The following is a 56542-nucleotide window of genomic DNA, read 5'->3' as shown; positions in this document are numbered from 1 at the left end:
AGCACGTCGCCAACCTGCTGGCGTTCCAACCCGAGGAGCGCATCGCCCAGGTCATCCAGATCCGCGGTTACGAGGATGCCCCGTACCTGGTGCTGGCCACCCGCAACGGGCTGGTGAAGAAGACCAAGCTGACCGACTTCGACTCCAACCGCTCGGGCGGAATCGTGGCGATCAACCTGCGCGACAACGACGAGCTCGTCGGCGCGGTGCTCTGCTCCGCCGACGAGGACCTGCTGTTGGTCTCGGCCAACGGCCAGTCCATCCGGTTCTCGGCGACCGACGATGCGCTGCGGCCGATGGGCCGAGCCACCTCGGGTGTGCAGGGCATGCGGTTCAACGCTGACGACTACCTGTTGTCGCTCAACGTGGTCCGCGAGGGAACCTATCTGCTGGTGGCAACGTCTGGTGGGTATGCCAAGCGCACCGCGATCGAGGAATATCCGGTGCAGGGCCGCGGCGGCAAGGGCGTCCTGACGGTGATGTACGACCGCCGGCGTGGCAGGCTGGTTGGTGCGTTGATTGTCGATGAGGACAGCGAGCTGTACGCGATCACCTCGGGAGGCGGCGTCATCCGCACCGCAGCGGGCCAGGTCCGCAAGGCGGGACGGCAGACCAAGGGCGTGCGCCTGATGAACCTCGGTGAAGAGAACACGCTGCTGGCCATCGCCCGCAACGCCGAGGCGAACGCGGACGAAGTCGTCGAGGAAATCGACGGTGCCACGGAGTCGGACAGCTAGTCGGTAGCGAGCCACTAGACTCAGCCCGATGACGGTCGGGCCGCGTGGCGGGCCGAGTAGGAGACCTAAGGAGTCGGGGTGACCTCACCGAACGAGCCGGGCGCCCCCAAAAAGGGGGATGCCCCCAACGGGGATGGTTCGGTTGAGCGAGCCGGTGTGCGCCGCGCGGCGCCACCGGCACCGGGTGGCCGCGCCCAAGACGGTGGGGACGGGCCACCGTGGCAGCGCGGCGGCACCCGACCCCAGCAGCCGGGTCCTCGGCATAACGAACCGCCCACCGAGAAGCGGCCCTCGGGCCAGGCCGGCGGCGTCGAGGCCCGGCTGAACCGCTTCATCTCCGGCACCGCGGCGCCCGGCGCTCCGGCGCACGCCAAGGAGCCTGAGCCCGCGCCCGCCCGCGCCGAGACCTCTGCGACCGAGGCCTACGCGAGCGAGTTGCCGGACCTGTCCGGTGGAGTGCCGCGCGGCCCGCACCGCAAACCCGCGCCCGAGCGCCCCGCCGAGTCGCCGAGCGCGTCGGGGTCCGGACGGTCGGCCACCGCCGAAAGCCGGGAAGGCCGGGATAACCGGGACAACCGGGTGCAAGTGTCACGGCGAACGCGGGGCCCGGTGCGGGCCAGCATGCAGATCCGCCGCATCGATCCGTGGAGCACCCTGAAGGTGTCGCTGCTGCTCTCGGTGGCGCTGTTCTTCGTCTGGATGATCGCCGTCGCGTTCCTCTACCTGGTGCTCGGCGGCATGGGCGTGTGGTCGAAGTTGAACAGCAACGTCGGTGACCTGCTCAACAACACCAGCGGCAGCAGCGGCGAACTGGTGTCCAGCGGCACGATTTTCGGCGGCGCGGTCCTGATCGGGCTGGTCAACATCGTGTTGCTGACCGCGATGGCCACCATCGCTGCTTTCGTCTACAACCTGACCACCGATCTGATCGGCGGTGTCGAGGTGACGTTGGCGGATCGGGACTAGCAGTGGACGCTGCGTTTTTGGGAGTCGGGCGGGGAGTGCGGTAATCTCGTCGCTCGGCCGTACGCGAGTACGGGCCTATAGCTCAGGCGGTTAGAGCGCTTCGCTGATAACGAAGAGGTCGGAGGTTCGAGTCCTCCTAGGCCCACAACCATGTGCCCGTCAAGACGTTGCGTAAGACTCGCACTGCCGCTGGGACTTATCGCCGTATTGGCAGCGGTGGCGTGGTCCCGACGCGGAGTCGAGGTCTGGCACGTGGCTGTGGATGACCAAGGTCAACCACCCAGTCACGATGAGGGGCCTTAGCTCAGTTGGTAGAGCACCGCCTTTGCAAGGCGGGTGTCAGGGGTTCGATTCCCCTAGGCTCCACAAGTCACGCCCCTTCCCCGGCTCCCGCGTAGGACGAGCCGAGAAAGCGTTCCACCAGGGCCCGCTCGGCGGCGGCATCTTTGAGCGGCCAGCCCCACAGCGCCAGGAAAACGCGGATCAGCCACTGCGCCGCCAGCGGATCGTCGTGCCCGGGCCCCAGCATCTCGGCGGCCAGGGCCGTCACGATCGGTGAGTTGATGACCCAATCGCTGACCGGGGCGGCGTGGATAGAGCGCATGAGCTGGGCCAGCGGATCGGAGCGCAGCCGTTCGAGCGCCATGATGGTGGCGGTCACGACCCGCTGGGGGCCTCGAAGGTCCTCGATGGCGTCACGGGTGGTGTCCACGATGCGGGCGGCCTGGATGCGGATCACGGCGTCGCGGATCGTCGCCTTGCCGCCGGCATGGCGATAGATCGTCGCCGGTGAGCAATGCACCCGGGCGGCCAGGGCTTCGATCGAGAAATCCTCGTATCCCCGGCGGGCGATGAGGTCGGCCGCCGCGGTATAGATCCGTTCGGCGGCTTCGCTACCGCGGTCGCGGCCCACCAACCAATCACTCCCAGTCATCCGTCCATGCTGCACCGCCTGCGGGCTACGGAAACGCTTTTCTCAGGCCGAGAATTCACTACGCAGATTTCTCAGCCGAAGTTGCTGCTGGCGACTGGTGGGCGCCGCCAGCGGCGTTCGGCCGCGAGCCGCGAACGTTCCTCAACTTTCCCGCATGCCATTGACCCGCCGGTGAGCTGCATCGAGCCTGAAACGCATGGCCGTGTTGGACAAGGCGATCCGATTCTTCGGCAGCGAGGCGATCCAGGACCCGTACCCGCTGTATGACCGGATGCGCGCCGAGGCGCCGGTGCACCGCATCGGCGACTCCGTCTTTTACGCGGTATGCGGTTGGGACGCGGTTCTTGAGGCCGTCGATCGGGTAGGAGACTTTTCGTCGAACCTCACGGCGACCATGGTGTTTCACGCGGACGGCAGCGTTACACCGTTCGATATGGGACCGCCGGGAGCCTCGATGCATACATTGGCCACCGCGGACGACCCGATTCATGCGATGCACCGGAAGATCCTGCTACCCCATTTGTCGGCCAAACGCGTTCGGATCATTGAAGAATTCGCCGCACAGACCGCGGACCTTCTCTGGGAGGAGAACCTGCGCGATGGTCAGATCGAGTGGATGAGCGCGGTCGCCAACCGGTTGCCGATGATGGTGGTCTGCAAGCTGTTGGGTCTGCCCGACGATGATGTCGACAGGCTCATTCGGCTCGGCTACGCCACCACCACCTTGCTCGACGGGATCGTCACACCCGACCAGCTCACAGCGGCCGGAGTCGCCGCAATGGAACTCTCCGGCTATGTCCTCGAGCACTTCGAAAAGTCAAGCGACAACAGTGAAGACGGTCTGATCGCCGATCTGGCAGCGCGCTGCACATCGGGTGAACTTGAACAGCTGCCAGCGCTCGGCATCATGCTCACCCTCTTCAGTGCCGCGGGAGAATCGACGGCGTCGCTGCTGGGCAGCGCGGCCTGGATCCTTGCCGATCGCCCCGGGATCCAACAACAACTTCGCGAAAACCCGCAATTGCTAAGTAGTTTCATCGAAGAGACGCTGCGCTTTGAGTCGCCGTTTCGCGGCCATTACCGCCACGTGTGGCGCGACACCACGCTGGGTGGGGTCGAGGTGCCGGCCGGCGCGCACTTGTTACTGATGTGGGGAGCGGCGAACCGCGACCCGACCCACTTCGTGGATCCGAACGAGTTTCGGCTCGATCGCGCGTCCGCCAAGGGCCACGTGAGTTTCGGTAAGGGCGTGCATTTCTGCGTGGGTGCCGCGCTGGCCCGCTTGGAGGCCCACATCGTGCTGCGGATGCTGCTCGAGCGCACTTCATGGATCGATGCGACCGACGTCGGCGAATGGCTGCCGAGCGTCCTGGTCCGTCGCCGCGAACGGCTTCAGCTGGCTGTGCGGTGATCTAGGGCCGCGGCTGCACCTCGACGCTGGGCGGCCGCGACTGGGGATCCTGGGGCTTCGCCCGCACCGAGCGCCGGATGATGCTGAACGCCGCGGCGCCGCCGGCGAGGACGGCGACGGCGACGCCCGCCAAGACCAAGGGGCGCTTGCCACGACGCTGCGCGCGCCGTGCGTCCTGCAGGGCCTGGGGCAGGCTCGTCACCACTTCCTGTGCGGCGGCCAGCTCCTGGGCAAGGGTCTCCTGGGCCGCGGCGAGGTCCCGGGCCAGCCGCCCCTCTTGATACCGGCGGCGCAGCTGCGCCGCGGTCGACTGCGCGGACTGGACACTCAGGCCGACCACCCCACGGGTGAGGTCTACCGGTCCCTGCGCCGAATAGCTCAGGCCGCGGGCCAATCGCTGCCGCGGCGTCAGCCGGGAATCCGCCTTCGCGCTCATCTGTCGCCTTTCTGTCCCGTGGAACGAGCCGGCCGTGACACCGACCGGGTAACTGAACAGACTGCCAGCATAGGGACGTCGTCGTCGGTCGTGCGTGCGCGCGGCGATTTCGATGACGGTCCGCGTTGGGTGACACCGCGTGCGGCAACGCCCACCCGTAGTGGCAGACTCTCATGCCGTGACCAACAGCCCCTTTCAGACTGCTACCGCGACGCTCCACACCAACCGCGGCGACATCAAGGTCGCCCTCTTCGGAAACCACGCGCCCAAGACCGTCGCCAACTTCGTTGGCCTGGCGCAGGGCACCAAGGAGTACTCGACGCAGAACGCATCGGGAGGCTCTTCGGGCCCCTTCTATGACGGCGCGGTCTTCCACCGGGTGATCCGGGGCTTCATGATTCAGGGTGGCGACCCGACCGGAACCGGTCGCGGCGGCCCGGGTTACAAGTTCGCCGACGAGTTCCACCCCGAACTGCAATTCGACAAGCCCTACCTGCTGGCGATGGCCAACGCGGGCCCCGGCACCAACGGCTCGCAGTTCTTCATCACCGTCGGGCAGACCCCGCACCTGAACCGGCGCCACACGATCTTCGGCGAAGTGACCGATCCGGAGTCGCAAAAGGTCGTCGACGCCATCTCCACGACGAGCACCGACGGCAACGACCGTCCGACCGAGCCGGTCGTCATCGAGTCGATCACCATCTCCTGAACCCGGCACCAGCCGCGGGCCGCTCAGGGCTGCTGGCGGCCCGCGTAGCCGGCTTCGGTGAGCGCGTCGAGCACCTCCACCGGGTCCGTCCCGAGGTCCCATCGGGAGAACAGCACCAGGTCGCCGTCGGCGGTCTCGACCTCGAGTAACCGCACCTTGCGCCCGTAGCGGCGGAACTCCATGATGCGGATGATCTTGATGTCGGAATGCTGCAATACCTGCGTTCGGAACCAGCCGCGCAGCATCAGCCCGCCGGTTGTGATTGCCAGCTTGGGACGCGCGTGCCACGACACGCCGGCAAACAAGAGCAGACCCGCCGCGGCAACGCCCGCCAGAATCCGCCCGGGCGGGTCTGTGACCACGGTCACAGCCGCGATAGCCATCAAAACGCCCGCGGCTCCACAACCAGCGATTCCCGCCGTGTGCGGCTGCCATTGTGTTTGCTGCATGCGGTCCTTAACCCCTCCCACCACCGGCTATGCAGTTATCCACATCAGCTATCAACAGTGGGGATAAATCACACGCGTGTGATTGGGTGGCCGGAAAGTTGCTGACGCCGTACCAAATCAACCCGGAAATGAATTCATTACACCGACCATCCCGCTCAGTGCCAGCGCATCGTGAGCAACAAACCGGTGATCATGAAAGCGAACGCGATCGCATAGTTCCACGGACCCAGTTGCGCCATCCAGTTCAGGGCGGCCGGGGCCTGGCTCCCGACGGCGGCCAGCTGGAACACCATCAGCCAGACGAGGCCGATCAGCATGAGACCGATGAACAGCGCGACGAACCACACGCTCGACGGCCCGACCTTGACTTTCACCGGCGTGCGGCTGACCGCGCCGACGGTGAAGTCGTTCTTCTTGCGGACCTTGGACTTGGGCATGATTACCTCGCGGATTACCTCAACGACACGGTGAGCGGGACGGGGTGCAACGATAAACAGTGCAGTCGCACCCATAGCTTGGCTACGAGACTAACTCACCTGGGACGGTGACCAGGAAATGGAGACTCGATGATCCAGACGCGCCGGTCGCCATGGCGCTTCGGCGTCCCGGTGGTGTGTCTGCTGGCCGGCCTGTTGCTCGCCGCAACCCACGGAGTCTCCGGCGGCGCCGAAATCCGCCGCAGCGACGCCCCGCGCCTGGTGGACCTGGTCCGTGAGACGCAGTCGTCGGTGAACCGTCTCAGCGCCCAACGCGAGCAACTGACCGCCAAGATCGATGCCGCGCACGGCCGCTCCTCGGACGCCGCACTGTCGGCCATGCTGCGGCGTTCCACGCAACTCGCGGGCGAGGCGGGGATGAGCCCGGTGCACGGGCCGGGCCTGGTGGTCACGCTGGCCGACGCCCAGCGCGACGCCAACGGTCGCTTCCCGCGCGACGCCTCCCCCGACGACCTGGTGGTGCATCAGCAAGACATCGAGGCCGTGCTCAACGCGCTGTGGAGCGCCGGCGCCGAGGCGATCCAGATGCAAGACCAGCGGATCATCGCCACGTCGGTGCCGCGCTGCGTCGGCAACACGCTGCTGCTCAACGGGCGGACCTACAGCCCGCCGTACACGATCACGGCGATCGGCAACGCGGCGGCCATGCAAGCCGCCCTGGCAGCCGCTCCGCTGGTGCTCCTGTACAAGCAATACGTGGTCCGCTTCGGCCTCGGCTACGACGAACAGGTGAAGTCCGACGTGCAGGTCGTCGGTCATGCCGAGCCCGACCGGCTGCATTTCGCGCAGCCCAACGGCCCCATCGGCTACTGACGTCCACTGACCAGCTACACCGGCGGCCGCGGACGGTAACCTGACACGATGCGGATCTTGGTTGTCGACAACTACGACAGCTTCGTGTTCAACCTGGTGCAGTACCTCGGTCAGCTGGGTGTGGACGCCGAAGTCTGGCGCAACGACGACACCCGGCTCGCCGATCAGGCCGCCGTCGCCCGGCAGTTCGACGGGGTGCTGCTCAGTCCGGGGCCGGGCACCCCGGAACGCGCGGGCGCCTCGATTCCGATGGTTCGTGCCTGTGCCGCCGAGCGGACGCCGCTGCTCGGGGTCTGCCTGGGGCACCAGGCCATCGGCGTCGCATTCGGCGCCACCGTCGACCGCGCCCCCGAACTGCTGCACGGTAAGACCAGCAGCGTCCATCACACCAATGCCGGTGTGCTGCAAGGTCTTCCGGATCCGTTCACCGCAACCCGCTACCACTCGCTGACCATCCTGCCCGAGTCGCTGCCGCCGGTGCTGCAGGTTACGGCCCACACCCCGAGCGGCGTGATCATGGGCGTGCGGCACACCGATCTACCGATCCACGGCGTCCAGTTCCACCCGGAGTCGATCCTCACCGAGGGCGGCCACCGCATGCTGGCGAACTGGCTCGCCGATTGCGGGTGGGAGCGCGACGACACGTTGGTGCGCCGGCTCGAGAATGACGTGCACGCCGCGGTGCGGCCGTATTTCCCGGCCGATCCGACGGCTACTGACCGAACTTCAGCGTGATGATGCCGTCGCGGTTGACCCCGGCGCCCGCCGGCGGGTTCTGATACACCACCCGATGCGATTGGGAGCTGCCGGCGTCGACGTCGGCGCCCTTGTCCAGGATGCCCGTCCAGCCCAGCGCCCGTAGCCGCGGTTCGGCGTCCGTCCAGAACATGCCGGACAGGTCGGGCATGACGAACTGGTTGCCCTTGGACACCTGCAGCTCGATCACCGAGTCCACCGGAATCATCTGGCCCTTGGGCGGATTGGTGCCGATCACCTCGCCGGCCGGGCGAGTACTGTCCACCTGCACCTGGGTGACCTTGCTGAAGCCGTAGACGGTCAGGTTCTTCTGCGCGATGTCCACGGTCTGGCCGGCGATGTCGGGGACCTGCTTTGTCTCGGGCCCGGAGCCGACGATGAGGGTGACGACATTGGTGATCGCCGACGTCTGGTTGGCCGGCGGGTTGGTCCCGATCACCTTGCCCAGCAATTCCGGGGTCGACGGCGAGTTGGCCTGCTTGAACTTGCTGAAGCCCGCGGCCTTCAGCTTGGCGACCGCGTCGGCGTAGCTCAGCGAGGACACGTCGGGCACCTCGCGCTGTTCGGGGCCGGTGGAGACATTGATGGTGATCTCGTCGCCCGCATTGACCGACGCGTTGGCGCCCGGGTCGGTACCGATGACGTGATCGGGCGGGATCGTCGAATCCGGCTTCTGCAATGTGCGGGTCTTGAACCCCCGGTTCTGCAGCGCCGCGATGGCATCGGCGGACACCTGCCCACGCACGTCGGGCACCTGCACGTCCCGGGCGCTGCCCCCAAAGGTGTTGAAAGCAATGACGACAACGATCGTCAGGACGGCCAACGCGGCCACCGCGACAATCCAGCGGCCGACCGAACCGACGCTGCGGTCCTCGCCCGCGTCGGCGAGAACCTGACGCGGCAGCGGGTCGGTGCGCGTCGGGCCGCCGCCGGCGGGCCCCGAGGACAGCAGCGAGCTGCGGTCGGCGTCGGTGAGCACCTTGGGAGCTTCGGGCCTCTCGCCGTTGTGCACCCGGATCAGATCGGCCCGCATCTCCGCCGCCGTCTGATAGCGGTTGTCGGGATTCTTGGCCAGCGCCTTGAGCACCACGGCGTCGAGGTCGGCGGAGATGCCGTCGTGCCGCTGCGAGGGGGGGACCGGGTCTTCCCGAACATGTTGGTACGCAACGGCAACGGGTGAGTCGCCGGTGAAAGGCGGTTCACCCGTGAGGATTTCGTAGAGCACGCAACCCAGGGAGTACACGTCGGAACGCGCGTCGACCGTATCGCCGCGGGCCTGTTCGGGGGACAGGTACTGCGCGGTTCCGATCACCGCGGCGGTCTGGGTGACGCTGTTGCCGCTGTCGGCGATCGCGCGGGCGATGCCGAAGTCCATCACCTTGACCGCGTTGGTGGTGCTGATCATGATGTTGGCCGGCTTGACGTCGCGGTGGATGATGCCGTTCTGGTGGCTGAAGTTCAGCGCCTGGCACGCGTCGGCGATGATCTCGATGGCCCGCCGCGGCGGCAGCGGCCCATCGGTGTGCACGATGTCGCGCAGGGTGACGCCGTCGACGTACTCCATCACGATGTAGGGCAGCGGCCCGGTGGGCGTCTCGGCCTCGCCGGTGTCGTAGACGGCGACGATCGACGGGTGATTCAACGCGGCGGCGTTTTGCGCCTCGCGCCGGAAGCGAAGGTAGAAGCTGGGGTCGCGGGCCAGATCCGCGCGCAGCACCTTGACCGCGACATCGCGATGCAAGCGGACGTCGCGGGCCAGGTGAACCTCGGACATACCCCCGAAGCCGAGGATTTCGCCCAGTTCATAGCGGTCGGACAGGTGCTGCGGCGTGGTCATTGCGGTGTTCCGTGTCGGGCCGGCGCGTGGTGGAAGCCGGAAGTCCCTATTGTCCCGTTATCCGGCCAATTGAGCCGCATGCCGGGCTGTGCCCCCGAACCGCTCGGCGTCTTGCTCGCCGGCGGCGCGGACGCGGGTGGGGTTCCGGTATCGGTCACGGTCGGCGGCTGTTGCTGCTGGTCCGCCCGCGAGTTGATGACGATGAGCACCGCGATGATGATCGCGAGCGCGCCGAGCACCCCGGCGGCCCACAGCAGGGCCCGCTGGCCCGACGAGAAGGTCCGCCTGGCCGGCGGCGGGCGATGGCCGCCCGTGGTCGGCCGCGACCGGCGGGGTGCGGCACTGCGGCCCGGCGACACCGCGGCGGCGCGGGTGGTGGGGCTGGACGGAATGGCCGCCGGCGATGCGCGGCCCGGAGGCGGTGACTGGCTGGGCCGCGGCGGCCGACGGCCGGCGCGCACCGCGGCCACGGCGTCGGCGAACGGCCCCCCGCTGCGATAGCGCATCGCGGGGTTCTTCACCAGCGTGATCTCGATCAGTTCGCGCACGTTGGGCGGCAGCTCCGCGGGCAGTGGCGGCGGCGGTTCCTTGATGTGCTTCATCGCCACGGTCAGGGCGCCGTCGCCGGTGAACGGCCGCTTGCCCGAAACAACCTCGTAGCCAACGACTCCCAGCGAGTACACGTCGCTGGACGGGGTGGCGTCGTGACCCAGGGCCTGTTCGGGCGCGATGTACTGGGCGGTCCCCATCACCATCCCGGTCTGGGTCACCGGTGCGGCGTCGACGGCCTTGGCGATACCGAAGTCGGTGATCTTCACCTGGCCGGTGGGGGTGATCAGGATGTTTCCGGGTTTGACGTCGCGGTGCACCAGGCCGGCCGCGTGCGCGACCTGCAGGGCCCGACCGGTCTGCTCGAGCATGTCCAGCGCGTGCCGCAGCGACAGTCGGCCGGTGCGCTTGAGCACCGAGTTCAGCGGCTCACCGTTGACCAGCTCCATCACCAGGTAGGCGGTCCGGCCCTCCCCGTCGAGCTGGCTCTCGCCGTAGTCGTGGACGGCGGCGATGCCGGGGTGGTTGAGCATGGCGGTGGTGCGCGCTTCGGCGCGGAACCGCTCGATGAACTCCGGGTCCTGGGAGAACTCCTGCTTGAGGACCTTGACCGCGACGCGCCGGCCCAACCGGCTGTCCACCGCCTCCCACACCTGACCCATGCCGCCGGTGGCGATCAGGCGCTGAAGGCGGTATCTGCCAGACAGCGTCACACCAACTCGCGGGCTCATGGTCCTCCCTGTAGCGCAGCCTGGATCACAGCCCGTCCGATCGGCGCGGCGAGTGCACCCCCCGTCGCGGACAGGCGGTCGGCGCCATTCTCCACCAACACCGCAACGGCGACCTTCGGGGTCTGCGCGGGCGCGAACGCGATGTACCACGCGTGCGGCGGGGTGTGCCGCGGATCGCTGCCATGCTCTGCGGTACCAGTCTTCGATGCGATCTGCACGCCGGGAATGGCCCCTTTCTGCTGTGCGACCTTCTCGGCGCCGACCATCAGCTCTGTTAGCTTAGCGGCGACCTGCGGCGACACGGCGCGCCGCTGCTCATAGGGTGCTGTGGTGCTGATGGTGGTCAGGTCGGGCCCCTTGAGGCTGTCGATCAGGTAGGGCTGCATCGTCACCCCATCGTTCGCGATGGTCGCGGCGATCTCGGCGTTTTGCAGGGGTGTCATAGCGACATCCTTCTGCCCGATGCTCGTCATGCCCAGCGCCGCGGCGTCCGGAATGATCCCGATGGTCGACTCCGCGACCTGCAGTGGGATGACGCTGGGCGTGCTGTCCAGCCCGAACGAGTGCGCCATGTTGCGCAGCGCGTCGGATCCGGTGAGGAGCCCGAGCTGGACAAAGGCGGTGTTGCAGGACAGGGCGAACGCCTGCTGCAGCGACACCGTCGGCTCGTTTCCGCACGACTCCCCACCGTAGTTCTCCAAAGTGGCGGTGCTGTTGGGTAGCGGAATCGAACGGGCGGCGGTCAGCTGCTCGGTGTCGGAGGCACCGGCCTGCAGCGCGGCCGCGGTGGTGATCACTTTGAAGGTGGACCCGGGCGGGTAGGTCTCCGAGATGGCCCGGTTGGCCAGCGGATTGTCCGGGTCGTCCCGCAACTTCTGCCAGGCCTGCGCCTGCACCTCGGGATCGTGCGACGACAGCAGGTTGGGGTCGTACGACGGCGACGACACCATCGCCAAGATCCGGCCGGTCGACGGCTCGAGGGCGACCACGGCGCCCTTGCAGGGCGGACCGCCGCAGCCCTGTTGCATCGCGTCCCAGGCGGTCTGCTGGACCCGCGGCTTGATCGTGGTGTCGACGTTTGCGCCGCGTGGATCGCGCCCGGTGAAGAAATCGGCCAGCCTGCGCCCGAACAGCCGCTCGTCGGAGCCGTTCAGCAGCGGATCCTCGGCGCGTTCCAGACCGGTGCTGGAATAGCGCAGCGAGTAGAAGCCGGTGACCGGCGCGTACACCGCGGGGTTGGGGTAGACGCGCAGGAAGCGGTAGCGGTTGTCGGTGGCGGCCGAGTAGGCCAACAGCTGGCCGCCGGCCACGATCTGGCCGCGCTGGCGTGAATACTCGTCGAGTAGGACCCGCTGGTTGCGCGGGTCGGCACGCAGCGAATCGGCGGCGAAGACCTGCGTCATCGTGGCGTTGATCAGAAGCAACACGATCAACGCCATCACGGTCACCGAGATCCGGCGCAGGGAGGCGTTCATACTTTCTCGATCACCTCGGTGCCGGCCGCCGCGATCGACGGCTGGTTGCGTGCGCGGGTGCGCAAGGGACGACGGGCGCTGTGCGAGATGCGCACCAGGATTGCCAGCAGCACGTAGTTCGCCAGTAAGGACGAGCCGCCGTAGGACATCCACGGCGTGGTCAACCCGGTCAGCGGAATGAGCTGGGTTACGCCGCCGACGACGATGAACAGCTGAAGCGCCAGCGTCGACGCCAGACCTGCGGCCAACAGCTTGCCGAAGCTGTCGCGGGTGGCGATGGCCGTGCGCAGCCCGCGCACGATGACGATGGTGTAGAGCATCAGAATGCTGGCCAGGCCCACCAGCCCGAGCTCTTCGCCGAACGCGGCGATGATGAAGTCGGTCGAGGCGGCGGGCACGGTGTCCGGCTGGCCGTTACCGAGGCCGGTGCCGAAGATGCCGCCGGTGGCAAAACTGAACAGCGACTGGACGATCTGGTAGCCGCTGCCGTCGGGGTCGGAGAACGGGTCCCACCACATCTGCACCCGCACCCGAACGTGGGCGAAAATGTAATACGCGACAACGCTTCCCGCGACGAACAGGACCAGGCCGATGCCCACCCAACTGAAGCGCTGGGTGGCCAGGTACACCACCACCAGAAACGACGTGTACAGCAATAGCGAAGTGCCGAGGTCCTTTTCGAAGGCCATCACGCCGACGGAGATCACCCACGCCGCCAGCAGGGGCGCGAGGTCGCGGGGGCGGGGCAGCGTCAAACCCATGAAATGCTTACCGACGCTGGTGAACAGGCCGCGCTTGGCGATCAGCACTGCGGAGAAGAAGATGAGCAGCAGAATCTTGGAGAACTCGGCGGGCTGAATTGAGAAGCCGGGCAAGCGAATCCAGATCTTGGCGCCGTTCTGTTCGGACAGCGATGCCGGCAACAGGGCGGGGATCACCAAAAAGATCAGGCCGACCAGTCCGCAGATGTAGCCGTAGCGCGCCAGTTGCCGATGGTCCTTCAAGAACGTGACCACCAGGGAGAAGGTCACCACGCCGATCAGGGTCCACAGCATCTGCTGGGTCGCGCTGGGGTGGTGCCGGCCGCTGAGCTGATTGGTGACCAGATCGAGGCGGTGAATCATCACTAGGCCAAGACCGTTGAGTAACGCCACAATTGGCAACAGCAGCGGGTCGGTGTAGGGCGCGAAGCGCCGGATGGCCATGTGTGCGGACCCGAAGACGACAAGGAACACCAGCCCGTAGCTGATGGCGGTCCAGTGCAGGTCGCGCTCTTGGTTGGCTTCGACTATCAGCAGCGCGGCGACGGTGATCAGTGCGGCGAAGCCCAGCAGCAGCAACTCGGCGTTGCGCCGGGTGGGCAACGGGGGGGTGACCGCGACCGGCGGCTGAAGCTGTGTCGTCATGCCACCGTCCGGCAATCGATGCCTGGTTGAAGTGGCGGCCCGGGAAGCGCGGTGACTGTCTGCGACGTGGTCGTCGGACCTGCCGGCGCAGAGTTCGCGGGGCCGTTGGCGCTCGTGCTCGGTGGGGGGCTGGCGCTCGAAGAGCTGGAGGTCGGCGGTGCTGGTGATGCGGTGGTGCCGGATTCTGGTGTTCCGCTGCGGGGGGCCGGCGATCCGGGCGGCGACGTGGCGCGCGGGGGCGGACAGATCGGCAGCAGATATTCCGCCAGCAGTTGCCGCAGTTGCGATTCGGCCTGGTCCAGGCTGCCGCCCGGCAGCCCGGTTTGCACCTGCACCTGTCCCGGGCGGCGCAGGTCTTGCAGCGTCATCAGCTGGCAGTTGGAGTGGCCGGATTGGCCGTAGCTGACCAGGGACAGCTCGTTGCGGGTGTTGAGGCAGCCCACCAGGTAGGGCTGCTGCAACGGGACGCCCAACAGGGTGCCCTGGATCCCGCGGACGATGGAGATTTTGCCGCTGTATTCCGCGACGTAGTAGTTGCGCTGGATGACCCACCATCCAACGGTGAGGCCGGCGAATACCAACAGCACCGCCAGCCCGACCGCCAGGAACATCTTCCGGCGCGACCAACGCGGCCGATTCGGTGTTTCCGGTTGCGGCGCAACGCGTTTGGCAGACTCGTCGCGCGGCCGGATCGCCGAGGCGCGTCCGGCGGAGGTGTTGGGCAGGGTCATCTGATCCTCGTCGCCCGACACCGCCCCGGCGAGGATCGGCTGGGTCTGCCCGTAGTCGTAGTCGACCACGTCGGCGACCACCACCGTCACGTTGTCCGGGCCGCCGCCGCGCAACGCCAACTCGATGAGGCGGTAGGCGGCCTCGGCGACGTCGGGGATCTGCAGCGCCTCGAGGATGGTCTCGTCGCTGACTGGATCCGATAACCCGTCGGAGCACAACAGATAACGGTCGCCGGCGCGCGCCTCGCGCATGGTCAACGTCGGCTCCACCTCGTGACCGGTCAGCGCCCGCATGATCAACGACCGCTGCGGGTGGCTGTGGGCCTCTTCCCGGGTGATCCGGCCTTCGTCGACCAAGGTCTGGACGAACGTGTCGTCCTTGGTGATCTGGGTGAGCTCACCGTCGCGCAGCAGGTAGCCACGCGAGTCGCCGATGTGCACCAACCCGATGCGGTCGCCGGCGAACAGGATGGCGGTGAGGGTGGTGCCCATCCCCTCCAGCTCTGGTTCGGCTTCGACCTGCGCGGCGATGGCCGCGTTGCCGGAGCGGACCGCATGGTCGAGCTTGGCCAGCAGGTCGCCGCCCGGCTCGTCGTCGTCGAGGTGGGCCAGCGCGGCGATGACCAGCTGGGACGCCACCTCCCCGGCGGCGTGACCACCCATGCCGTCGGCCAGCGCGAGCAGTCGCGCGCCGGCATAGACCGAGTCTTCGTTGTTGGCGCGGACCAGGCCGCGATCACTGCGCGCGGCGTATCGCAGAACCAGTGTCACGGGCGCAACTCGATCGCCGTTTTGCCGATCCGAATCGGCGTTCCGATTGGAACTCGTACCGCAGTCGTCACCTTCGCCCTGTCAAGGTAAGTACCGTTGGTCGATCCTAGATCCTCGACGTACCACTCCGAGCCGCGCTGAGACAGCCGGGCGTGCCGCGTCGAGGCGTAGTCGTCGGTGAGCACCAGCGTGGAGTCGTCGGCCCGTCCGATCAGTACCGGCTGTCCGCTCAGTGTGATGCGTCCGCCTGCCAGCGCCCCTTCGGTGACCACCAGATAACGGGCCGCATGCCGGCGCTGACGAGAAGGTAGCAGCGTGCTGCGCAAAGCCAATCCCCGTCGCACCATGACAGCACCGGTGGGCGCGTAGATGTCTGTCCGAAGGATCCGCAGCACGGACCAGATGAATACCCACAGCAGCATCAAAAATCCGGCGCGCGTCAGCTGCAGTACCAGTCCCTGCATCTGGCGTCCTTTCCGTCCTAACGTCGCATCCCTGGTGCCCGTGACTCCGAGCACATCGGCTACGTCACGATACTTGGACGGCGGTCGACACGGGGCGAAGCACGGCAGCGTTAAGCCCAGTGGCTTAGTGGATCCGGACGATGATCTCCGAATGGCCCAAGCGGATCACGTCGCCGTCGGCGAGCTGCCACTCCTGGATCGGTGCGTTGTTCACCGTGGTGCCGTTGGTCGAATTCAGATCCGAGAGCAGCGCGACCTGTCCGTCCCAGCGGATCTCGAGGTGACGGCGTGACACGCCGGTGTCGGGCAACCGGAACTGAGCGTCCTGGCCGCGGCCCACGATGTTGGAGCCCTCGCGAAGCTGATAGGTGCGACCGCTGCCGTCGTCGAGCTGCAGGGTGATCGTGGTCCCGCCGGCGCCGTAGCCGCCCTGGCCGTAGCCGCCGTAACCGCCCGCGGCTTGGCCGTAGTCGGCGGGCTGGCCGTAGTCGGCCTGCTGCCCATAGTCGGCCTGCTGGCCGTATTCCGCCGGCTGGCCGTACTCCGCCTGTTGGCCGTACTCGTACTCGGGGCTGGCCGCCTCGGGGTAGCCGCCGCCCTGACCGCCGTACGTGCCGCCCTGCACGGGTTCGGAGTACTGGGTGTACTCGCTCGAGCCGTAGTCCTGGCGGCCGTATCCGCCGCCCTGCTGGTAGCCCTGGTCGTAGCCACCGCCCTGCTCGGGGTAGGCCGGGCGCTGCTCCGGCGGGGCGTAGCCGCCCTCGTCCTGGCGGGCCGGACCCCGACCGTAATCGCCGTATCCGCCGTAGCCCTGCTGACCGCCGCCCTGCGGACCGCCGGGCGGGCCGTAGCCGCCGCCCTGCCGATACCCCTGGTCGTAGCCTTGGCCGCCGTAGCCGCCGGGGGCGGGCGGACGCTGCTCATAGGACTGCGGGTAACCGCCCTGTCCCTGTTCGGCGTAGCCGCGCTGGTCTGGGTAACCCTGCTGAGGGGGATAGCCGCCCTGACCCTGGTGGTCGGGGTAGCCGCGCTGGTCTGGGTAACCCTGCTGAGGCGGGTAGCCACCATGCCCCTGATCGGGGTAGCCGCCCTGGTCCGGGTAGCCGCCCTGCTCGGGATGCCGGGGCGGCGGGTAGCCCTGCTGGGGTGGATAGCCGCCCCCCTGCTCGGGCGGGTATCCACCCCGCTGGTCGGGTGCGCCCTGCTGGTCCGGGCCACCGCGCGCCTCGTCCTGGGGACGCCCGTAGCGGTCGTCGTAGTACTCGTCGCCGGGCCGCCCCGGCCCCTGAGCCCCGCGGTAGCCAGAATTGTCAGTCATTGCTGCTACTCCTCGTTCTTCGCCGAACGCGTTATTTGATTGTGGCCGGACGGGGTCGTCGACCGTCGGGCGGGGCTGAACATCAGGGTTGACAGCACCACGGGCGCGGTACTGGCCGGTGCGCAGGTTCGTCGACTGCTCGAACCGGACGACCACCTCACCATACGTTTGCCACCCCTGTTCGTGGATGTAGTCAGCCAAGTACCTCGCGAAAGCGCTCGACGTGAGATCCGGATCGGCGCTCACCTTCTCGAAGTCGTGCATACCGAGGGTAATGATGTATTCGTTGGGGGCCAAAAGGCGATTTCCGTGTAGCTTCTGCACCCCATCGCGCGCTTCGCGGCATAACAGGGCTTCGACCTCTTGCGGAACGATCGATCCACCGAATACCCGGGCGAAGGCATTGTCTACCGTCGCCTCGAGTTTGCGCTCGATCCGCGCAACCAGCCCCCGTTGGCTACTCATGTCCTACCGTTCGCGTGCACTTGCCATGAGGTATTGCCGGTGGACGGCAAACGAATCACCCCGGTGCTGGATCACTCCCGCATGGTATCGGGACAGCGTGCCGCCGCGGCACTTTCGAAATCGTGAGAACTGCATCGGCCCAGCTCAGCGCATTCCCGGCGGGCGGGTGCGCGCGCGGGACGTTGTGCGGGCCCACTGCGGCGGTTCGGGGATCGGGCCATTAGAGTGATATGGTCCATCGGTTGTTTTTCCGGGCGAGTGGCGGAATGGCAGACGCGCTGGCTTCAGGTGCCAGTGTCCTTCGGGACGTGGGGGTTCAAGTCCCCCTTCGCCCACAGAGCGGTTCGACGAAAAGTCACGGCCTCGCAAGAGGTCGTGACTTTTTTCGTGCGTGGGGGTGGATGTGCTGGCGCGACGTAAAGTCGGGCGCCATGGGCGATGGCAGGATTGCCCGATTGCAGGCCGAGGTCAATCGCCTCGCAGCGATGCTGAACGCTCCAGCAATCGAGGTCGGCATCGTGTTGAAGAACGACGACCGCAACATCTACGTCGATGACGACGGCCGGTATCACTACGACTACTGGGAGCGCGGTAGGCAAAAATTCGACCGTGTCGGTGACATCGACGAGGCGCTCTATTGGTTCGCCAAAGATGCCGCCTTCGATGTCGGCGGATTCTTCGCCGCCCGGCACAGCGCCCCTCAGCAGGACTCCCGCAGATTGCTGTGGGCAAAGCAGTTTGAGCTGCTGAACCGACTCAACCCACGCTGGGCCAAGCGCTGCGTGCGTGAAACCGCGGCAGAACTCCGGGGTTGGGGACTCTATGCAGATGTCGAGCTGTTGCCCGACATCCCCGAACGAAACGGTTGATAAAGCCGCTAGATCGTGACCGGTCCGCCTCGGCCCAGTACCGCCGCAACGCGTCCTTACTGCACCGTAGAACCGGGCGATTCGGCGGCCCAGCGGGTTTCCTGCCCGCCGGGGCTCAGAATTGGCGCCGGATGTCGAGGAGGTGGTGCTGCAGTTCGTGCACGGTGTGCACGGCGACCCAGCGCAACGACCGCTCACTGGTCTCGGGATAGTGATAGACGACCGTGCGATCCCAGTCCGCGGCGGAGAGCCGCGTCAGCACATTGCCGAATAGTGCTGCGGCGTCGGTGAGTTGGCGGGCGACCGCGGTGGGGTCCTGCTCGTTGTACCCCTCGTGCTCCGCGCGCTCCTCGCGACCCATGGGCGCGCAGTCGGCGCCGTTGACGCGCCGGGCTGCAAGCACCCGTTCGCGCTGCACGAGCAGCACATCTCGCAGATGACACGCGTACTCCAGCGGAGACCATACGTCCGGCCGCGGACGCCGCCGCACGTCGACGCCGTTATTACACAGAAGCGCAACAACTTCGGCCGCGCGGCCGCGCGTGTCGTCGGCGGCGGTTACGGCGCACCGCAGGTCGTAGGTGAATCCACAGTGGGCGCAGGGGTCTGCCACAAGACCATCATTTCAGACCGGCTCCGGGGCATTCGGGCAAAATAGCCACCCCGGCAGGAGCTACGCGACCGGGCGTAAAAGCGTTGTCGCCGTGAGTAATAGGAAGCGTCGCGACGGGGTCGCAGCTCATTCTGGCGGGCGCCGGCGACGACGGTGACACAACCCACACTTTGTGGTGAGGGTAGCCTTACCTAAATCAGCGCGGTATGGTCCCCGCATATGACCTTCTCCAATCCCCCTGTGCCCCGCACCCTCGAAGATCAGTTGGTCAGTATCCGCCATGATGACCGCCCCCTGAATCGCGAATCCGTCACGGTCACAAACGATTTGACCGGCGCGGGACCCCGCGCATGAACGTCCTTGCCGCCGCGATGCGTGAGGCGATGACCCGGTCACCGCACGACTTGGTGGTCCTGGACAAAGAGGCCGACCAATGGACGGCGTACCCGTGGCCCGAAGTCCACGGGATGGCCGAACGCATTGCTACGCGGCTGCTGCAGCAGGATCACGTCGGGGCCGTGGGGCTGGTCGGCGAGCCGACCGTCGAGCTGGTCGCCGCCATTCAGGGCGCGTGGCTGGCGGGCGCGGCGGTATCGATCCTCCCGCGCCCACGGCGCGGGGCCGATCCTTCCGATTGGGCGCACAGCACGTTGGCACGATTCAGCGGAGTCGGGGTCAGCATGGTCCTCAGCCACGGGTCCACGTTGCGCCTTCTCGGCGATGCCGAGTCCGCCTTGACCGTCTGCGACCTCCGCGAGGCCGCCCGCGCCCAAACATCGAACAGCCCTCACGGACAGGCGGAATCGAATCACGCGATCCTGCAGGGGACGGCCGGCTCGACCGGCGATCCGCGCACGGCCGTCTTATCGCCTGCCGCCGTGTTGAACAACATGCGCGGCATCGCCGACCGGCTCCAGCTCGACGGCTCGTCGGATCGCGGCTGTTCGTGGCTGCCGATCTATCACGACATGGGCTTGGCCTTCCTGCTCAGCTGCGCGCTGAGGGGGATGCCGTTATGGCAGGCGCCGACGGGCGCGTTCTCCGCCGCACCGCTGCGCTGGGCGGAATGGCTTTCGGCCAGCGCGGCGACGTTCACCGCCGGACCGAACTTCGGGTATGCCACGCTCGGCCGCTTCTCGGGCCGGGTGTCGGACGTCGACCTGGGACCGCTTCGGATTGCGATCAACGGCGGAGAACCCGTCGACTGCGCGGGATTCGATCAGTTCGCAACGGCCATGGCGCCCTTCGGTTTCCGCGCATCCGCGGCCACCCCGGCCTACGGGATGGCCGAGTCGACCTGCGCCGTCACGATGCCCGAACCCGCAACGGGGTTGCGCATCGACGAGCGCACCGAGTCCGGGACCCGCCAGAAGTATGCCCTGCTGGGCCGGCCGATCCCTGGCATGGAGCTACGGATACGCCCAGCCGAGAACACGCCGGACGATCGGATCGGAGAAGTCGAGATCCGTGGAACCTCCATGATGGACGGCTATTTCGGCGACGCCGGCTCCCCTGCGGGTCTCGACACGCAGTGGTTTCGCACGGGAGACATCGGCTACCTGGTGGACGGCGAGCTGACGATCTGCGGTCGTTCCAAGGAGGTCATCACCATCGCCGGCCGCAATATCTTTCCCACCGAAATCGAACAGGTCGCCGGACAAGTCGAGGGCGTGCGGCAAGGCGCAGTGGTGGCGGTCGGGTCCGAGTCCGGGGCCGCCCAGTCCCGGTTGCTCATCGCTGCGGAGTTCCTGGGTTCAGACCATGATGTGACCCGCAGCGCCGTTATCAAGCGGGTCATCTCGGTGTGCGGTGTGACCCCGGCCGACGTCGTTTTGATGCCTCCCGGCTCGCTGCCGCGTACCTCCTCGGGCAAGCTCCGGCGACTCGAGGTGGGCCGGCAGCTTGCCACCTGAGGCCGGCGGTTTCATGACGACCGGCCTCTCGGGGGCTGTGCTCCCGCGAGAGCTCACGGACATCAGCGAGGCGGTCCGCAAGGCTCCTCCCCCGCCGATACCGGAATTGGCGTGGCCCAACACGATTCGCGTTGCCGACCCCGACGGTCCGGACGCGGAAATGGTGGCGGAGTGGATGAACCGGCCGCATCTGGCCACCACCTGGGAGTACAACTGGCCGGTGGCCCGTTGGCGTACCCATCTGCGCGCCCAGGTCGAGGGCGCATACTCGCGGCCGCTCATCCTCAGCATCAAGGGTGTGGATCGCGCATACCTGGAGATCTACCGGGCCGCCAAGGACTCCATCGCCCGGTGTTACCCCAGCCAGCCACATGATCTGGGGCTGCACGGGGCGATCGCGGACGAGGAGATGGTGAACCGCGGCCTGGGCCCTCTGATACTTCGCAAGGTGATCGCCAGCATCATCGTCAATGACCCTGCGTGCCAACGGATTATGTTCGACCCGGACCATCGCAACACGACGGTGCGTCGGCTCTGCGAGTTTCTGGGTTGCGAATTCCTCGGTGAACACGACATGCCGAACCGGCGCATGGCGCTGTACGCGCTGGAGCGGACAACGGCTCATTAGATCTCGGCTTCCACCGTCACGAAAAGAACGTACGGACGGAACGCTTATCGGCACATTCCCTGGTATCGCGCCCCGGCGGCGCGTAGTGAATTGACCTCGGTGTCCGCATTAGTACGCTTATTCACAGCTCAGTACGGGGTGGAAATTCTGTCCGCGATGAGCTGCCTAAAGCAAGCGAGTCATCGACGGTGTCATGGGACTTCCCTATATAGATGAGAAGGCGCTTGTCGCCGAAGCTGGCGGCGACCCCTGGGCGATTAATGCAAGCCTCCAGGCGGGCAGCCCGTTGCACATCTCGAATCTAGCCGCTGCCTTTCATCGCGCGGGCCGATGCACCGCGGAGTCTGACAACGCCTTCCAGCAAGCCCGCAGCCGCTTCGAAGCCGCCTGGAACCACCAGGACGGCGGTCATCCGATCAACGACTCCGAAGAAGTCCAGCGGGTGGTGAAATCTCTTGGAGCGCAGTCGTTGCAGCTACCCAAGATCGGAGCGGACCTAGAGAACATCGCCGCGGCGTTGGCCGACGCACAGAAGGCCGGCGCGGCGCGGATCGCTGCTCTGGACGCGCAGTTGAAGAGCATCTCGGACTCGGTTGTGCAGGCCGTCAACCTGTTGAACAACGACAAAAGCCTCACCGCCGCCGACAAGGACGCAGTGCATGCGTTCATCAACACGTGTGAAGACGACGCCGTCCGGGACACCAAGGCGGCGCTCGCCGCACTGCAGTCAATTCGCAACGGCTACTCCGACGGCCTTAAGAAGTCGCTGGATAGCCTTCACGCCGAAGGGTATGACGGCGCGCCCCTCCACGGCGCCGACGCTGACGGTGTCGCCCCGCCGTCTCCCGCCCAACAAGCCGCGCTGGCGGAGATCCGCCAAGTCACCAAACAGGCGGTGGCGGACCAGCTGGCCAAGGTACGTGCTGCGCGGGACGCTCTCAATAAGGCCGCGGCCGACGCGTACACCCACGGCCCAGGGTCGCCGGAAGCCGAGGCCGCCAATGCCAAGCTGCCCAAGCTCAAGGACGATCTTGCGAAGGCTCTCGACGACCTGCGCAAGATACCCGACTACACCGGCATCGATCCCGCGTCGGTGAGCATCACCCCCGACGGGCATTTCATGTTCACCTACAACGACAAGGGACAGCCCGTACAGGTAATCGGCCAGCTCAAGAACGGATCGGGCGAGTTCTTTGACCAGGCCACCGGCACCTACTACAGCTTCAACGGCGGCAAGTTGACCGGCATGCGCACACCGGATCCCGGGCAAGTGGAAGCCACCCCCGAACCGCTATGGACCGCCATCACCCTGGCGGTCGGGGGGCCGGGGCTGAAGGCCGGCGGGGAGGCGCTTTTACAAGGCGCGAAGGCGCTATTCGGTCGAGAAGCGTTTGAGGGCCTGACGTCCGAAAGTCTGACGGCCAGTGGCATGACCGGGCCAGAGTTGCGTGGCGCCCTGGCCGAGGCGGATCTCCCCCCGCACGGTGCACCTGGGGTCGGAGGTGAACCCGTCCCCGGCACGCATCCTCTTGAGCCGCCTCCGGTCGAGCACGCTCCGCCGGCCGCTGACGCACCGGTCGAACATGCGCCAGCTGGGCCTCACGCACCTGTATTGCCCGACAGCCCACCGCCGCTGCCGCCGGATCACCCGCCGCCGCCACCACTTGCCCCCGACCACCCCTTGTTCGACGGATATCATCCGGTTGAGCCTGGCCCGGAATTCACCCACCCTGACGGCCGCCTGCGATATCCCGACGACACGTTGCCGACCAAGCCGTACGCGGTCCCCGGTACCGTCGTTCCCGACGCCCACCTCACCCCAGGCTCCACCCTCAGCCGATTTGGCAATCCAGGGGGCGCGTACATGGCTCCCGAGGGGACGCCCTTTGCTGAACTTTCACTGCCCCCGGGAAGTGCTGCCCAACCCTTCTACCAATACGTAGTGAAAGATCCGGCTGCGCTGCCTCCTGGCTGGCATATAGAGGGATCGGAGGCAGCGCCCTGGTTCCATCAACCGGGTGGAGGTCAGCAATATCGAATCATCAAACCAGATGGCACAAATGGTACCGTGGAACAGCTGGAACGTTTTGGCGTAGTGGTGCGGATACGGTGAGATGGTAGATTTTTCGCGTTTGACAGAAATTTGGTCAGAATGGGCGCCCAAAGCCGGGCTGGTTGGCGTCTCAACATCGTCCAGTTGTGATGACTGCAAAATCGCGTTCAAGGCGAATGATTACTCGGTCCATATTCGAGATGGCAACGATTGCTGGGCAATCGACATGGTCGATGACCGCGGCCATAAGCGCAAAGACGTTGCAACATTTTCGAGCTTTGACCTGGTAGAGAAGTATTTGGTGTGGGACTGGGCAACTCTCGCGCGCTCTGGCTTGGCGTCTGGCCCATTAGGCACCGACCTCTATAAGTTGGGTTATGCCGCCGGCGTTGAAGTGTCAGAGTTGGACAAAGGAAATATCGAGCTGTGCTTAGATGGTGAATGCGCCATTTTGGTGGTGGGCGACGCTACAATTTTCAGCCACATAATGCTTAAGTCGTTCGACGACCTGCTGGAAATCGCTAGCCAAGGCGGACTTTGAACGATTCCAACGTCCGAAATTTATCCGTGTCGGTCGACTGCGGCCTTCAGCAGAGGAGCGCGTTGGTGGCTCACCGTTCAATCGCGCGTGAGGTCTGACTCGAACTCCGACGCAAGTAGCGCTATGAGCGCACCCACCGGGAGATCTCCGGAGTGACGGGATCGGTGATGTCATTGAATTCGGGATGCTTCTTGAGCACCGTGCCGATCATCGAGCACACCGGAACAATGCGCTTACCCTCGTCGCGCGCCTCGTTGAGCGCCTCCTCGACCAGGATGGTCGCTAGCCCACGTCCGCCGTACGCCGGGTCGATTTCGGTGTGGTAGAAGACGCGCTGATCGCCACGGTCGGCGAAATCGGCCAGCCCGACCGTCTTACCGTCGACGGCGATCGTGTACTTCCCGTCCTCCAGGCGCACCGTTGCTTCGGCGCCGGTCTTATCGGTTGTCATCTGTGTTTCCCTTTCTTTGCGGTACTGGCCGTGGCCGGAGCCGAACGGTCGGCAGCGGTGGCGCGGGCAGCCGGGCGACGTTTCCCCGGTAGCCCTGGACGGCGCCGAATCGATCGTCGGCGTCCTCCCACAATCTGCGGTACTCGGCGATGTCCTGGTGGCTTCGCCCGACGAAGTTCCACCACATCACCAGCTCTTCGGTGAACGGCGCGCCGCCGAGCAGCAGCACTCGTGCCGGCCCCTCCCCCGCGTTGTGCATGTGCAGCTGCGCCGGCCCGGGGCTTCGATACGCCAGGTCGGCGATCGTCAGGGCCGTCCCGTCCACGCGCACGGTCCCTAAGTCACAGAGCACCCCGTGCTCGAAGGTCGGGTCGACGTCAACGTCCAGCGTGGTCCCGGGGTCGAGTTCGATCTGGGCGCCCAATAGCGGTGTGAATGTTGGTACCGGCGAACGGCTTCCGGCCAGCTCACCGAGAAAGACGCGCGCCCGCGCGCCCGGCAATGCCACGGGCGGCGGTGTGTAATGGGCGAAGTCTCGCCCGGTGTCGCGGTCGGAGGCGGGCAGCGCGACCCAGAGCTGGACACCGTGCAAGGGGGCGCCGGAATCCACCGACACTTCCGAATGACAAATGCCGGCCCCGGCGGTCATCAGGTTCAGCTCGCCGGGCCGAACAGCCGCGTGTACGCCGGCGCTGTCGCGGTGCTCCACTTCCCCACTGAACAACCAGCTGACGGTTTGTAGTCCCGTGTGCGGGTGCGGCGGCACATCCATCCGCGCGGCCACCGGCCCGTAATGGTCGACGAAACACCACGCGCCGACGAGTGAGCGCTGCCGTTGCGGAAGCATGCGTTGCACCCGAATCGCCCTCGGGCCGCCCAACGGCACTTCGCGCGGATGCAGCACTTCCACCATCGTGGGGGCGTCCGAGTGTTGTGCAGCGGCACAGGAGAGTTCGGCCGGGGCGACCTCTAGGTTGCTCATCGTCCATCCTCCGTCGCGGGGCCCGCACGCAGCGCCGTCATCCGCGACCGTACCCGGCGTCCCTACTTGCGCGGGGGCCGCAGCACCTTCATGGCGAGCCGCATGACAGGCTCGGGCACCCGATCCTTCATCGACAGCGCGCTATCGGCGGCCCGTGACCGCAACGGGGTGCCGCGCCCGAAGACCCGGTTCAGCGCTCCCCCGGACGGCTCGAGGACCACATGCAGCGGCGGGGTCCCGACGGCGGCGCCCAGCGCGTTGGAGATGACCATCCGCTGGATCTCGCTGGTGCCTTCAAAGATGGTGTACAGCTTGGCATCCCGATACCACTTCTCGACGGGATGGTCGGTGATGTAGCCCCAGCCGCCCATGGTCTGGATGGCACGTTCGGTGGCCTTCACCGCGACTTCGCTGGCGGCCATCTTCGACATCGAACCTTCTCCCCGCTCGAAGGGAACGTTGTTGGCCGCCATCCACGACGCACGCCAGGTCAGCAGCCGCGCGGCGTCGATCTGGGTGGCCAGCTCCGCCAGCGGGAAGGCGATGCCCTGGTTGTCGATGATCGGCCCGCCGAAGGCCTCGCGCTCGGTGGCGTACGTGGTGGCGTATTCGAGTGCCGCACGCGCGATGCCGATGGCCTGGGCGGCGACCATGGGCCGGGTCTGCTCGAAGGTGCCCAGCGTCGCCGAACCGGACCGCTTGCCGCCAGCCACCACCTCCCTGGCCTTAGCGAGCTTGTGCTCCAGCTTCTCTTGTCCGCCAAGCAGATTCGCTCCGGGAACGCGCACACCTTCGAAGAGCAACTCGGCGGTATGGGAGGCCCGGCAACCCAACTTGTCCAGCTTTCGCACCAGCTTCAGGCCCGGTGTGCCACCGGGCACGACGAACAAGGCCTGACCGCGGTGGCCGAGCTCCTCGTCGACCACGGCGTTGACCACGTGCACGTTGGCGATGCCGCCATTGCCGATCCACATCTTATGGCCGTCGATGATCCAGTCGTCACCGTCGCGACGCGCGTGGGTACGCAGGTTGCGCACATCGCTGCCGCCCTCGGGCTCCGAGATCGCCAGTGCCGCGAGCTTGAGATCGCCTGGGGTGCCGAAACATTCGGGCGCCCACTCCAGCATCTGCTCGGGAGACGCGGCTTGCCCGATCGCCGACAGTGCCAGCGCCGGCATGACAATCGCCAAACCGATCCCGGCACAACCCCAAAACAGCTCCTCCATGAACATCGGTAGGGAGATGCCGGTCGGATCACCGATCAGATCGCGGTAAAACAGCGGGCTGTAAAAGCCGCGCCGAGCCGCCTCCTCGAGCACCGGCCACGGGAACTCCTGGCGCTGGTCATACTCAAGCGCTACCGGACGGATGCATTCTTCGGCGAACTCGTGTGTGCGCCTGGCAAGGTCGTGCTGTGCTGCCGTCGGGGTCAGGTCGAACGTCATGGGTGCGCCTCTGGGTCGACAGACTGGTTCTGCCGACCCCGACTACCCCATTGACCGGCTCAGCAAACTGCTGCCCCGGCTGTCGCCGAATTGTCAGGCGGCCGAACGGGGTTTGATTTGCGCCAACGGCAGGTGCAGCACGACCGCGGGCACCGCGACGGCCTCGTGTTCGTGGCGTGCCAGCAGCGCCGCGTTCTCGGGCAGCTGTCGGGCATTGATCTCGCCGGAGGCGATGCGTCGCAGGACCTCGTGGGCGTGCGCGAGCTGTTCCCGCTTGCGGTACTGGCCGCCCGGTAGCTTCACGCCCGCCCACACGCCGTACTCCTCGCGGTGCGCGATGGCGTGTGCGGCGCACCGACGCTGCTGCGCCAGCGGGCAGCGGCGCAGGCACTGGATTCGCGCCTCGGTGGCCGACCGCTCGTACGCGCGCGCCTTCGCGGCGCCGTCACCACCGTCGTCGTCGGGGTAGCCGAACCAAAGTTCCGGGTTGGCTGCGCAGGGGTGTCCCATGTCGGTCTCCTTGTCGAGCGTGAAACGTAGACAGAAGCGTATACAAATGATGCCGCGCGACGCAAGAGAAACGTGACAGAAACGTATAAACCGATAACCCCGACCGCCCCTGTGTAATATCCGGCCCATGGCCGGAGCGTGCGGTGACCCGTGAATCCGCTGGTGCGGCTATCCGCGCGTTGCGTGAATCGCGCGATTGGTCACTAGCCGATCTCGCCGCCGCGACCGGGGTCAGCATCATGGGACTGAGCTTTTTGGAGCGCGGCGCCCGCAAGCCGCACAAAAGCACAGTTCAAAAGATCGAGAACGGCCTTGGCCTGCCACCGGGCACCTATTCGCGGCTCCTGGTGGCCGCCGATCCGGAGGCCGAGCTGGCGCGTTTGATGGCCGCCCAGCCGCCCGCCCCGGTGCCCGCGCGGCGCAGCGGGCCGGTCGTGGTCGACCGCCACAGCGACACGGAAGTGCTGGAAGGCTATGCCGAGGCACAGCTCGACGCCCTCAAATCCGTCATCGATCGACTGCCTGCGACAACATCAAACGAATATGAGACGTATATTCTGTCTGTGATCGCGCAATGCGTGAAGGCCGAGATGCTGGCCGCCAGCTCCTGGCGGGTGGCGGTGGGTGCCGGGGCCGACTCGACCGGCCGGTTGATGGAGCATTTGCGGGCCTTGGAGGCGACCCGCGCAGCGCTGTTGAAGCGGATGCCGAACAGCCTGGGCGCCCGCTTCGACCGGGCGTGCACGCAGTCGTCATTGCCGGAGACCGTCATCGCCGCACTCGTCGGCGTTGATGTCGACGAGATGTGGGACATCCGCAACCGGGGAGCGATCCCGCCGGGCGCCCTCCCCCGCGTGCGTGCCTTCACCGACGCCGTCGAGTCGCAACCAGAAGGTGCGAGCCAGGACGACGACGGGGGACATCGTGAATGACACCGACGTCGAGGCGCTGAGCCGGGCCCATCAACTGTTCGCCGGCCGTACCCAGCCGTCATCCCTGGATACGGCGACCGGGCATTACCGCAACGTGTTGCAGCGCGCCGCCCGGTTGGGCAACACGATGGCGCACGGCGGTTACCAACTCGCGGTCGACCACAGCCGGCAACGCCTCACGGCGGCAGCCGGCACCGACGCCGCGGCCGGTGACATCATCGCCGGCGCGCACCGCGACCGGGCGCAGGCGCGCGAGCTGACCAGGACGGTCCTGGACGCGGCCCTCGCCGATGCCGCCACGACGCCGTCGACGCCGTTGGCCCAGCGAGAGGCGCTGCGGCGGCGCGCGACTCGGGTACGGGCGCAGCGGGCCCACGTCGTGTCGGCCCGCCTGCGCGCGCGACGGCGCCACGCGGAACTGCTCGCTTTGCGCTATCGGCTGCGGCGGCTGGGCATCTCGGGGCTGCGGGGCGTGCCGGCCGACCGAGCGGCGGTGGCGGTGCGTGCGGCATTGTCCCGACTGGGCCGACCGTACGTGTGGGGCGCGACCGGACCCGACCAGTTCGATTGTTCGGGCCTGGTCCAGTGGAGCTACGCCCAGGCCGGTATTCACCTGGATCGCACCACCTATCAACAGATCAACGACGGTATCCCGGTGGCCCGCACGCAAGTGCGGCCCGGGGATCTGGTGTTTCCGCACGCCGGTCACGTGCAGCTGGCCATCGGGAACAACCTCGTTGTGGAGGCGCCCTATTCGGGTGCCTCGGTGCGAATCAGCCGACTGGGCAACAATGTTGTGATCCGCCGACCGATATGACAGAACACGAGCGCCCGATGACGCGGGCACGACGAGAAGGGTGAGCCGATGCCGGAACAACCCGGACCTTCGTTAGAGGCCGTCGAGGCGCGGCGCTCGGCACTGGCGAGTCAGCATGGCGCCGCGTCCGAAGCCGACCGTTTGCTGAACGAGGTGCTTTCCAGCGCTCACGATGCGGCGCGCGAGAGCGTCAGGCGGCTGGACTCCATCGCCGAACAGATCGACCACGCGACCGTGCACCAGGCGGACCTCGCCCTCGATACGCCCATGGGGGCGCGTGAGTTTCAGAAATTCCTGCTGGCCAAGCAACGCGAGATCGCGTCGGTCGTGGCCGATGCGCGCGAGTTCGGGCAGGCGAAAAAGGCTGTGCTGCAGAGTCTTCGGGACCAGTACGCCGCCGAAAGCGGCTAACCGGAACTAGTCCACACCGCCCAGCGCACTGAATTGTCACCGACCATGCCCGTGAGTACCGTCGCCCGACATGGAGGGGTCGCGTGTTTTCCGGCAGCAGCGTTCGGGCGGGCTGCGCCGCCGCCCGCCCGGCTGATGTCCGCGTATGACGACCTGCTCGCCGCGGTCAAATACGTGCGAGACCGCACCGGCGATCCGAACGCATGGCAGACGGGCTTGGCGCCTGCTGAAGTGACCGCCGTGATCACCCCGACCACCCGGCCCGACCAGGTTGAGGCGATCTTGCGCAAGATCCGCCAACAGCACCCAGGCGTCTTCGGCGCGGGAGCAACCCCCGAGCCGCCCGTGGGCAGGCCGCCCGCCGAAACCACGCCGGATCGCGAATCGGGCGAGGCGGCAGATGCCATCGCACACGCCGAAGCCGCTCTGGCACAACAGAACTCGGCCAGCTCCCAACTGGACATGCAGGTGGTCTCGGCCATCCTGAACGCGCACCTGCGGGCGGTGGACGGCAGAGACGCGCTCACCAGGCTGCAACAAGAGACCGAAGCGGCCGTACGGACCAGGTCAGACCTGGACACACCGGCGGGAGCGCGCGACTTCCAGCGGTTCCTCATCGGCAAGCTCCGCGATATCCGCGAGGTCGTCCTGAACGCCAGCCTGGACGACACGTCGAAGTCAGCGCTGATGGCCGCCTGGACGTCGCTGTACGACGCCTCCAAGGGCGACCCGAAGCCTGCCGGCGAACAACCGCGGGCGGCGGTGGCCGTTGGCGATGCGCCGGCGGCGGGAGCGCCCGACGATCCCGACGCCGAGTGGGATCCGCTGCTGGACTCCTTATTCGGCGACGGTGATGGTCTGCTGCCCGGCGATGTTCCCGGCCTGGATCCAACCGCCGGCGCCGCGATCCCGCCCGCGTCGCAACAGCCGTTCGCACCGGCCATGCCCACCTTTGGTGGCGGGTCCCTGCCGGGGCTGGGCTCGGTGCCCGGATCCATGGCCGGTTGGGACGGGGCCGGCGGCCTTTCCGGCTTACGCGGTGCCGACGGGACCGACCCGGCTCTGGAAGAACCGGCCGACGACGAACTGCCCGACGCCCAAGACCAGGATCCGGGCGCGCAGGACGCCTCGAACGAGGCCGGCGACGGGACCGACGATCAGCCGGGCTCGTCGGATGAGCCGACGGCCGGCCCCACACCGGTGACCCTGCCGGACGGTGAAACGGTCACCGCTGCGAGCCCGCAGTTGGCCGCCGCGATCAAGGCCGCCGTCGCCGGCACCCCGATAGCGGAGGCCTTCCAACAGCAGGGAATGATCATCCCCCCGCCGGGAACCGCGGTCCCGAGCCCCATCGATTCCCTGCAGGTGACGCCGGGCGATATCGGGATGTTCACCGATCGTCACGCGCTGGCCCTCAGCCCCGGCAAGGCGCTGCTCGACGGCCAAATTCAACGCATCGCCACCGTGAGCGGGCCGAGCTTCCTAGGCTGGGAGCATCCGCCGGCGGCGACCGCGGCACCAGCGACGCCGGCCAAGCCTGACCCACCGACACCTACCCGGCCGGCGACCTCGTCGACCACCTGACAAAAATGAACTCGTCGGCAGTGCCGGCGGTCGTCAACAGGAGACAGCGGATGGCAGATTCGATTCATGTAGTGCCTGCGCACCTACGTCAGGCTGCCGCGCACCACCAGGACACCTCGGAGTACCTGCGTACCGTCCCGTCGTCGCACCCCGCGATCCAAGAGAGCCTCGATTCGCTCGGGCCGATCTTCAGCGAGCTGCGTGACGCGGGCCGTGAGCTGCTGGAACTTCGACGCCAGTGCTACGAGCAGCAAGCTGCCGACCACGCCGATTTGGCTGACAAGCTGACCGATTCGGCGGCGATGTGGGAACAGCACGAGCAGGAGGCGGCCGGGAAGTTCGGCGACATCGTCGACCGCGGTCGATGACCGACGCGAATCCCGCTTTCGACACCGTTCACCCGAGTGGACACATCCTCGTCCGCTCCTGCCGCGGCGGCTACATGCACAGCGTCGCGCTGAGCGAAGAGGCGATGGAAACCGATGCCGAGACGCTGGCGCAGGGCATTCTGCTGACCGCCGACGTCTCATGCCTCAAAGCGTTGCTGGAAATTCGCGACGAGATCGTCGCCGCCGGGCATACGCCCTCCGCGGAGGTTCCGACCCCGCGCGACCTCGACGCGGCCATCGAAAAGTTGCTGGCGCACAAACTGCGTCGCCGCAACGGCGCGATCTAGCGGGCCGTCATGCGCGCCGCCGGCCTAGCGGAGCCACGGCTTGGCGACGCTGGGATCGGGCGCGATACCGGTCGGCGGCTCTACCGGGTTGGGGCCGAACAACTCTCGTGCGCGAGCCAGCAAGGTGCGGACCTCGTCGAGTTGCTGCTGCAGTGCAGAATCAGCCATGTCCTCACGCTACCCAGGGCCCTGCGAACACACAATTCACTGACCGCACAAGTCGTCGGCCGGGTCCCGGTACGCTTAGCCGGTGGCGGTCTTCGGTCGGATGTCGGCGCGCCAGCGCCTCCGGAGAGCTACCCGGGAATCACTGGCGACGCCGGCTTTCAGCTCTCCTATCGACTGCACCCCGTGGGTGACAGGCGGGCTGTGGCCTGCCGAGTTGTCGACGGTGACGGCCGAAACGGCAACTCTCGCTGAACATCTCAAGGCCGACCTGCAACGAATTGCGCACGCCGCCAACGACGAACTGAAGTTACTCAAGCGGGCGGGCATGACCGACCCGTCGCGCCAGGCGGCCGAGGCGCGGGTCATCGAGGAGGCCCGGGCTCGCGCCGTGCGCCGAGTCGAATCGACGACCCGCTACCTGCATGCCGTGAAGAGCGGAGCCCGACCCCCCGCTCCTCCCCCACCGCGGCCGGAGCCGCCCCGCGCGGACCTGGACAAGACGCAGGTGCTGCCCACAATCCGTGAGGTCAGGGCCGTCCCCGAAGCGCCCGCGCCGGGTCGACTAGATCCGACACCACCAAGGCGTCGTCGTCGCCAGTCCGCGCCCGATCCGGTCGCCGAAAGTGCATCGCCGCAGGCGGCTCGGCGGGAACCCGCCGACGCGTCCCACCTCGACGACACACAAGTCATCCCGGTGATCAGGTCCGAGCCGGTTCTGCCAGCGCCACCGGGGTCTGCACCCGAGCCGCCTTCGGACGAGGCCGACTCCGGCCGCCATCACGCGGTGGTCGAGCCGCCCGCCGTTCGCGGCGAACCGGAGGGGGCCAGCGAGCCGGCCACTTCCGACGACGAGCCCGTCGGGACCACCGACGCAGCCCACCTCGAACAGACGCAGGTCATTCCGGTGATCACGCAGGCGGAGCCGGCGCCCGGGGCGCCGGTGCAGCGTGCACCCGAACGGGCACCCGAGCCGGCCGACTCCGGCCGCCACCACGCGATCGTCGACGAGCCGGTCACCGCCAGCGCGGAGCCCGAGGCGCCGCGGGAGGCCGCCGCCGAAGCCATCCCGGCAACCGCCGATGCCATCCCGGCAACCGCCGATGCCACCCCGGCCGAGGTCGAGCCCGAGACGGCCGCCTTCGGCGCGGCCCGGCCACACATCGAAAAGCCTTCACCACCAAAGGGATTCGACGACCAGCGGCTGAACCGGCTGCTCGAATTCGTGGTGCGGCAGGAGCCACGCCTGAATTGGGCGATCGGAGATCGCGCCGACGGCACGACGGTGTTGGTCACCGATCTCGCTCACGGATGGATACCCTCAGGCATCAGCCTTCCCGCCGGAGTTCGGCTGCTGGAACCCGAGCGCCGCAGCGGCAGGGTCGCCGCGCTGATCGGCGAAACGGTCCGCGTCGTCACTTACACTCCCGGTGATTCATTGCGCCGCTCGGTCGATTTCGCCGCCACCCGATCGTCGGGGGAGCCGCGGGCACTGCCCGTCATCGATGATCTGGCGAGCGTGCTGAGTGCGACTACGCGCGGGCGTGACGACCTGCCCAAGATCGTGCCCCGGTTGGCGGAAGCCGCTGCCGCGGGAACCGTCGTCGTCGACCAGGAGGTCGACGTGCTGCGGGTCCATCTCGATACCGCCCGCTACCAGCTCCTCGTTCAGTATCCGAACGTCAATCCCGCGCTTCTGCTCAAGTGCCTCCTGATGGCCGCCACCGAGGGCATTGCCAGCGGCGACTCGGTGTCGGCGAATTACCACCTCGCGTGGTACCAAAAGCTCGCCGCGTGACCGCCCGGCAGGTCGGCTGCACAGCTGTCCGCGTCTGAATTGACGCTGGTCGGAGGGCTCGACGATACTGTCAGGGTGGCGGGTTCGGGCAGTCGCGCGAATCTCAGCGAGAAGGATCTCGTCGAATCGGTTCTTCGGGAACTGAGCGAGGCGGCCGACAAGTGGGAAGCCCTTGTGGCGCAGGCCGAAGCCGTCACCTACAGCGTCGACCTGGGCGACGTCTATGCGGTCGCGAATTCCGACGGCCGGCTGCTCGAGCTGACTCTGCATCCCGGGGTGATGACCGGGTACGGCCACGGAGAGCTGGCCGAACGCCTGAACCTCGCGATCACCGCGCTGCGCGAGGAAGCCGAGGCGGAGAACCAGGCGAGTTACGGCGGTCCCCTGCACTGACGCGTTTCACGCGCTCATCGGCCAGTTCACGCGCTCATCGCCCGGCGCTTGGGTTGATGGGCGCCGGCTCTCTTCGCGCGTTTCACGCGCTCATCGCCCGGCGCCGGGAGGACCCGCGAAAGCCTGAGCTATTCGCAACCAGCGCTGAGCGTCGTCGCCCTCGGCGGTGATGTCGAGCGCGCTCAGCGGGCGTCGTTGGGTGACCAGGTAGCAGAAATCCTCAGCGGACCCGCGGACACTCTGCTCGGCATCGGGCGGCCCCCACGACCAGGTGTCGCCGCCGGGTCCGCGCAGCTCGACCAGGAACGGCTCGGGCGGCGGCGCCAAGTTGTTGACGGCGAAGGCGAAATCGCGAGTGCGGACCCCCAGGTGAGCGATCGACCGCAGGCGTTCAGTCGCCGGCCTCGTCACGCCCAGCGCGTCGGCGACATCGAGGCCGTGCGCCCAGGTCTCCATCAGCCGCGCAGTGGCCATCGATGCCGCACTCATCGGTGGGCCGAACCACGGAAGTTTGCGGCCCGCCTCGACCGTGAGCAGCGCCTCGTGCAGCCGTCCCCGGGTGACCCGCCAGTCGGCGAGCAGTTCGGCGGGCGTCAGGGCCGCCAGTTCTTCGGCGCCTTTGTCGACGAAGCCCGTCGGATCCGCGGCCGCGCCCGCCAACACCTCGGCGAAGCCGGGTTCGTCGGTGACCGCGATCAGCGCGACCCGATCCGTCCACAGCAGGTGGCCGACCTGATGCGCGATGGTCCAGCCGGGCGCTGGAGTCGGATCGGCCCAGCGTTCGGGCGGCAACGGCGCCACCAGCTCGTCGAGCTCGTCGCTTTCGGCACGCAGGTCGTCGACCATGGGCGCGGGACCGGTCATCGGAGCCGCAGACTGTCGGGTACGGCCGTCGGACAAAGCACGCCTGTACCTTAGCGATCGTTCGCTTGCTCGCCGCGGCGCCCGATGACACCGTGCACGGCCAGCCCGCCCAGGTACAGCACCGAGCCGAACAGCGCGAACGCGGGCGCGTGCCCGTCATCGGGAATCAAGATGCCGGCCACCGTGATCGAAACGATGAACGCGACCCAGAACAGCGCGTCCTGCACGGCGAACACGTGCCCGCGAAGGGCGTCGTCGACGTCTATCTGGATCGCGGTGTCGGCGCAGAGCTTGACCATCTGCCCGGTGACGCCGAGCAAGAAGCCGCACGCGACCATCACCGGAACCAATAGCTCGGCGCCGGCGACCTCGATGATCGCCGACGCCGCCAACGCGCCGTTGGCCGTCGCGTAGCGCCCCCACCGGCGTATCGCCGGCGGCGTCAGGACGTTGGCCAGAAAGGCGCCCAGCCCCGCGGCGCCGAAGAACAGTAAGGCCGTGCCGAATCCCCCGCCCTTGAGGTTTGGCATGTGATGGACCAGCAACAACACCAGCAGCGAGTTGATGCCGACGACCATCCGGTGGGCGGCCAGGCCGGACAGGGTGGCGGCGACCGTAGGGCGCTGTGCCACCGTGCGCGCACCGTGCAGCCAACCGGTGATCACCGCATAAATGACCGGCCCGTGGATCGCCCGCCAGGTGTCGTCGGGGCCCAGCACCCGGGCACCGAACCGCCACGACAGCAGCAGCGCGATCGACACCGGAACCGCGGTGATGAACACGATCGCCGACGCGCCCTTGTCGCTGGCGCCGAAGATGAAGCGGGGCACCAGCATGAAGTTCGCGCCGAAGAACGCCGCGATGGCCCCGCACGCGGTGGCGACCGAATTCATGGTCACCACCTGCTCGCGCGGCACCACATGCGGCAACGACGCCGACAGGCCCGACCCGACGAACCGGGCCAAACCGTTGGCGAACAGCGCACCCAGCAACAGCGGCAGGTCACCGGCGCGCACCGCCAGGATGGTGCCGATCGCGGCGATCAGGATCAGCCGGCCGATGTTGGCGCCGACCAGCACCAGCCGCCGGTCCCAACGGTCCATCAGCGCGCCGGCGAACGGGCCCAGCAGCGAATACGGCAGAAACAGAACCGTGAAGGCGCGGGCGATGGAAAGCGGATCCGCGGCCCGGTCCGGGTTGAACAGCAGCGCCCCGGCCAGCGCCGCCTGAAACAAGCCGTCGCCGAACTGGCTCGCCACGCGCACCTGCAACAGGCGCCAGAAATCGGGCAAACCGCGCACCGACCGCCAAATCTCGACGGGTGCGCTGGACTGCATCCGGGTGGGGATCACCGAAACCGACTTCCAGGATTGGGGTTGGCAAAGCTCGCGCGATCAGAGCGGTCCCAACCACAGTACAAATCTCCGGGGCCTACCCCCGCGATTGCCCTGGGCCACGATGCACCGGATGCGATGATGGTGTGGTGCCCCCGCAGGAGGATCCAGAGGACTACGTAGCACCCGCCGCGCAACGGGTGCGCGCGGGCACTTTGCTGCTCGCCAACACCGATCTTCTCGAGCCGACGTTTCGGCGCAGCGTGATCTACATCGTCGAGCACAACGACGGAGGCACGCTGGGTGTCGTGCTCAACCGCTCCAGCGAAACCGCGGTCTACAACGTGTTGCCGCAATGGACCAAGCTCTCGGCCAAGCCAAAGACGATGTTCATCGGCGGACCGGTGAAGCGCGACGCCGCGCTGTGCCTGGCGACGCTGCGCGTTGGCGCCGATCCCGGGGACGTGCCGGGCTTGCGGCACGTGGACGGCCGGGTGGTCATGGTTGATCTGGACGCCGACCCCGAGCTGATCGCGCCGCTGGTCGAAGGGGTGCGGATCTTCGCGGGCTACTCGGGCTGGACTATCGGTCAGCTCGAAGGCGAGATCGAACGCGACGACTGGATTGTGTTGTCCGCCTTGCCATCCGACGTACTGGTCGGACCGAGGTCCGACCTGTGGGGCCAGGTGTTGCGGCGCCAGCCGCTGCCGCTGTCGCTGCTGGCTACCCACCCCATCGACATCAGCCGCAACTAGGGCCGCTCCCCCGGTTTCCGTTCAGGGGCACGACTGCGTGCAGCCGACGCAGCTGCCGGCGCAGGCGGGCGCCGCCGCTTCCTGACGCAGCGCGAAGCGGGCGCTCTGCCACGAGCCCGCGGCCAGCGTTCCCAGCGCGCCCACCACGCACACGATGAGTACCACCAGTGCGGTGTCCGGGACGGCGGCCATGGCGACCGCGCCGCCGGCGGCCAACATCACCGCCGCCGCCAACTGGGTCGGCGCCATCGCGCGCAGCGCCAACGCAGTGGCACCGACGTTTTGGTTGTGCGCCAGCGACCAGGTGCCGAACCCCGCCGAGGCCACCGCCGCACACATGCACAGCACGCCCGCAATCAGCATGGGGTCACAATACGAGCCGGGTGACCGACCCGCGAATCCGGCTCGGCGAGGCGTCCTCAGTGCTGCAGGAACGAGAAGTTCGGCAGCGGGGGCAGGCCCGGCACCATGGCCAGCAGGCTGGGAGCGTGCTGCTGGGTCAACGTCGGCGTTTGCGCGGGCAGTCCGACGGGAGCCGCCGGCGCGGTCTGGGCGAGCGGTACCAGCGGCGCCGCGCCGGGCGCCGGAGCGACCGGAGCCACGGGAGCCGTAACCGGTGCCGGTGCGACCGGGGCCACGGGAGCCGCGACCGGCGCCGGAGCGACCGGGGCGGCGGCGGGCGCCTGAGCCGGCAACCCCACCGGCGACGCGGCGGGTGCCTGGGCCGGGGCCGGCGCGGTCGCGCCGGGTGCGCTCACCCGGAATCCGTTGACGATGGCGTCGGTGGCCGGTGCGTCGGCGACACTCACCGCGCGATCGGTGGTCACCGCCAGCGACACGAGGTAGTTGTCGTGCCCCGACGTGGCGATGACGTGGCGCCGCGACGTGTTGAGCGTGAGGTCACCGTCGCGGTACGTGCCCTCGACGATCGACGACGGGAAGCCGCCGAAGTCGGTCATCGCCGCGTTGGTGGGCTGCCACGCCGGAAGCTTCTGGCTGTCGACGTAACCGTGGGTGATGGCCTCCCTCGGATCGAAGGCGCCGACCAGTTTGTACACCACGACCTGCGCGTTCGAGGAATAGATACTGCTGCCCTGCCGGTCGGCGATCACCGCGAACGCATCGGGCACGTTGGGATCGGGCACCTGGGTCCAGCGGGCGGGCACCGGCAGGGTGATGTCGAGCGCCTTGAAGCCCTGCGGCTTCTGCGGCTCGAACTTCACGCCCTTGGACTGCAGGAATTCGCGGATCGTTCCCGATGTCGCGGGAGCCGGAGCCGGCGCCGCCGGTATGACGGCCGGGGCCGTCGTTCCGGGGGCCGTGGCGGTAGCCGGCGGGACGATCTGGTTGCCGGCGGGCGGGGCCGCGAGATATCTGCTCGGCGGCACCAGCTCGGGCCCGAGGTTCTGCGGTGCCGGCGCGGGAACCGCGGGGACGGGCGCAGGCGCTGGGGGCAACGGGTCTGCCGATGCCGTGCCGCCCGCAACAACCGCCAGGCCCATCAGGCCAGCGACCATACCGCCGAGGAGTGCCCGGTGGACGGGGACGATCTCAATCATCTGCGTCGGTCCTTCCAATGGCTGCCTACCAGAAGCCGTCGATAGGGGCTGACTGTAACTAGAGGTCAAAGGCGGTGAATAGGCTCGAAACACACCTGGGATGAACCTCTGACCGGCGCGCAACGGAACCGAGACCAACCTGTGGCCGGCGTACTCGCCGTGTCGCCCTTATACCCTGTTCAGGTGACCGACTCCCCGACCACCTCGCCGGCAAGCAACTCCGGCGCCGCCACGCCCGACTCCGACGCGCCGCCATATCGCTACACGGCAGCGCTGGCGGGTCGCATCGAGGGCGTGTGGCAGGAGAACTGGGCGAAGCTCGGCACCTTCAACGTGCCCAACCCGGTCGGTTCGCTGGCGCCGGAAGACGGATCCCCGGTGCCGGACGACAAATTGTTCGTGCAGGACATGTTCCCGTACCCGTCGGGGGAGGGCCTGCACGTCGGGCACCCCCTCGGTTACATCGCGACGGACGTGTACGCCCGCTATTTCCGGATGACCGGCCGTAACGTGTTGCATGCGTTGGGGTTCGACGCCTTCGGGCTGCCGGCAGAGCAGTACGCGGTGCAGACCGGCACCCATCCGCGCACCCGGACCGAAGCCAACGTCGTCAACTTCAAGCGCCAGCTGGGACGCCTGGGTCTCGCTCACGACAGCAGGCGCAGCTTCTCCACCACCGACGTCGAGTTCTACAAGTGGACCCAGTGGATCTTTTTGCAGATCTACAACGCCTGGTTCGACACCGCCGCCAACAAGGCCCGTCCCATCGCGGAGCTGGTCGCCGAGTTCGATTCCGGGGCCCGCCGCCTCGAGGACGGCCGGGACTGGGCCGCGCTCTCGACGGGGGAGCGGGCCGACGTGATCGACGGCCACCGGCTGGTCTACCGGGCCGACTCGATGGTGAACTGGTGCCCCGGTCTGGGCACCGTGCTGGCCAACGAAGAGGTCACCGCCGACGGCCGCAGCGACCGCGGCAACTTCCCGGTGTTCCGGAAACGGTTGCGGCAGTGGATGATGCGAATTACCGCCTACTCTGATCGGTTGCTCGACGACCTGGAAGTGCTGGACTGGCCGGAGCCGGTCAAGACCATGCAGCGCAACTGGATCGGCCGGTCCACCGGTGCCAAGGCGCTGTTCGCGGCGACCAAGGCCGATGGCGAGGCGGTCGACATCGAGGTGTTCACCACCCGGCCCGACACGTTGTTCGGCGCCACCTACTTGGTGCTGGCCCCCGAACACGACCTGGTCGACGAGTTGGTCGCCGCCGCCTGGCCGGACGGCACCGACCCGCGCTGGACGTATGGCGCTGACACGCCCGGTGCGGCCGTCGCCGCCTACCGGCAGGCGATCGGGTCGAAGTCAGACCTCGAACGCCAGGAGAGCAAGGCCAAGACCGGTGTCTTCCTGGGCAGTTACGCCGCCAATCCCACCAACGGCAAACCGGTGCCGATCTTCATCGCCGACTACGTGCTGGCCGGGTATGGCACCGGGGCCATCATGGCGGTCCCGGGCCACGACCAGCGCGACTGGGACTTCGCCCACGAGTTCGGCCTGCCCATCGTGGAAGTCATTGCGGGCGGCGATATTTCGGAGGCGGCCTACGCCGGTGACGGGGTGCTGGTCAACTCCGGCTACCTCGACGGTCTGGATGTGGCCGCGGCCAAGGAAAAGATCACCGCACGCCTGGAGGCCGAAGGCCGCGGCTGGGCACGCGTCGAATTCAAGCTGCGCGACTGGCTTTTCGCGCGCCAGCGGTACTGGGGCGAACCGTTCCCCATCGTCTACGACGCCGACGGGCGTGCGCACGCACTCGACGAGGCCGCACTGCCGGTCGAACTGCCCGACGTGCCGGATTACTCACCCGTGCTGTTCGATCCCGATGACGCCGACAGCGAGCCCTCACCGCCGCTGGCCAAGGCCACCGAATGGGTGCACGTCGAGCTGGATCTGGGCGACGGCCTGAAGCCCTACACCCGGGACACCAACGTGATGCCGCAGTGGGCCGGCAGCTCCTGGTACGAACTGCGCTACACCGATCCACACAACTCGGAGCGGTTCGCCGCCTTGGAAAACGAGGCCTACTGGATGGGTCCGCGCCCGGCCGAGCACGGGCCGCAGGATCCCGGTGGCGTCGACCTGTACGTCGGCGGCGCCGAACACGCGGTGCTGCACCTGCTGTATGCGCGGTTCTGGCATAAGGTCCTGTACGACCTGGGCCACGTGAGCTCTCGCGAGCCCTATCGCCGGCTGGTCAACCAGGGTTACATCCAGGCCTTCGCCTACACCGACGCGCGAGGGTCGTACGTGCCGGCCGAAGAGGTGGTCGAGCGGGACGGCCGTTTCGTCTATCCGGGGCCCGGGGGAGAGGTCGAAGTCTTCCAAGAGTTCGGCAAAATCGGTAAGAGCCTGAAGAATTCGATCTCACCCGACGAGATCTGCGACGACTACGGCGCCGACACCCTGCGGGTCTACGAGATGTCGATGGGCCCGCTGGAGGCGTCCCGGCCCTGGGCCACCAAGGACGTCGTCGGAGCCCACCGGTTCCTGCAGCGCGTGTGGCGTCTGGTCGTCGACGAGCAGACCGGTGACACCCGCGTGGTAGACGGGCCCGCCCAGGAGTTGGCGACCGGGACGCTGCGAGTGCTGCATCGGACCATCGCCGGCGTCGCGGAAGACTATGCGGCACTGCGGAATAACACCGCTGCGGCCAAACTGATCGAATACACCAACCATCTCACCAAGGAGCACCGCGACGCGGTGCCACGCGCGGCGGTCGAGCCGCTGGTGTTGATGTTGGCGCCCTTGGCCCCGCATATGGCCGAGGAGCTGTGGCTGCGCCTGGGTCACGAGACCCCGCTGGCGCACGGTCCGTTCCCGATCGCCGATCCCGCTTTTCTGGTCGACGACACCGTGGAGTACCCGGTCCAGGTCAACGGCAAGGTCCGCGGCCGAGTCATGGTGGCCGCCGATGCCGATCAGGACACGCTGAAGGCCGCCGCGCTCGCCGATGAAAAGGTCCAGGCGTTCCTGGCGGGCGCCACCCCGCGCAAGGTGATCGTGGTCGCCGGCCGGCTGGTCAACCTGGTCGTCTAGCGCCGACTAGCGCCCGGTGGGTCGCAGCATCAGTTCGTGGACGTGGCCGTCGGGCGGGGTGTTCACCGCATGGACGACGGCGGCCGCGACCGTTTCGGGTTTCAAGAAGTTGGCCGGGTCGTAGCTGCCGCCCTCGAACTCGACGAGTTCGCGCTGCATATCGCTGTCGGTCCGGCCCGGATAGATCGTCGTCACCCGCAACTCCGGTTCGTCGCTGCGCAGCGAATCCGCGAAGGCGCGCAGCGCGAACTTGCTGGCCGAATAGGATGCCATGCCCCGCGAGGCGGTGCGCCCGGCGCCGGAGTTGATGAACACCACCTGGCCGCGCGCCCGTCGCAGCGCCGGCAGCAGCGCGAGCGTAAGTTCTACCGGCCCAAAGACGTTCACGGCGAAGGTGGCACGCCACTCGTCGATATGCGAGTCCGAAACGCTGCCGGGTATGGCCAATCCGGCGTTGTGCACCAGCACGTCGAGTTCGTCCACGATTTCGCAGGCGGCTTCGATGTCGCCGGAGTCGGTGAGGTCCAGCGGAAAGGTGGTGGCGCCGAGCCGCTCGGCGACCCCGTCGAGCCGATCGGAGGGTCGGCCGGCCAGCAGCAGGGTGTGGGTGGGGGCCAGCGCCGCGGCGATGGCCGAACCGATACCGCCGCCGGCGCCGGTGATGAGTGCATTGGGCATGCCCGGCAGTTTACCGACAGCCGCGATCGCAGGCGAAAACCATTGAGAGGACGGGTTTTTCAGGCTTCCTTGCGCGCGGGCGGCACGCCGGCGGGCCCGGATGTCGGATCGCCGGAGGCCAGCCGTTCCAGCGGCGCCAGCGCCTGCATCAGGGTGTTGAGGTCGGAGGTCGGGAGCTGGCTCAGCATCGCGGCCAGGCTGGCGCGCCGATTGGCCAGCGACTCACCGTGAACGGCCCGCCCCCGTGGCGTGATGTCCACGAGCACCGCTCGCAGGTCGGACGGGTCGCGGGAACGCTTGACCAGCCCGATCTTTTCCAGGCGTCGGATCGCCACGGTCGTGGTGGGGGTTCGCACCCGTTCGTGTGCGGCGAGATCGGTCATTCGAATCGGGCCCTGGTCGAGCAGGGTCACCAGGATCGACAATTGCGCCAGGGTCAGCTCCCCGGCGGCCGCGCCGCTGGGGTCGCCGCGGCGGAGAATCGCAAATAATTTGGACAGCGCCCGGTGCAAACCTTCGGCGAGCTCGGCTACCTCGGCCGGGTTCGTTTCGCTGTCTGCCATAAATCGGGAGTCTATCCCGATATGAGGTGCTTACGAGGGAGCTATTGCCCACCAGTTAGTGGGATCAAAGCACTTGGGACAAAAACCGCTGCAGCCGTTGGGTCTCGGCCGCTTCGAATATCTGCTCGGGCGGTCCAGATTCCACAACCTTGCCGTGATCCATAAACACCACGGCGTCGGACGCCGACCGCGCGAAACCCATTTCGTGGGTTACCACAACCATTGTCATGCCATCGGCGCCGAGGTCGGCAATGAGTTGCAGTATTCCTTTGACCATTTCCGGATCCAGCGCCGAGGTCGCCTCGTCGAAAAACATCACCTGGGGAGCCATCGCCAACGCGCGCGCGATCGCCACCCGCTGTTGTTGGCCGCCGGACAGCATGCTGGGGCGTGCAGCGGCCTTGTGCTTCAGGCCAACTCGGTCCAGTTGTGCCATCGCCAGATCGCGCGCCTCGTCGGCGGGCAGGCGGCGCAACTTCCGCGGCGCCATCGCCACGTTGTCCAGCACGCTGCGGTGCGGGAACAGGTTGAAATGCTGGAACACCATGCCGATCCGCTGGCGGAGCTCGTTGGGATCGTCGCGCAGCACCGACCTGCCGTCCAGCAGAATGTCGCCGCTGTCCGGCTCATACAGGCGGTTGAGCGTGCGCAGCAGTGTCGACTTGCCCGAGCCGGATGGCCCGATGATCGCCACGGTGCTGCCGGCGGGTGCCTCGATGTCGACGCCGCGCAGCACCTTGCTCCCGCCCAGAGTTTGGTGAACGTCGTTGGCCGCCAGCGACACTGACGCACGCCCGTGGATGCCGGAGGTCACGTGATCTCCTGGCCGAACGTCGTCACGAGCATGTCGGCATCGTCTGCTGGCGCGGCGGCCCGTCGTCCGCGGCGAAGGCGGTTGTCGATGTAGTTGACCAAATGCGTTAGCGGAATGGTCAATAGCAGGTAGAAGAGGCCGGCGGCCACCAACGGTGACAGGCTGCCGGTTTGGGCGTTGAGATCCCGTCCCACCTGGAACAGCTCTCGCTGATCGGCGATCAGGCCGAGGAAGTACACCAGCGCGGAGGCCTTCAGCAACCCGATGGCCTGATTGACCAGGGCGGGCAGGACGCGCCGGATTCCCTGCGGTACCACCACCAGCCGCATCGCGGTGACGTAGCTGAAGCCAAGGGCCCGGGACGCTTCCAGTTGTCCCGGGTCGACGCTTTGGATCCCGGAGCGCAGGATCTCGCCGATGTAGGCGGCGGCCATCAGTCCCAGTGCGGCGATGCCGAGCGGGTACGGGTTTTTGTTGGTCAGGCCGCTGACCAATGGGCCGATGCCCATCCCGATGAGCAGGATGATCACCACTTCGGGCAGGCCGCGGAAGATGTCGGTGTACACCCGCGCCGGCCAGCGCAGCCAGCGCCGGTGTGAGATTCCGGCCATCGCGAGCACCATGCCGAACACCAGACCGATCGCGAGGGCGCTGTTGGTCAGGATCAAGGTGTTGGGCAACCCGGTGGTGAACAACATCGGGATCGCTTGCCGGTACATGTCCCAGTCGAAGAACGAATCACCCAGCTGGGCCAGTGGTGATTTCGGGGCGGGCGGCCCCGCCGATGAGCGGTGTCGTTTGGCGATCGCGGCGAAGTCCGGCAACTGGGGGAGGGGTGCGGCTTTGGAGCCGGGTTTCCAGCCGGGCGGCAGCGACCGCGGCACCCACTGGCTGTACAGGTGCGCCCAGGTGCCGTCGGCGATGACGGCGTCCAGCCCGGAATTGAGCGCGTCGATCAACGGCTTGTTGCCCTGAGCGACCGCGTAAGCCACGAAATTGCCTGGGCTGTAGGTGTTTGCGGTGACAACCGCCGGATCGCCCGGGCGAATGACGGTCGCCGCGAGGGTTCCCGGCGCCACCCACGCATCGATCTGGCGGCTCTTGAGGCTCGCGTACAAGGTGGCGAAGCCGGGGTACTTCACCGGTTGCAGGTGCAGGACGTCGACGACGTACGACTCCTCGACGGTGCCCTGCACGACGCCGATGCGTTGGCCGGCCGCGAGGTCGCTGAATTTATGGATGGCGGACCCGGGCGGCACCACCAGCGAATAGAAGCCGAAGTCGTAGCCGTTGGTGAACGAAACCGTGCGCCGCCGGGCGTCGGTGGCTTTCACCGCTGCCGAACCGACGTCGAAGCGCCGCGACGCCACCTGGGCCAGCAGCGCGGAGAAGTCGGTGCTGACGAAGCGGACCTGCAGACCCAGCTTGTCGGCGATGGCGCGCAGCAGTTGGTTGTCGAAGCCGCTGAACTCGCCGGTGGGGTTGATGCAGATGTTGGGTGGGGCGTCCGACAGCGTGCCGACCGTCAGTACTCCCGGCACCCCGAGGCCCAAGGCGCCGGCGTCGACCGCGCCGAGTGGCTCGACCGACGCCGTCGTGTCGCGGTCGTCCTCACCGGTGGTCGGGTTGTCGGTCACGTCCTTGGGCAGGGCCCGGGCGCTCTCCACCCCGGCCGGCGCGCATTGATTCCAGTCCGCGGCAGCGGGCGGCATCGGTCCGGCCAGCGCGAGCCCGCAAACCATGAGAATTGTCGCGGCCAGGGCGAAGGCCCTTCCGCGGCGCTTGGTGTGCCGGCCCACGCGCAAACTCATCAGTGTCACCGTAACGATTGAACGGCGACGCGGCCCGGTCAGCGTCGGTTCTACAGCGCCAGCGACGCTTCGCCGCAGATCGTGTCGGCGTCGGCGATTACCTGCAGTGGCCCGGCGACGACCCGGCTGACATCGTCGGGTGGTGTGAAGACCCGCCGCCGGTACAGTTCGGCGAGCATGGTCTGGGCCATCAGGTAGGAACGGTCGACGCACGCCGCCCGCGCGGCTTCGGGGTCACGCCGGTGTATTGCCGAGGTCTCATCCTCGTAGAACGGCAGCATCTCGTCGCGCCCGCCCTGATAGGTGGTCCAAAAGAGGCGGGGGATGAGGTTCTGTGAGGCGCGGATGGTGGCGTGCAGACGCGGTCCGGCGTACTCGTCGTTGACGGTGCGCCGATACTCGGCCGCGATGTCGGTGAAGGCGCGCGAATCCTTGGCGGTGCGCAGCGAGCGCATGAGCGAATCCAGCTGTCCGATGATCCGCGGCGTGGGATTGGTGGCCGCGCGTGCGGACGCAATCCCATTGAGCAGCCCGTCGAGCTCGTGATGCTCGAGGACGGTGGCTTCATCGAACCTCTCGACGAAGGCGCCTCGGTGGTAACGCGTGGACACAATGCCGTCGTGTTCGAGTTGGACCAACGCCTCTTGAATGGGCACCCGGCTCACTCCGAGGCCCAGTGCAATTTCGTTGCGGTCGACGCGGTCCCCGCTGCGCAGCTTTCCGGTCAACAACAGGTGGAGAATGTGCGAAACAACCAGGTCCTTTTCTTTGACCCCGTATTTCTTCGGCATCGTTTTGTTGCGTCTCTTTCCCACCGGGTTTGACCATCTGGCGGTGAGAGTTTCTCATGAATTGCCGCGCGTGTTTCGGCGTTTGGCCAATGAACCTGGGGCGAACGCGGCGCGGCCGGTTTAACGACTATTGCGCCACTTGCATAGCGCTTCGGCGGCGGTCAGGTCGTAGTCCGGGCCGTTGACGCCCACGGTCAGCAGCGTGACCCCCAGCGCGGTGAGGCCTTCGGCGTTGGCGATCAACCCGTCGAGGCCCTCGCCGCGACGAACTCCGCTGTTGTCCTCGACGCCGGCCGACCTCTCGATGGTGGACGGGTCGCGCCCGACGGCCGCGCAATGCTCTTCCAGCACGGCGGCCGCCGCCGGGTAGGTGTCGACGGTGGTGAAGCCGTGCCAGATGTCGCCGTACTCCGCGACCATCCGCAGGGTCTTCCGCGGGCCCTTACCGCCGATGAGGATCGGGATGTCGCGGGTGGGAGCCGGGTTCAGTTTGGTCAGCCGACTTTGGATCCGGGGCAGTGCGGTCGCCAGGTCGTCCAGGCGGCTGCCCGCGGTGCCGAATTCGTAGCCGTACTCGTCGTAGTCCCTTTGTTTCCAACCCGAACCGATACCCAGGATGAGCCGGCCGTCGGAAATGTGGTCGACGGTGCGGGCCATATCGGCCAGCAGCTCCGGATTCCGATAGGAGTTGCAGGTCACCAGCGCGCCGATCTGAATGCGCGAGGTCTGCTCGGCCCAGGCGCCGAGCATCGTCCAGCATTCGAAGTGTGCGCCGTCGGGGTCGCCGTAGAGCGGAAAGAAGTGGTCCCAGTTGAAGGCGATGTCGACGCCGATGTCCTCGCAGCGGCGCACCGCGTCGCGGATCTGGCCGTACTGGGGAGCGTGTTGCGGCTGTAGCTGGACACCGATGCGGATTCCGAACTCAGAGGTCATGGGACCACCGTAGGCTCAGCGCGCGTCGAGCACCCCACGCAGGATGTCGATCAGCGCGCGCGGCTGGTCACTCTGCACGGAGTGGCCCGAATTCTCCACGACGTGCGTCGAGCGGAAATGCCTTGCGCGACGGGCAAGTTCGGCCGCGTCCTCGTCGCTGACGAATCCCGATGAGCCACCGCGCACCAACGTCACGGGCGCGGACAAGGCGTCGACATCGTCCCACAGCCCGGCGAAATCGGGGAAGGTGCGGATGGCGTCGTAGCGCCACGTCCAGTTGCCGTTGTCCAGCTTGCGCGAGTTGTGAAAGACGCCGCGGCGCAGCGCCTTCACCTCGCGGTGCGGCGCGGCGGCGACCGTCAAGTCGAGCATGGCCTGGAAGCTGGGGAACTCGCGTTCCCCGTGCATCAGCGCCACGGTGCCCTGCTGCTCCTTGGTCATCTCGGAATGCCGTTGCAGCGCCGACGGAGTGACGTCGATCAGCACAAGCTCATCGACCAGCTCGGGCGCCACCGCGCCCACCCGGATCGCCGTCAGCCCGCCCAGCGACATGCCGACGACGAGGTCGGCGGAGGCCGCATGCTCGCGCAGGATCGGCAGCAGGGCGTCGGCGTTGCGCTGCGGGGAGTAGTCGCCGTCCTCGCGCCAGGCGGAGTGGCCGTGGCCGGGCAGGTCGACCGCCAGCGCGGGCTCGCCGAGGCCGACGATGATGGTGTCCCAGGTGTGCGCGTTCTGCCCACCGCCGTGCAGAAACACGATCCGCGGGGCGGTGCTGCCCCAGCGCAGCGCGCTGATCCTGGCTTCGCCCGTGCCGGACTCGACCCGCTCGCCGTCGGGCAGCGGGCCGGAGACCCCGGCCTGCTCGGCGTTTTCGGACAGCAGCGAGAATTCGGAAAGCCCGGCCAGTTCGTCTTCGGAGATCTCGGTCACGATCTTTGACCCTAGACCCGGCGTCTAGGGGCGGGCCGCCACCACCGGGCTAGAGGACGTAACGGCGGCGAATGCCGTGGAAGCGTTCCCACATCGCGGCGGCGCGCTGCGATGCGCCCACCATGGCGGTGTCCACGGGCAGGGCGCCGAGCAGGTCGGCGTGCTTGACCACCCGGGTGTCCAGCACGGCGGGCTCGCCCTCGAGCATGTGCCGGTAGGTCAGGTTGCCGCGCTCGAAGCCCTGGGTGTCCAGCCAGTTGTGCACGCCGGGATCACGGTGAGCCATAACCAGCCGGATCCGGCCGTCGTGGTCGATCTTGGTGCGGCTCGGCGTATAGCTCACCGGCCGGTATAGGTAATCCATGCTGTTGAAGAAGACGCCCATGTTGGTGAACATCCACAGCCCGTCGTGCGCAGCGAATTCGACGATCAGCGCCTCGTCGGGCGCCAGCTCCCAATACATGTTGGCGGCGGCGCGCCCGCGCTTGCTGTCGGCGTCGGTCGCTCCGACACGCGGGAAGGCGTTCGGGTGCTCGGCATCGACACCCCCGTATTTGAACGGGAACTCGGGCCAATCGGACATCAGGCCGGTGACGAAATCACCGGCCCAGCTCATCGCCTCGACCATGTCGGCGGGCGTGGGCAACGGCTTAGCGGAGTCCATGTCGACGCGTTCGATGCGAAGCTGCGCCGGCGACTCATCCCAGCGGTCAAAACCCTGCCGGATGAATAACTTTCGTGACTCCGGCGTGGTCGGCAGCCAGTTCGGCCCGCGCTGCGGGCCGCCGATGTACAGCTCGAATCGCCCGTCGCCGCCGACGTCGAGTTGATGGCCGAGCAGGTTGGCCTGTGGGGTGTCGCCGAACGGTTCGTGCAAGACGCCCGGGCCGGGTGTGCGCCGCCCTTGGACGGTGACGTTGAAAAACCGCGAGGTGCCGCGGGTGCCGGTCAGCCGATAGGTCGACTGCCCGTCGATCCAGGCTTGTTGATAGGTGAAGTCGGCGCAGTCGCCGCCGAGCTTGCGGGTCGGGCCGCAGAAGGTGTGCAGCACCGGGTAACCGGTGTCGCGGGTTTCGAGGGCCAGATCGAAGGCCTGGCCGAGGTTCTGCGTGAGGAACCGGTAGGCGTCAACGCGCTGCAGCGCGGCGGCGGGGTTGGCGTCTTTGAAGACCTGTTCGCCCGCGCGTTGCAGCCGGGCGCAGAAATCGGTCCACGCCGATTGCAGCGCCGCGTCGTCGGAGCCGTCGCCGAAACCCATTGTCACGCACCCAATCTCTGCAGCATCGCCCCGATGACGTCGCACGCTCGTCGCGCGGACTGCAGGCGGCCCTGCGCTTCGATGCGGGGACCGATCAGTTCCAGGTCGAATCCATGTGCATAGCCGCCGGCCAGCGCCTGGGCGACGAACGCTTCGATTGGAATCGCGCCGTCGCCCGGCACCGCGCGACCCGGCAGCGCGCGGTCGCCCAGCACGTAGTCGCTGAGCTGGATGAGCTCGGTTCGTGGCAATGCCCGCTGCACCATTGCCTCGAAATCGCCCTCCGCCCAGCAGTGGAACAGCTCGATGCAGACGCCGAGCCCGCTCATCTCGGCCAGGGCGACGGTATCGCGCAGGGTGTGGGCGAGATGAATGTCGGCGTAGAGGCTCGACGCGTTCTCGATCGCCAGCGCCACGCCCGCCTGCTTCGCGTGCTCCACGCAGGGTGCGATCATGGCGCAGAAGCGATCGGCGGCGTGCTGCCAGGCCAGTGCGCCCCGACCCCCGGTCAACATGTAGATCACGCGCGCCCCTACCGCGGCCGCGGCGTCGATCACCGTCAGCAGCGCGTCGCGCGCCACCTCTGCGCGGGTGTCCAGCCGGCCATCACCGAAGATGTGGCAGACCGCCTCAACCGTATAGTCGTTGCGCTGCAGAAGCTTTGGAAGTTGCGGATCAAGGACCTGGCTGTCCAGGATGCTCAGCCGCGACACTCCCAGCGCCGCCCAGTGGGCCTCCAGCGTGGTCAGCGGCTCACCGTAGAAGGTGACGCTGTGCACCGACAGCCGTTTGTGCGTCGCCGCCATGTCAGCCGCGGTTCTCGATCTGGACGCCGAATCGCTCACGGAAGGGCCGGAATTCGGCGTGCAGCGCATCGAGGTCTTCGCCGATGTCGGTCAGCAGTTGCGTGGAGTAGCGGAATTTGCCGTATCGGTCGCCGCGGTTGTGGGCCAGGTAGTCGCGCATGGCGGATTCGGCTTCGGGTGTGACCCGACGTCCGGCGAATGCGTAGTAGCGCTGCACCGTCGCAATCTGATCGGCAATGAAATCGGTGTACCGGACGTGCAGGATGCGCGGGTCGTCGACCCAGGGGTTGCTCATCGTGTTGGCGACGCTGGCGCGGGTCAGCTCCAGGTGCATCTTGGCCAAGGCGTGCAGGTCGACGGGACCGACCATGCCCTCGGCGATGTCGGCCATCATCATGGTGCGCGATGCGGCGACCTGAACCGGGTCGCGGTGCAGCCAGACCAGGGTGGCGTCGGGGTAGGTGTCGAACATCTCCTTGAGGCGGAATCCGTGGAAACCCTTCAGCACCCAGTACTTTCGCGGGCGGGCGTACTGCAGTTGTTGCAGCATGGCCTTGTGTAACCGGTATTGTGCGGCCGGGTCGGTGGCCAGTCCGCCGACCAGCGACTGCATGGGCACCCGCCACCACGCGGTGGGGGTCATCACCCGAAAGTCGAACGCCCAGGTTCGTTCGTCTTCGGGCAGCCCGTCGCCCAGCATGTCGTTGTAAGGGTGACTGTGCAGCCATTTCGGCATCTTGGCGTTGATCTCACGCCAGTCGGCGTCGGCCCGCGCCCGGCGGTCGTCATCGGGCGCGGCTAGGCCCGGCGGCGGTGACGGGTACATCACCTCCCAGAAGCGCAGTGCGCGGGCGTTCGGGTCAACCGACATCAGGGCGTGCATAAGCGTTGTCCCCGAGCGTGGTTCGCCGGTGACGAACATCGGCGACTCGATCACTTCGGCGCCGATCGGGTAGCGGTTGCGGTCCTCGATGAGCTCCAGGCGCGACGTCAGCAGCCAGCGACACACCTGCGCGGCCTCGAAACGGCCGTCGGCATCCATGCCCAGGCCGTTGAGGTGGTCGACGGCCACGGCGAAGCGTTCCGGCAGGGTGGGGTCGCCGTAGTCGCGCAACCCGGTTTCGGCCTCGGCGGCGGCGAGCATCTCCGCGGCGTCCAGACGTGCTGTCACGACGGGCCTCCGCAGAGGCGCACCAGCTCATCCTCGGCCGCAAGGACATTCGCGGCCGAAGCCTGTGCGTATTTCAACCCGGCCATGGCGCCGTAGTCGAGTATTTTCGGCACGCGCAGGCCCGCGTCCACGTAGGTCTTGACGATCTTGGCGACCTCTTTCGGTGTGCCATGCGGCACGACGGCCAGCACCATCTCGGGCCGCGCGTTGTCCAGAAATTCCAGGATCCGCTCCCGGGTGAGTACGGCCGGGTCGATGTCTTGGAATCCCCGCCAGCCCTCGCCCATGGGGTGTTCGAAGCCGAAGTCGTGCAACGTTTTTGCCGAGACCTGTAGCAGGAAGGCCTTGACCAGGGGAGCCTGCAGGATCTCGGCGAGGGCCTCGTCGTCCGCACCGATCAGGCAGACCTGGATGAAGCAGGGCGTGATCGCCAGGGGGTCGCGGCCGGCGCGTTCGGCGGAGCTTCGCACCGCGGCGAGCATCTGGGCGTAGTGGTCGGGAGTCCAGGCACCCGCCGGCCACCAGCCATCGGCGTACCGGCCCGCGATGTCGAGCATCCGCGGGCCGCTGGCGCCGATCCAGATCGGCGGTACCCGGCCCCCATAGGGTTCGGTGTCCAATCGGGCATGGTGGAGCTGGTAGAACTGGCCGTCGAAGTCGACCGGCCCGTCACTGCGCCACAGCAGCTGGATCACCGCCAGCGCTTCCTCGAACCGGCTGACCGAACGCGAGAAGTCGAAGCCGTAGGGCAGCGTGTTCTCGCTCTCGCCGCTGCCCAACCCGAGGATGAAGCGCCCCTTGGCCAGGTGATCGATGGTCAGCGCGGTTTGGGCGAGCAGCGCGGGATGGCGGCGCACGGTATCGACGACCGCGCTGACCAGGGGGACCCGTTCGGTCAGCACGGCCGCCGCGGCCGCCACCGCGAGTCCGTCCAGGTGGCGGTGCGGTGACGGGGAAGCCGTGGCCAGGTCGGTGAACTCGGGCGTCCAGATCGAGTCGGGCCAGAAGCTGACCATGTGATCGGGCAGCCAGATGGAGTGATACCGGCCGCTGTCGAGTTCCGCGAGCCGGGACAGGTCGAGGGGAAGCGTCGTGCGGAGGAAAGCCGCGGGTTGAACGGTCATCGAGACATGATGCTAAGCACCTGCACAGCATCGTGTCGATGATTTGGTCCCAACGGCCGCGAGCGTAACGCTGTGGCGGATTCTCGAGGTGAAAATCGCCGTGGCGTTACGCTCGCGACACGGTGGTGCGTGGAGGGGCTCAGCCCTCGATGATGAATTCTTCGAGCTGGGCGCGCGCGATGTCGTCGGGCAGCTGCTGCGGCGGGCTCTTCATCAGGTACGCCGACGCCGGGATCACCGGGCCGCCGATGCCGCGGTCCTTGGCGATCTTGGCGGCACGCACCGCATCGATGATGACGCCCGCAGAGTTCGGCGAGTCCCAGACCTCGAGCTTGTACTCGAGGTTCAGCGGCACGTCGCCGAAGGCGCGGCCCTCCAGCCGCACGTAGGCCCACTTGCGGTCGTCGAGCCAGCCGACGTGATCGGAGGGGCCGATGTGCACGTCCTTGGTCTTGAACTCGCGCTGCAGGTTGGAGGTCACGGCCTGCGTCTTGGAGATCTTCTTGGACTCCAGCCGCTCGCGTTCGAGCATGTTGAGAAAGTCCATGTTGCCGCCGACGTTGAGCTGCATGGTGCGGTCCAGCTGCACGCCGCGGTCTTCGAACAGCTTGGCCATCACGCGGTGGGTGATGGTCGCGCCGACCTGGCTCTTGATGTCGTCACCGACGATGGGCACGCCGGCGTCGGCGAACTTCTTGGCCCACACCGGGTCCGAGGCGATGAACACCGGCAGCGCGTTGACGAACGCCACGCCCGCGTCGATGGCGCACTGGGCGTAGAACTTGTCGGCCTCTTCGGAGCCGACCGGCAGGTAGGAGACCAAAACGTCGACGTTGGCCTCGCGCAGCGCCTGGACCACATCGACCGCCTCGACGTCGGACACCTCGATGGTGTCGGCGTAGTACTTGCCGATGCCGTCCAGCGTCGGGCCGCGCTGCACCGTCACATTGAGGGGCGGCACGTCGGCGATCTTGATGGTGTTGTTCTCCGACGCGAAGATCGCCTCGGACAGGTCGAAGCCGACCTTCTTGGCGTCCACGTCGAACGCGGCGACGAACTTCACGTCGCGGACGTGGTACTGGCCGAACTTCACGTGCATCAAGCCGGGCACGGTGCTGTTCGGGTCGGCGTCGTAGTAGTACTGCACGCCCTGAACCAGCGAAGACGCGCAGTTACCGACGCCGACAATGGCGACTCGTACCTCCGACTGCGCTTCTGCCGCCTTCGGCGGTTGGTTCTCACTCATAAGGGCGTTCTCCTAACCTCTGACCTCTGACTGGGATGCTGGGTTCGTGCAGGGGGTTACGTTTGCTCGGAGAGGCCGGGCATCGCCCGCTCCGCAGCGATGAGCTCGTTGAGCCATTTGACTTCGCGCTCACTGGACTCGAGCCCCAATTGATGAAGCTGACGGGTGTAGCGGTCGAACGAGCTACTGGCCCGCGCAACTGCTTCGCGCAGACCTTCCCGCCGTTCCTCGACCTGACGGCGGCGGCCTTCCAGAATGCGCATGCGCGCCTCTGCCGGAGTCCGGTTGAAGAACGCCAGGTGTACCCCGAAGCCGTCGTCGGTGTAGTTGTGGGGACCGGTGTCGGCCACCAGCTCACCGAAGCGCCGGCGGCCTTCGTCGGTCAGCTGGTAGACGCGCCGGGCCCGCCGGACCGGCGTCCCGGCCGGGGCGGCGTCCTCGGCGATCAACCCGTCGGCCTGCATGCGGCGCAGGGCCGGGTAGAGCGAACCGTACGAAAACGCCCGGAACGCGCCGAGTAGACCGGTCAGCCGTTTGCGCAACTCGTAGCCGTGCATGGGCGATTCGATCAGGAGACCGAGGATGGCAAGCTCCAGCAATCGAATCACCTCCCTGAGAGTTTTGCGTGGCTGGTTACGACGGTCCGACGCCTCGCGCAATCGTATCGTCTCGATATATTAGCCACAACACCACCGGCTGTTGGTTTGCAGTTCGTCACGGTGCAGGGGTGTGAAATGTGCGCCGGGGGGACCGGTCTTTACGTCGGCAGGCTCATCTGCTTGACGGTGCCGTCGCCGGTGAAGGAGATGTAGCCGCCGCCGTAATCGCTGGAGACATACAGCGACAGCGTGAGGGCCCCCGGCGTGGTCGGGTCGGTTGCCGGCTCGACGATCAAGTACGTGGTCTTCACGTCGGAGGGCTTCATGCGCAGCGTCTGCGGGGCGCCGCGCATGATGCCGACGGTCTTCGTGACGTCGAACTTGCTCAGGTCGACCGGGACGGGGCCGTCCGAAGAACTCTTGGCCGAGCTGGTCGGATCGCCCCAGCCGCCGCGGTAGGTATAGGCCAGCACCCGGCGGTCGTCCGAAGGGTCCGGCCGGTCCAGCGACGCGTAGGTCGGGTAGATCACCAACCGGTAGCCCATGGTGTCGCCGAATCGTTTGCGCATCTGTTCGAGCAGTCCGGTGAGCCCGCCGACCGAGTGCAGCTGGGTGGGCGGCGTCAACACCACGGCGCTGACTCCGTCGGGCTTGGCTCCCGGGTCGGCGGTGAAGTCCAGCGGCGAGCGGGTGTTGCCGTACAGGCCCCACCCGATCCCCATGCCCAACAGCACGGACACGACGAATGCGGCGGCCAGCACTCCCCACCCGCCGACTTGGGGCACCTTGTGGCGCGAGTCAAGCGCCGGCAACTGCCGACCGGAGTTGGTTTGCAGGTCGCTCACCAGGGCACGCAAGTCGCCCAACGTCACCGCCTTGGTGGCCGCGCTGACCCTCTCCCGGTGCTCCTCGGCGGAGAGCTCACCGTCGGCCAGCGCGTCATCGAGGACCGTGCAGGTGTCTTGGCGATCGGTGTCCTTGGCGCGGGTAGTCGTGGTCACCCCGCCGGCCAGCGGTGCCCCGAGCCATTTCGCCACGGGGATGATCGTAGAAGTCCGGCGTCGGTTTGGCGCAGAAATCACCGTCGAGTGCCCGGGCCCGACCGCCACGGTTTCGGTTGCGTATCACTGCTCGGGATGGCGACGTACTCTGGTGGGCGTGCGACTGCAGCGACAAGTGGTGGATTACGCGCTCCGGCGGCGCTCACTGCTGGCCCAGGTGTACTCGGGCCGGACGGGTGTCTCCGAGGTCTGCGACGCGAACCCGTATCTGCTGCGCGCCGCCAAGTTTCACGGGAAACCGAGCCAGGTCATGTGCCCGATCTGCCGCAAGGAGCAGCTGACGCTGGTGTCGTGGGTGTTCGGCGAACACCTGGGTGCGGTGTCGGGTTCGGCGCGCACGGCCGAGGAATTGGTGATGCTGGCAACCCGGTTCGAGGAATTCGCGGTCCACGTGGTGGAGGTGTGCCGGACCTGCAGCTGGAACCATCTCGTCAAGTCCTACGTGCTCGGCGCTGCGCGCACGGCACCTCCGCCCAGGGGTACCGGCCGCACGCCGACGGCGCGCAACAACGCCCGCACGGCCATTGAATAACGAAGGACGCCACAGCCAGTCCTCCGGTGACCAACGTGGGCCATCGACTGAGCATGTAGGCAATCAGAGTTCTGACAAGCGTCCGGGCCCCAGCCGTCCGGACGCCCCTCGGGATCGTGAGCGTCGGGAGGGGCCGCCGACGATCAGCCGCCGTCGGCAGGCTCCGCCGGACGATCGACTCACCACGATCCTGCCGCCCGTGCAAGACGACCGGGCGCCCCGGCGCTCCGATCCGATAGACGAAGTCAAAGCCGCACTGGCCGGCCCGCCGTCCACGCCCTTGCGCCGCGACGCGCTCGACGAGGTCAAGGCGGCGACGGACATCCGGATCGCGATCTCGCACTACATCGTGCGCAGTGACGATGCGGATCAGTTCTTGGCGCA

General features: G+C 67.3%; 56 protein-coding genes, 3 tRNA genes and 2 pseudogenes (1 of these 61 cut by a window edge). 26 read left to right on the top strand and 35 right to left on the bottom strand.

Going from position 1 to position 56542, the window contains the following annotated elements; genetic code table 11:
- The 4 genes from gyrA to A5624_RS03935 form a co-directional block, all read left to right on the top strand.
- Positions 1 to 737: the 3' end of a DNA gyrase subunit A gene (gene gyrA / locus A5624_RS03950; protein WP_066861826.1), read on the top strand. It extends 1783 nt beyond the left edge of the window; the window shows 737 of its 2520 coding nt (coding positions 1784-2520); its start codon lies beyond the left edge, outside the window; it ends in the stop codon at positions 735 to 737.
- Positions 738 to 815: 78 nt separating this feature from the next.
- Positions 816 to 1703 (top strand): DUF3566 domain-containing protein, encoded by an 888-nt coding sequence (locus A5624_RS03945; protein WP_066861822.1) that lies wholly within the window; start codon positions 816 to 818, stop codon positions 1701 to 1703.
- A 71-nt stretch (positions 1704 to 1774) separates the two neighbouring features.
- A tRNA-Ile gene (locus A5624_RS03940) sits at positions 1775 to 1848 on the top strand.
- A 148-nt stretch (positions 1849 to 1996) separates the two neighbouring features.
- Positions 1997 to 2069: transfer RNA gene (locus A5624_RS03935), tRNA-Ala, on the top strand.
- A gap of 4 nt (positions 2070 to 2073) precedes the next feature.
- Here A5624_RS03935 and A5624_RS03930 read toward each other — a convergent pair.
- Complete coding sequence (locus A5624_RS03930; RefSeq protein ID WP_066861819.1) at positions 2074 to 2637, bottom strand: TetR/AcrR family transcriptional regulator; 564 nt, start codon at positions 2635 to 2637, stop codon at positions 2074 to 2076.
- Between the two features lie 196 nt (positions 2638 to 2833).
- Between A5624_RS03930 and A5624_RS03925 the strand changes: the two genes are divergently transcribed.
- The gene (locus A5624_RS03925) at positions 2834 to 4048 is read left to right on the top strand and encodes a cytochrome P450 (RefSeq protein WP_066861816.1); all 1215 of its coding nucleotides are present in this window, start codon (positions 2834 to 2836) and stop codon (positions 4046 to 4048) included.
- Between the two features lies 1 nt (position 4049).
- On the opposite strand, the gene cwsA is transcribed toward A5624_RS03925, so the two are convergent.
- Positions 4050 to 4484: a cell wall synthesis protein CwsA gene (gene cwsA / locus A5624_RS03920; RefSeq protein ID WP_066861813.1), complete on the bottom strand. Its 435-nt coding sequence runs from the start codon at positions 4482 to 4484 to the stop codon at positions 4050 to 4052.
- 160 nt (positions 4485 to 4644) lie between these two features.
- Here cwsA and A5624_RS03915 point away from each other — a divergent pair, with 160 nt between their 5' ends.
- Positions 4645 to 5193 carry a peptidylprolyl isomerase gene (locus A5624_RS03915; protein WP_066861810.1) on the top strand — a complete coding sequence of 183 codons (549 nt, stop codon included), beginning with the start codon at positions 4645 to 4647 and terminating at the stop codon, positions 5191 to 5193.
- 23 nt (positions 5194 to 5216) lie between these two features.
- On the opposite strand, the gene A5624_RS03910 is transcribed toward A5624_RS03915, so the two are convergent.
- Together A5624_RS03910 and crgA are read right to left on the bottom strand one after the other, a co-directional pair.
- Complete coding sequence (locus A5624_RS03910) at positions 5217 to 5642, bottom strand: PH domain-containing protein (protein WP_066861807.1); 426 nt, start codon at positions 5640 to 5642, stop codon at positions 5217 to 5219.
- Between the two features lie 155 nt (positions 5643 to 5797).
- Positions 5798 to 6079, bottom strand: coding sequence for a cell division protein CrgA (gene crgA / locus A5624_RS03905; RefSeq protein ID WP_066861804.1), 282 nt, complete (start codon positions 6077 to 6079; stop codon positions 5798 to 5800).
- A 129-nt stretch (positions 6080 to 6208) separates the two neighbouring features.
- On the opposite strand from crgA, the gene A5624_RS03900 reads away from it, so the two are divergent.
- Positions 6209 to 6952 carry a DUF881 domain-containing protein gene (locus A5624_RS03900; RefSeq protein ID WP_066861801.1) on the top strand — a complete coding sequence of 248 codons (744 nt, stop codon included), beginning with the start codon at positions 6209 to 6211 and terminating at the stop codon, positions 6950 to 6952.
- A gap of 48 nt (positions 6953 to 7000) precedes the next feature.
- Positions 7001 to 7687, top strand: a complete 687-nt coding sequence (locus A5624_RS03895) for an aminodeoxychorismate/anthranilate synthase component II (protein ID WP_066861798.1) — start codon at positions 7001 to 7003, stop codon at positions 7685 to 7687.
- Here A5624_RS03895 and pknB read toward each other — a convergent pair.
- The 7 genes from pknB to A5624_RS03860 form a co-directional block, all read right to left on the bottom strand.
- Positions 7665 to 9545: a Stk1 family PASTA domain-containing Ser/Thr kinase gene (gene pknB / locus A5624_RS03890; protein ID WP_066861795.1), complete on the bottom strand. Its 1881-nt coding sequence runs from the start codon at positions 9543 to 9545 to the stop codon at positions 7665 to 7667. The two genes, A5624_RS03895 and pknB, sit on opposite strands and share 23 nt — an antisense overlap.
- Positions 9542 to 10825 carry a serine/threonine-protein kinase gene (locus A5624_RS03885; RefSeq protein WP_066861792.1) on the bottom strand — a complete coding sequence of 428 codons (1284 nt, stop codon included), beginning with the start codon at positions 10823 to 10825 and terminating at the stop codon, positions 9542 to 9544. The genes pknB and A5624_RS03885 overlap by 4 nt, the downstream gene beginning before the upstream one ends.
- On the bottom strand, positions 10822 to 12300 hold the full coding sequence (gene pbpA, locus A5624_RS03880) for a D,D-transpeptidase PbpA (protein ID WP_066861789.1): 1479 nt from the start codon (positions 12298 to 12300) through the stop codon (positions 10822 to 10824). The genes A5624_RS03885 and pbpA overlap by 4 nt, the downstream gene beginning before the upstream one ends.
- Positions 12297 to 13706: an FtsW/RodA/SpoVE family cell cycle protein gene (locus A5624_RS03875; protein WP_066861786.1), complete on the bottom strand. Its 1410-nt coding sequence runs from the start codon at positions 13704 to 13706 to the stop codon at positions 12297 to 12299. Before A5624_RS03875 ends, pbpA begins: the two co-directional genes overlap by 4 nt.
- On the bottom strand, positions 13703 to 15208 hold the full coding sequence (locus A5624_RS03870; protein ID WP_066861784.1) for a PP2C family serine/threonine-protein phosphatase: 1506 nt from the start codon (positions 15206 to 15208) through the stop codon (positions 13703 to 13705). The genes A5624_RS03875 and A5624_RS03870 overlap by 4 nt, the downstream gene beginning before the upstream one ends.
- Positions 15205 to 15672, bottom strand: a complete 468-nt coding sequence (locus A5624_RS03865) for an FHA domain-containing protein (RefSeq protein WP_007771646.1) — start codon at positions 15670 to 15672, stop codon at positions 15205 to 15207. Before A5624_RS03865 ends, A5624_RS03870 begins: the two co-directional genes overlap by 4 nt.
- Before the next feature lie 124 nt (positions 15673 to 15796).
- Positions 15797 to 17455, bottom strand: coding sequence for a DUF3662 and FHA domain-containing protein (locus tag A5624_RS03860; RefSeq protein ID WP_066861781.1), 1659 nt, complete (start codon positions 17453 to 17455; stop codon positions 15797 to 15799).
- A 252-nt stretch (positions 17456 to 17707) separates the two neighbouring features.
- On the opposite strand from A5624_RS03860, the gene A5624_RS03855 reads away from it, so the two are divergent.
- A tRNA-Leu gene (locus tag A5624_RS03855) sits at positions 17708 to 17790 on the top strand.
- Positions 17791 to 17886: 96 nt separating this feature from the next.
- Positions 17887 to 18324, top strand: coding sequence for an Imm63 family immunity protein (locus A5624_RS03850; protein ID WP_066861778.1), 438 nt, complete (start codon positions 17887 to 17889; stop codon positions 18322 to 18324).
- A gap of 115 nt (positions 18325 to 18439) precedes the next feature.
- On the opposite strand, the gene A5624_RS03845 is transcribed toward A5624_RS03850, so the two are convergent.
- On the bottom strand, positions 18440 to 18898 hold the full coding sequence (locus A5624_RS03845) for a DinB family protein (RefSeq protein WP_066861977.1): 459 nt from the start codon (positions 18896 to 18898) through the stop codon (positions 18440 to 18442).
- Positions 18899 to 19287: 389 nt separating this feature from the next.
- Here A5624_RS03845 and mbtM point away from each other — a divergent pair, with 389 nt between their 5' ends.
- The 4 genes from mbtM to A5624_RS28870 all read left to right on the top strand — a co-directional run bounded on the left by mbtM (position 19288) and on the right by A5624_RS28870 (position 24072).
- On the top strand, positions 19288 to 20850 hold the full coding sequence (gene mbtM, locus A5624_RS03840; RefSeq protein ID WP_066861775.1) for a long-chain-fatty acid--ACP ligase MbtM: 1563 nt from the start codon (positions 19288 to 19290) through the stop codon (positions 20848 to 20850).
- A 37-nt stretch (positions 20851 to 20887) separates the two neighbouring features.
- Positions 20888 to 21478, top strand: coding sequence for a GNAT family N-acetyltransferase (locus A5624_RS03835; RefSeq protein ID WP_066861772.1), 591 nt, complete (start codon positions 20888 to 20890; stop codon positions 21476 to 21478).
- 193 nt (positions 21479 to 21671) lie between these two features.
- Positions 21672 to 23591, top strand: a complete 1920-nt coding sequence (locus A5624_RS03830) for a glycohydrolase toxin TNT-related protein (protein ID WP_066861769.1) — start codon at positions 21672 to 21674, stop codon at positions 23589 to 23591.
- Position 23592: 1 nt separating this feature from the next.
- On the top strand, positions 23593 to 24072 hold the full coding sequence (locus A5624_RS28870; protein WP_232002195.1) for a hypothetical protein: 480 nt from the start codon (positions 23593 to 23595) through the stop codon (positions 24070 to 24072).
- Positions 24073 to 24193: 121 nt separating this feature from the next.
- Here the strand turns inward: A5624_RS28870 and A5624_RS03820 are convergent, their stop codons facing one another.
- From A5624_RS03820 to A5624_RS03805, 4 genes are all read right to left on the bottom strand, one after another.
- The gene (locus tag A5624_RS03820) at positions 24194 to 24523 is read right to left on the bottom strand and encodes a GNAT family N-acetyltransferase (protein WP_066861766.1); all 330 of its coding nucleotides are present in this window, start codon (positions 24521 to 24523) and stop codon (positions 24194 to 24196) included.
- Complete coding sequence (locus tag A5624_RS03815; protein WP_066861764.1) at positions 24510 to 25505, bottom strand: pirin family protein; 996 nt, start codon at positions 25503 to 25505, stop codon at positions 24510 to 24512. Before A5624_RS03815 ends, A5624_RS03820 begins: the two co-directional genes overlap by 14 nt.
- Positions 25506 to 25567: 62 nt before the next feature.
- Positions 25568 to 26950 (bottom strand): acyl-CoA dehydrogenase family protein, encoded by a 1383-nt coding sequence (locus A5624_RS03810; protein ID WP_066861762.1) that lies wholly within the window; start codon positions 26948 to 26950, stop codon positions 25568 to 25570.
- Positions 26951 to 27043: 93 nt separating this feature from the next.
- Entirely contained in the window at positions 27044 to 27460 is a 417-nt protein-coding gene (locus A5624_RS03805) for a WhiB family transcriptional regulator (protein ID WP_066861759.1), read from the bottom strand.
- Between the two features lie 143 nt (positions 27461 to 27603).
- Between A5624_RS03805 and A5624_RS03800 the strand changes: the two genes are divergently transcribed.
- From A5624_RS03800 to A5624_RS03775, 6 genes are all read left to right on the top strand, one after another.
- On the top strand, positions 27604 to 28392 hold the full coding sequence (locus tag A5624_RS03800; protein ID WP_066861754.1) for a helix-turn-helix domain-containing protein: 789 nt from the start codon (positions 27604 to 27606) through the stop codon (positions 28390 to 28392).
- Entirely contained in the window at positions 28385 to 29209 is an 825-nt protein-coding gene (locus A5624_RS03795) for a C40 family peptidase (protein ID WP_066861751.1), read from the top strand. The genes A5624_RS03800 and A5624_RS03795 overlap by 8 nt, the downstream gene beginning before the upstream one ends.
- Positions 29210 to 29257: 48 nt before the next feature.
- Positions 29258 to 29620: a DUF4226 domain-containing protein gene (locus A5624_RS03790; RefSeq protein ID WP_066861748.1), complete on the top strand. Its 363-nt coding sequence runs from the start codon at positions 29258 to 29260 to the stop codon at positions 29618 to 29620.
- Positions 29621 to 29755: 135 nt separating this feature from the next.
- The gene (locus tag A5624_RS03785) at positions 29756 to 31204 is read left to right on the top strand and encodes a DUF4226 domain-containing protein (RefSeq protein WP_066861745.1); all 1449 of its coding nucleotides are present in this window, start codon (positions 29756 to 29758) and stop codon (positions 31202 to 31204) included.
- Positions 31205 to 31254: 50 nt separating this feature from the next.
- Positions 31255 to 31572 (top strand): ESX-1 secretion-associated protein, encoded by a 318-nt coding sequence (locus A5624_RS03780; protein WP_066861971.1) that lies wholly within the window; start codon positions 31255 to 31257, stop codon positions 31570 to 31572.
- Positions 31569 to 31880: a DUF2694 family protein gene (locus A5624_RS03775; RefSeq protein ID WP_066861738.1), complete on the top strand. Its 312-nt coding sequence runs from the start codon at positions 31569 to 31571 to the stop codon at positions 31878 to 31880. The genes A5624_RS03780 and A5624_RS03775 overlap by 4 nt, the downstream gene beginning before the upstream one ends.
- A gap of 24 nt (positions 31881 to 31904) precedes the next feature.
- Here A5624_RS03775 and A5624_RS28450 read toward each other — a convergent pair whose 3' ends face one another.
- Positions 31905 to 32048, bottom strand: a complete 144-nt coding sequence (locus A5624_RS28450) for a hypothetical protein (RefSeq protein ID WP_170880091.1) — start codon at positions 32046 to 32048, stop codon at positions 31905 to 31907.
- 82 nt (positions 32049 to 32130) lie between these two features.
- Between A5624_RS28450 and A5624_RS03770 the strand changes: the two genes are divergently transcribed.
- Positions 32131 to 33843, top strand: a complete 1713-nt coding sequence (locus A5624_RS03770; protein ID WP_066861734.1) for a DUF5632 domain-containing protein — start codon at positions 32131 to 32133, stop codon at positions 33841 to 33843.
- A gap of 75 nt (positions 33844 to 33918) precedes the next feature.
- Positions 33919 to 34236, top strand: a complete 318-nt coding sequence (locus A5624_RS03765) for a DUF2710 family protein (RefSeq protein WP_066861731.1) — start codon at positions 33919 to 33921, stop codon at positions 34234 to 34236.
- Positions 34237 to 34326: 90 nt separating this feature from the next.
- Here A5624_RS03765 and A5624_RS03760 read toward each other — a convergent pair whose 3' ends face one another.
- Together A5624_RS03760 and A5624_RS03755 are read right to left on the bottom strand one after the other, a co-directional pair.
- A complete protein-coding gene (locus A5624_RS03760; protein ID WP_066861726.1) occupies positions 34327 to 35100 on the bottom strand; it encodes a TIGR03084 family metal-binding protein in 774 nt (257 codons plus the stop codon).
- 50 nt (positions 35101 to 35150) lie between these two features.
- Positions 35151 to 36483 (bottom strand): annotated as a pseudogene (locus tag A5624_RS03755) (MFS transporter).
- A gap of 97 nt (positions 36484 to 36580) precedes the next feature.
- Between A5624_RS03755 and A5624_RS03750 the strand changes: the two are divergent.
- Positions 36581 to 37189, top strand: coding sequence for a YqgE/AlgH family protein (locus A5624_RS03750; protein WP_156748789.1), 609 nt, complete (start codon positions 36581 to 36583; stop codon positions 37187 to 37189).
- A gap of 21 nt (positions 37190 to 37210) precedes the next feature.
- Here A5624_RS03750 and A5624_RS03745 read toward each other — a convergent pair whose 3' ends face one another.
- Positions 37211 to 37552 (bottom strand): hypothetical protein, encoded by a 342-nt coding sequence (locus A5624_RS03745; RefSeq protein WP_066861720.1) that lies wholly within the window; start codon positions 37550 to 37552, stop codon positions 37211 to 37213.
- Positions 37553 to 37608: 56 nt separating this feature from the next.
- On the bottom strand, positions 37609 to 38748 hold the full coding sequence (locus tag A5624_RS03740) for an LpqN/LpqT family lipoprotein (protein WP_066861966.1): 1140 nt from the start codon (positions 38746 to 38748) through the stop codon (positions 37609 to 37611).
- 183 nt (positions 38749 to 38931) lie between these two features.
- On the opposite strand from A5624_RS03740, the gene leuS reads away from it, so the two are divergent.
- Positions 38932 to 41841, top strand: coding sequence for a leucine--tRNA ligase (gene leuS / locus A5624_RS03735; RefSeq protein ID WP_066861717.1), 2910 nt, complete (start codon positions 38932 to 38934; stop codon positions 41839 to 41841).
- Positions 41842 to 41847: 6 nt separating this feature from the next.
- On the opposite strand, the gene A5624_RS03730 is transcribed toward leuS, so the two are convergent.
- The 14 genes from A5624_RS03730 to A5624_RS03665 all read right to left on the bottom strand — a co-directional run bounded on the left by A5624_RS03730 (position 41848) and on the right by A5624_RS03665 (position 55602).
- Positions 41848 to 42519, bottom strand: a complete 672-nt coding sequence (locus A5624_RS03730; protein ID WP_066861714.1) for an SDR family oxidoreductase — start codon at positions 42517 to 42519, stop codon at positions 41848 to 41850.
- A 59-nt stretch (positions 42520 to 42578) separates the two neighbouring features.
- Positions 42579 to 43082: a MarR family winged helix-turn-helix transcriptional regulator gene (locus A5624_RS03725; protein ID WP_066861711.1), complete on the bottom strand. Its 504-nt coding sequence runs from the start codon at positions 43080 to 43082 to the stop codon at positions 42579 to 42581.
- A 64-nt stretch (positions 43083 to 43146) separates the two neighbouring features.
- Positions 43147 to 43896, bottom strand: coding sequence for an amino acid ABC transporter ATP-binding protein (locus A5624_RS03720; protein WP_066861708.1), 750 nt, complete (start codon positions 43894 to 43896; stop codon positions 43147 to 43149).
- Entirely contained in the window at positions 43893 to 45707 is a 1815-nt protein-coding gene (locus A5624_RS03715) for an ABC transporter substrate-binding protein/permease (protein WP_066861705.1), read from the bottom strand. The genes A5624_RS03720 and A5624_RS03715 overlap by 4 nt, the downstream gene beginning before the upstream one ends.
- A gap of 50 nt (positions 45708 to 45757) precedes the next feature.
- Positions 45758 to 46498 (bottom strand): GntR family transcriptional regulator, encoded by a 741-nt coding sequence (locus A5624_RS03710; RefSeq protein WP_066861701.1) that lies wholly within the window; start codon positions 46496 to 46498, stop codon positions 45758 to 45760.
- A 120-nt stretch (positions 46499 to 46618) separates the two neighbouring features.
- Positions 46619 to 47431 carry an LLM class F420-dependent oxidoreductase gene (locus tag A5624_RS03705; RefSeq protein ID WP_066861697.1) on the bottom strand — a complete coding sequence of 271 codons (813 nt, stop codon included), beginning with the start codon at positions 47429 to 47431 and terminating at the stop codon, positions 46619 to 46621.
- A 15-nt stretch (positions 47432 to 47446) separates the two neighbouring features.
- Entirely contained in the window at positions 47447 to 48361 is a 915-nt protein-coding gene (locus A5624_RS03700) for an alpha/beta fold hydrolase (protein WP_066861694.1), read from the bottom strand.
- Positions 48362 to 48410: 49 nt separating this feature from the next.
- The gene (locus A5624_RS03695) at positions 48411 to 49619 is read right to left on the bottom strand and encodes a DUF1214 domain-containing protein (RefSeq protein WP_066861691.1); all 1209 of its coding nucleotides are present in this window, start codon (positions 49617 to 49619) and stop codon (positions 48411 to 48413) included.
- A 2-nt stretch (positions 49620 to 49621) separates the two neighbouring features.
- Positions 49622 to 50425 carry a sugar phosphate isomerase/epimerase gene (locus tag A5624_RS03690; RefSeq protein WP_066861687.1) on the bottom strand — a complete coding sequence of 268 codons (804 nt, stop codon included), beginning with the start codon at positions 50423 to 50425 and terminating at the stop codon, positions 49622 to 49624.
- A 1-nt stretch (position 50426) separates the two neighbouring features.
- Positions 50427 to 51596 carry a sulfotransferase gene (locus A5624_RS03685; protein WP_066861684.1) on the bottom strand — a complete coding sequence of 390 codons (1170 nt, stop codon included), beginning with the start codon at positions 51594 to 51596 and terminating at the stop codon, positions 50427 to 50429.
- Positions 51593 to 52720 carry an LLM class flavin-dependent oxidoreductase gene (locus A5624_RS03680; protein WP_066861681.1) on the bottom strand — a complete coding sequence of 376 codons (1128 nt, stop codon included), beginning with the start codon at positions 52718 to 52720 and terminating at the stop codon, positions 51593 to 51595. Before A5624_RS03680 ends, A5624_RS03685 begins: the two co-directional genes overlap by 4 nt.
- Positions 52721 to 52859: 139 nt before the next feature.
- Entirely contained in the window at positions 52860 to 53966 is a 1107-nt protein-coding gene (locus A5624_RS03675; protein WP_066861679.1) for an inositol-3-phosphate synthase, read from the bottom strand.
- 56 nt (positions 53967 to 54022) lie between these two features.
- The gene (locus A5624_RS03670) at positions 54023 to 54565 is read right to left on the bottom strand and encodes a PadR family transcriptional regulator (RefSeq protein ID WP_066861963.1); all 543 of its coding nucleotides are present in this window, start codon (positions 54563 to 54565) and stop codon (positions 54023 to 54025) included.
- A 158-nt stretch (positions 54566 to 54723) separates the two neighbouring features.
- Positions 54724 to 55602 (bottom strand): DUF1707 domain-containing protein, encoded by an 879-nt coding sequence (locus A5624_RS03665; protein WP_066861674.1) that lies wholly within the window; start codon positions 55600 to 55602, stop codon positions 54724 to 54726.
- A 121-nt stretch (positions 55603 to 55723) separates the two neighbouring features.
- Here A5624_RS03665 and A5624_RS03660 point away from each other — a divergent pair, with 121 nt between their 5' ends.
- Entirely contained in the window at positions 55724 to 56158 is a 435-nt protein-coding gene (locus tag A5624_RS03660; RefSeq protein WP_066861961.1) for a DUF5318 family protein, read from the top strand.
- Positions 56151 to 56542, top strand: a pseudogene (locus A5624_RS29410) (hypothetical protein); the annotation flags it as partial. The gene A5624_RS03660 and the pseudogene A5624_RS29410, both read left to right, overlap by 8 nt.

Source organism: Mycobacterium sp. 1482292.6 (assembly GCF_001672995.1).
In the GTDB taxonomy this organism is placed as follows: Bacteria; Actinomycetota; Actinomycetes; order Mycobacteriales; family Mycobacteriaceae; genus Mycobacterium; species Mycobacterium europaeum_A.
The sequence above is the reverse complement of the archived record's forward strand: the minus strand, read 5'-3'. Positions and strand labels throughout refer to the sequence as shown.

Bases quoted from the DNA above. Each gene is read 5' to 3' on its own strand.
- A5624_RS03710 (WP_066861701.1), bottom strand. From the start codon at position 46,498: ATGCCGAAGAAATACGGGGTCAAAGAAAAGGACCTGGTTGTTTCGCAC.
- A5624_RS03775 (WP_066861738.1), top strand. From the start codon at position 31,569: ATGACCGACGCGAATCCCGCTTTCGACACCGTTCACCCGAGTGGACAC.
- A5624_RS03725 (WP_066861711.1), bottom strand. From the start codon at position 43,082: ATGGCAGACAGCGAAACGAACCCGGCCGAGGTAGCCGAGCTCGCCGAA.
- A5624_RS03815 (WP_066861764.1), bottom strand. From the start codon at position 25,505: ATGAGCAACCTAGAGGTCGCCCCGGCCGAACTCTCCTGTGCCGCTGCA.
- A5624_RS03885 (WP_066861792.1), bottom strand. From the start codon at position 10,825: ATGAGCCCGCGAGTTGGTGTGACGCTGTCTGGCAGATACCGCCTTCAG.
- A5624_RS03930 (WP_066861819.1), bottom strand. From the start codon at position 2,637: ATGACTGGGAGTGATTGGTTGGTGGGCCGCGACCGCGGTAGCGAAGCC.
- A5624_RS03790 (WP_066861748.1), top strand. From the start codon at position 29,258: ATGCCGGAACAACCCGGACCTTCGTTAGAGGCCGTCGAGGCGCGGCGC.
- A5624_RS03740 (WP_066861966.1), bottom strand. From the start codon at position 38,748: ATGATTGAGATCGTCCCCGTCCACCGGGCACTCCTCGGCGGTATGGTC.
- A5624_RS03850 (WP_066861778.1), top strand. From the start codon at position 17,887: ATGGGCGATGGCAGGATTGCCCGATTGCAGGCCGAGGTCAATCGCCTC.
- A5624_RS03785 (WP_066861745.1), top strand. From the start codon at position 29,756: ATGTCCGCGTATGACGACCTGCTCGCCGCGGTCAAATACGTGCGAGAC.
- A5624_RS03805 (WP_066861759.1), bottom strand. From the start codon at position 27,460: ATGGGACACCCCTGCGCAGCCAACCCGGAACTTTGGTTCGGCTACCCC.
- A5624_RS03705 (WP_066861697.1), bottom strand. From the start codon at position 47,431: ATGACCTCTGAGTTCGGAATCCGCATCGGTGTCCAGCTACAGCCGCAA.
- A5624_RS03675 (WP_066861679.1), bottom strand. From the start codon at position 53,966: ATGAGTGAGAACCAACCGCCGAAGGCGGCAGAAGCGCAGTCGGAGGTA.
- cwsA (WP_066861813.1), bottom strand. From the start codon at position 4,484: ATGAGCGCGAAGGCGGATTCCCGGCTGACGCCGCGGCAGCGATTGGCC.
- A5624_RS03830 (WP_066861769.1), top strand. From the start codon at position 21,672: ATGGGACTTCCCTATATAGATGAGAAGGCGCTTGTCGCCGAAGCTGGC.
- A5624_RS28450 (WP_170880091.1), bottom strand. From the start codon at position 32,048: ATGGCTGATTCTGCACTGCAGCAGCAACTCGACGAGGTCCGCACCTTG.
- A5624_RS03680 (WP_066861681.1), bottom strand. From the start codon at position 52,720: ATGACCGTTCAACCCGCGGCTTTCCTCCGCACGACGCTTCCCCTCGAC.
- A5624_RS03860 (WP_066861781.1), bottom strand. From the start codon at position 17,455: ATGAGTAGCCAACGGGGGCTGGTTGCGCGGATCGAGCGCAAACTCGAG.
- A5624_RS03690 (WP_066861687.1), bottom strand. From the start codon at position 50,425: ATGGCGGCGACGCACAAACGGCTGTCGGTGCACAGCGTCACCTTCTAC.
- A5624_RS03695 (WP_066861691.1), bottom strand. From the start codon at position 49,619: ATGGGTTTCGGCGACGGCTCCGACGACGCGGCGCTGCAATCGGCGTGG.
- A5624_RS03820 (WP_066861766.1), bottom strand. From the start codon at position 24,523: ATGACAACCGATAAGACCGGCGCCGAAGCAACGGTGCGCCTGGAGGAC.
- A5624_RS03760 (WP_066861726.1), bottom strand. From the start codon at position 35,100: ATGACCGGTCCCGCGCCCATGGTCGACGACCTGCGTGCCGAAAGCGAC.
- A5624_RS03715 (WP_066861705.1), bottom strand. From the start codon at position 45,707: ATGAGTTTGCGCGTGGGCCGGCACACCAAGCGCCGCGGAAGGGCCTTC.
- A5624_RS28870 (WP_232002195.1), top strand. From the start codon at position 23,593: ATGGTAGATTTTTCGCGTTTGACAGAAATTTGGTCAGAATGGGCGCCC.
- A5624_RS03780 (WP_066861971.1), top strand. From the start codon at position 31,255: ATGGCAGATTCGATTCATGTAGTGCCTGCGCACCTACGTCAGGCTGCC.
- A5624_RS03910 (WP_066861807.1), bottom strand. From the start codon at position 5,642: ATGCAGCAAACACAATGGCAGCCGCACACGGCGGGAATCGCTGGTTGT.
- crgA (WP_066861804.1), bottom strand. From the start codon at position 6,079: ATGCCCAAGTCCAAGGTCCGCAAGAAGAACGACTTCACCGTCGGCGCG.
- A5624_RS03730 (WP_066861714.1), bottom strand. From the start codon at position 42,519: ATGCCCAATGCACTCATCACCGGCGCCGGCGGCGGTATCGGTTCGGCC.
- A5624_RS03925 (WP_066861816.1), top strand. From the start codon at position 2,834: ATGGCCGTGTTGGACAAGGCGATCCGATTCTTCGGCAGCGAGGCGATC.
- A5624_RS03810 (WP_066861762.1), bottom strand. From the start codon at position 26,950: ATGACGTTCGACCTGACCCCGACGGCAGCACAGCACGACCTTGCCAGG.
- pknB (WP_066861795.1), bottom strand. From the start codon at position 9,545: ATGACCACGCCGCAGCACCTGTCCGACCGCTATGAACTGGGCGAAATC.
- A5624_RS03895 (WP_066861798.1), top strand. From the start codon at position 7,001: ATGCGGATCTTGGTTGTCGACAACTACGACAGCTTCGTGTTCAACCTG.
- A5624_RS03875 (WP_066861786.1), bottom strand. From the start codon at position 13,706: ATGACGACACAGCTTCAGCCGCCGGTCGCGGTCACCCCCCCGTTGCCC.
- pbpA (WP_066861789.1), bottom strand. From the start codon at position 12,300: ATGAACGCCTCCCTGCGCCGGATCTCGGTGACCGTGATGGCGTTGATC.
- A5624_RS03745 (WP_066861720.1), bottom strand. From the start codon at position 37,552: ATGCTGATTGCGGGCGTGCTGTGCATGTGTGCGGCGGTGGCCTCGGCG.
- A5624_RS03865 (WP_007771646.1), bottom strand. From the start codon at position 15,672: ATGCAGGGACTGGTACTGCAGCTGACGCGCGCCGGATTTTTGATGCTG.
- A5624_RS03900 (WP_066861801.1), top strand. From the start codon at position 6,209: ATGATCCAGACGCGCCGGTCGCCATGGCGCTTCGGCGTCCCGGTGGTG.
- mbtM (WP_066861775.1), top strand. From the start codon at position 19,288: ATGAACGTCCTTGCCGCCGCGATGCGTGAGGCGATGACCCGGTCACCG.